The 57,671-nt window shown below is 38.2% G+C and carries 55 protein-coding genes, 1 riboswitch and 1 other annotated feature (1 of these 57 cut by a window edge); of the genes, 14 read left to right on the top strand and 41 right to left on the bottom strand.

The genetic code is table 11. From position 1 onward, the window contains the following. Positions 1-1,267, bottom strand: the 5' portion of a protein-coding gene (gene lysA, locus ACOMA7_RS03640) for a diaminopimelate decarboxylase (RefSeq protein ID WP_421392039.1). It extends 50 nt beyond the left edge of the window; the window shows 1,267 of its 1,317 coding nt (coding positions 1-1,267); its start codon is at positions 1,265-1,267; its stop codon lies off the left edge, out of view. Between the two features lie 145 nt (positions 1,268-1,412). After that, positions 1,413-1,597, bottom strand: a riboswitch (Lysine riboswitch). 178 nt (positions 1,598-1,775) lie between these two features. On the opposite strand from lysA, the gene ACOMA7_RS03635 reads away from it, so the two are divergent. Beyond that, a complete protein-coding gene (locus ACOMA7_RS03635) occupies positions 1,776-3,143 on the top strand; it encodes an aspartate kinase (protein WP_421392037.1) in 1,368 nt (455 codons plus the stop codon). Positions 3,144-3,147: 4 nt separating this feature from the next. Further along, positions 3,148-4,119 carry a diaminopimelate epimerase gene (dapF, locus tag ACOMA7_RS03630; protein WP_054608395.1) on the top strand — a complete coding sequence of 324 codons (972 nt, stop codon included), beginning with the start codon at positions 3,148-3,150 and terminating at the stop codon, positions 4,117-4,119. 347 nt (positions 4,120-4,466) lie between these two features. Here the strand turns inward: dapF and ACOMA7_RS03620 are convergent, their stop codons facing one another. After that, positions 4,467-5,063, bottom strand: coding sequence for a hypothetical protein (locus ACOMA7_RS03620; protein WP_054608396.1), 597 nt, complete (start codon positions 5,061-5,063; stop codon positions 4,467-4,469). Positions 5,064-5,164: 101 nt separating this feature from the next. Here ACOMA7_RS03620 and ACOMA7_RS03615 point away from each other — a divergent pair, with 101 nt between their 5' ends. Then, on the top strand, positions 5,165-6,571 hold the full coding sequence (locus tag ACOMA7_RS03615; RefSeq protein ID WP_421392032.1) for an MFS transporter: 1,407 nt from the start codon (positions 5,165-5,167) through the stop codon (positions 6,569-6,571). Positions 6,572-6,617: 46 nt separating this feature from the next. Here ACOMA7_RS03615 and ppcA read toward each other — a convergent pair whose 3' ends face one another. Then, positions 6,618-8,129 carry a phosphoenolpyruvate carboxylase gene (ppcA, locus tag ACOMA7_RS03610; protein WP_054605790.1) on the bottom strand — a complete coding sequence of 504 codons (1,512 nt, stop codon included), beginning with the start codon at positions 8,127-8,129 and terminating at the stop codon, positions 6,618-6,620. A 13-nt stretch (positions 8,130-8,142) separates the two neighbouring features. Continuing rightward, positions 8,143-9,318: an aminotransferase class I/II-fold pyridoxal phosphate-dependent enzyme gene (locus ACOMA7_RS03605; protein ID WP_421392029.1), complete on the bottom strand. Its 1,176-nt coding sequence runs from the start codon at positions 9,316-9,318 to the stop codon at positions 8,143-8,145. Positions 9,319-9,632: 314 nt separating this feature from the next. Between ACOMA7_RS03605 and ACOMA7_RS03600 the strand changes: the two genes are divergently transcribed. After that, the gene (locus ACOMA7_RS03600) at positions 9,633-10,316 is read left to right on the top strand and encodes a VIT1/CCC1 transporter family protein (protein WP_301945371.1); all 684 of its coding nucleotides are present in this window, start codon (positions 9,633-9,635) and stop codon (positions 10,314-10,316) included. Between the two features lie 12 nt (positions 10,317-10,328). Next, complete coding sequence (locus ACOMA7_RS03595; RefSeq protein ID WP_054605793.1) at positions 10,329-11,021, top strand: VIT1/CCC1 transporter family protein; 693 nt, start codon at positions 10,329-10,331, stop codon at positions 11,019-11,021. A 38-nt stretch (positions 11,022-11,059) separates the two neighbouring features. Here ACOMA7_RS03595 and ACOMA7_RS03590 read toward each other — a convergent pair whose 3' ends face one another. From ACOMA7_RS03590 to ACOMA7_RS03555, 8 genes are all read right to left on the bottom strand, one after another. After that, positions 11,060-12,223, bottom strand: coding sequence for an ArgE/DapE family deacylase (locus ACOMA7_RS03590; protein ID WP_421392026.1), 1,164 nt, complete (start codon positions 12,221-12,223; stop codon positions 11,060-11,062). A 14-nt stretch (positions 12,224-12,237) separates the two neighbouring features. Continuing rightward, on the bottom strand, positions 12,238-12,930 hold the full coding sequence (locus ACOMA7_RS03585) for a methionine ABC transporter permease (protein ID WP_034532587.1): 693 nt from the start codon (positions 12,928-12,930) through the stop codon (positions 12,238-12,240). Positions 12,931-12,933: 3 nt separating this feature from the next. Further along, positions 12,934-14,004 (bottom strand): methionine ABC transporter ATP-binding protein, encoded by a 1,071-nt coding sequence (locus ACOMA7_RS03580; protein WP_421392022.1) that lies wholly within the window; start codon positions 14,002-14,004, stop codon positions 12,934-12,936. Positions 14,005-14,038: 34 nt separating this feature from the next. Beyond that, complete coding sequence (locus ACOMA7_RS03575; protein WP_301945368.1) at positions 14,039-14,863, bottom strand: MetQ/NlpA family ABC transporter substrate-binding protein; 825 nt, start codon at positions 14,861-14,863, stop codon at positions 14,039-14,041. A gap of 81 nt (positions 14,864-14,944) precedes the next feature. Beyond that, positions 14,945-15,179, bottom strand: a binding site (T-box leader). 130 nt (positions 15,180-15,309) lie between these two features. Next, positions 15,310-15,801 (bottom strand): hypothetical protein, encoded by a 492-nt coding sequence (locus tag ACOMA7_RS03570; RefSeq protein WP_054608404.1) that lies wholly within the window; start codon positions 15,799-15,801, stop codon positions 15,310-15,312. Positions 15,802-15,894: 93 nt separating this feature from the next. After that, positions 15,895-17,823 carry a S9 family peptidase gene (locus ACOMA7_RS03565; RefSeq protein WP_421392019.1) on the bottom strand — a complete coding sequence of 643 codons (1,929 nt, stop codon included), beginning with the start codon at positions 17,821-17,823 and terminating at the stop codon, positions 15,895-15,897. A 76-nt stretch (positions 17,824-17,899) separates the two neighbouring features. Continuing rightward, positions 17,900-18,664 carry a YibE/F family protein gene (locus ACOMA7_RS03560; protein WP_054608406.1) on the bottom strand — a complete coding sequence of 255 codons (765 nt, stop codon included), beginning with the start codon at positions 18,662-18,664 and terminating at the stop codon, positions 17,900-17,902. Continuing rightward, entirely contained in the window at positions 18,664-19,692 is a 1,029-nt protein-coding gene (locus ACOMA7_RS03555) for a YibE/F family protein (RefSeq protein WP_237756987.1), read from the bottom strand. The genes ACOMA7_RS03560 and ACOMA7_RS03555 overlap by 1 nt, the downstream gene beginning before the upstream one ends. Positions 19,693-19,987: 295 nt before the next feature. On the opposite strand from ACOMA7_RS03555, the gene ACOMA7_RS03550 reads away from it, so the two are divergent. The 4 genes from ACOMA7_RS03550 to ACOMA7_RS03535 all read left to right on the top strand — a co-directional run bounded on the left by ACOMA7_RS03550 (position 19,988) and on the right by ACOMA7_RS03535 (position 24,976). Beyond that, positions 19,988-21,187, top strand: a complete 1,200-nt coding sequence (locus ACOMA7_RS03550; RefSeq protein ID WP_041153039.1) for a quaternary amine ABC transporter ATP-binding protein — start codon at positions 19,988-19,990, stop codon at positions 21,185-21,187. Next, entirely contained in the window at positions 21,180-22,040 is an 861-nt protein-coding gene (locus ACOMA7_RS03545) for an ABC transporter permease (protein ID WP_053792026.1), read from the top strand. Before ACOMA7_RS03550 ends, ACOMA7_RS03545 begins: the two co-directional genes overlap by 8 nt. A 14-nt stretch (positions 22,041-22,054) precedes the next feature. Continuing rightward, positions 22,055-22,963, top strand: a complete 909-nt coding sequence (locus ACOMA7_RS03540; protein ID WP_054608409.1) for a glycine betaine ABC transporter substrate-binding protein — start codon at positions 22,055-22,057, stop codon at positions 22,961-22,963. 90 nt (positions 22,964-23,053) lie between these two features. Beyond that, entirely contained in the window at positions 23,054-24,976 is a 1,923-nt protein-coding gene (locus tag ACOMA7_RS03535) for a M13 family metallopeptidase (protein WP_421392015.1), read from the top strand. Positions 24,977-25,018: 42 nt separating this feature from the next. Here ACOMA7_RS03535 and ACOMA7_RS03530 read toward each other — a convergent pair whose 3' ends face one another. Together ACOMA7_RS03530 and ACOMA7_RS03525 are read right to left on the bottom strand one after the other, a co-directional pair. Then, positions 25,019-26,428, bottom strand: a complete 1,410-nt coding sequence (locus ACOMA7_RS03530; protein ID WP_054608422.1) for an MFS transporter — start codon at positions 26,426-26,428, stop codon at positions 25,019-25,021. Positions 26,429-26,509: 81 nt separating this feature from the next. Continuing rightward, complete coding sequence (locus ACOMA7_RS03525; protein WP_301945364.1) at positions 26,510-27,385, bottom strand: alpha/beta hydrolase; 876 nt, start codon at positions 27,383-27,385, stop codon at positions 26,510-26,512. A 151-nt stretch (positions 27,386-27,536) separates the two neighbouring features. On the opposite strand from ACOMA7_RS03525, the gene map reads away from it, so the two are divergent. Beyond that, complete coding sequence (gene map, locus ACOMA7_RS03520; RefSeq protein ID WP_054608424.1) at positions 27,537-28,331, top strand: type I methionyl aminopeptidase; 795 nt, start codon at positions 27,537-27,539, stop codon at positions 28,329-28,331. A 54-nt stretch (positions 28,332-28,385) separates the two neighbouring features. On the opposite strand, the gene ACOMA7_RS03515 is transcribed toward map, so the two are convergent. From ACOMA7_RS03515 to ACOMA7_RS03495, 5 genes are all read right to left on the bottom strand, one after another. Beyond that, complete coding sequence (locus tag ACOMA7_RS03515; RefSeq protein WP_034532572.1) at positions 28,386-29,324, bottom strand: phosphoglycerate dehydrogenase; 939 nt, start codon at positions 29,322-29,324, stop codon at positions 28,386-28,388. Positions 29,325-29,421: 97 nt separating this feature from the next. Next, positions 29,422-31,011 carry a BCCT family transporter gene (locus ACOMA7_RS03510; RefSeq protein WP_054605804.1) on the bottom strand — a complete coding sequence of 530 codons (1,590 nt, stop codon included), beginning with the start codon at positions 31,009-31,011 and terminating at the stop codon, positions 29,422-29,424. A 233-nt stretch (positions 31,012-31,244) separates the two neighbouring features. After that, on the bottom strand, positions 31,245-31,796 hold the full coding sequence (locus ACOMA7_RS03505) for a sugar O-acetyltransferase (RefSeq protein ID WP_054608426.1): 552 nt from the start codon (positions 31,794-31,796) through the stop codon (positions 31,245-31,247). Positions 31,797-31,845: 49 nt separating this feature from the next. After that, positions 31,846-32,718 carry a ribonuclease H family protein gene (locus ACOMA7_RS03500; RefSeq protein WP_421392010.1) on the bottom strand — a complete coding sequence of 291 codons (873 nt, stop codon included), beginning with the start codon at positions 32,716-32,718 and terminating at the stop codon, positions 31,846-31,848. A 53-nt stretch (positions 32,719-32,771) separates the two neighbouring features. Continuing rightward, on the bottom strand, positions 32,772-32,894 hold the full coding sequence (locus tag ACOMA7_RS03495; protein WP_257719910.1) for a hypothetical protein: 123 nt from the start codon (positions 32,892-32,894) through the stop codon (positions 32,772-32,774). A 167-nt stretch (positions 32,895-33,061) separates the two neighbouring features. Here ACOMA7_RS03495 and thiD point away from each other — a divergent pair, with 167 nt between their 5' ends. Continuing rightward, the gene (thiD, locus tag ACOMA7_RS03490; protein ID WP_421392006.1) at positions 33,062-33,862 is read left to right on the top strand and encodes a bifunctional hydroxymethylpyrimidine kinase/phosphomethylpyrimidine kinase; all 801 of its coding nucleotides are present in this window, start codon (positions 33,062-33,064) and stop codon (positions 33,860-33,862) included. 29 nt (positions 33,863-33,891) lie between these two features. Here thiD and ACOMA7_RS03485 read toward each other — a convergent pair whose 3' ends face one another. Next, positions 33,892-34,071 (bottom strand): hypothetical protein, encoded by a 180-nt coding sequence (locus ACOMA7_RS03485; RefSeq protein ID WP_421392004.1) that lies wholly within the window; start codon positions 34,069-34,071, stop codon positions 33,892-33,894. Beyond that, positions 34,071-34,775 carry an NAD(P)H-dependent oxidoreductase gene (locus ACOMA7_RS03480; RefSeq protein ID WP_421392001.1) on the bottom strand — a complete coding sequence of 235 codons (705 nt, stop codon included), beginning with the start codon at positions 34,773-34,775 and terminating at the stop codon, positions 34,071-34,073. Before ACOMA7_RS03480 ends, ACOMA7_RS03485 begins: the two co-directional genes overlap by 1 nt. 411 nt (positions 34,776-35,186) lie before the next feature. Between ACOMA7_RS03480 and ACOMA7_RS03475 the strand changes: the two genes are divergently transcribed. After that, positions 35,187-35,384 (top strand): cold-shock protein, encoded by a 198-nt coding sequence (locus tag ACOMA7_RS03475; RefSeq protein WP_034530568.1) that lies wholly within the window; start codon positions 35,187-35,189, stop codon positions 35,382-35,384. A 115-nt stretch (positions 35,385-35,499) separates the two neighbouring features. On the opposite strand, the gene ACOMA7_RS03470 is transcribed toward ACOMA7_RS03475, so the two are convergent. Next, complete coding sequence (locus ACOMA7_RS03470; RefSeq protein WP_034530570.1) at positions 35,500-36,024, bottom strand: TetR/AcrR family transcriptional regulator; 525 nt, start codon at positions 36,022-36,024, stop codon at positions 35,500-35,502. A gap of 176 nt (positions 36,025-36,200) precedes the next feature. On the opposite strand from ACOMA7_RS03470, the gene ACOMA7_RS03465 reads away from it, so the two are divergent. Continuing rightward, the gene (locus ACOMA7_RS03465; protein ID WP_054608453.1) at positions 36,201-36,428 is read left to right on the top strand and encodes a P8 family protein; all 228 of its coding nucleotides are present in this window, start codon (positions 36,201-36,203) and stop codon (positions 36,426-36,428) included. Between the two features lie 92 nt (positions 36,429-36,520). Here ACOMA7_RS03465 and ACOMA7_RS03460 read toward each other — a convergent pair whose 3' ends face one another. Then, positions 36,521-36,832 carry a DUF7671 family protein gene (locus ACOMA7_RS03460; protein WP_053792037.1) on the bottom strand — a complete coding sequence of 104 codons (312 nt, stop codon included), beginning with the start codon at positions 36,830-36,832 and terminating at the stop codon, positions 36,521-36,523. A 79-nt stretch (positions 36,833-36,911) separates the two neighbouring features. On the opposite strand from ACOMA7_RS03460, the gene ACOMA7_RS03455 reads away from it, so the two are divergent. After that, positions 36,912-37,607: a DUF6198 family protein gene (locus ACOMA7_RS03455; protein ID WP_421391996.1), complete on the top strand. Its 696-nt coding sequence runs from the start codon at positions 36,912-36,914 to the stop codon at positions 37,605-37,607. A 14-nt stretch (positions 37,608-37,621) separates the two neighbouring features. Here ACOMA7_RS03455 and ACOMA7_RS03450 read toward each other — a convergent pair whose 3' ends face one another. The 18 genes from ACOMA7_RS03450 to ACOMA7_RS03365 all read right to left on the bottom strand — a co-directional run bounded on the left by ACOMA7_RS03450 (position 37,622) and on the right by ACOMA7_RS03365 (position 57,657). Continuing rightward, positions 37,622-39,361 (bottom strand): hypothetical protein, encoded by a 1,740-nt coding sequence (locus tag ACOMA7_RS03450; RefSeq protein ID WP_421391994.1) that lies wholly within the window; start codon positions 39,359-39,361, stop codon positions 37,622-37,624. 102 nt (positions 39,362-39,463) lie between these two features. After that, the gene (locus ACOMA7_RS03445; RefSeq protein WP_421391992.1) at positions 39,464-40,405 is read right to left on the bottom strand and encodes a DMT family transporter; all 942 of its coding nucleotides are present in this window, start codon (positions 40,403-40,405) and stop codon (positions 39,464-39,466) included. A gap of 163 nt (positions 40,406-40,568) precedes the next feature. Next, positions 40,569-41,507 carry a DMT family transporter gene (locus ACOMA7_RS03440; protein WP_421391989.1) on the bottom strand — a complete coding sequence of 313 codons (939 nt, stop codon included), beginning with the start codon at positions 41,505-41,507 and terminating at the stop codon, positions 40,569-40,571. A 41-nt stretch (positions 41,508-41,548) separates the two neighbouring features. After that, complete coding sequence (locus ACOMA7_RS03435) at positions 41,549-42,940, bottom strand: amino acid permease (protein WP_053792041.1); 1,392 nt, start codon at positions 42,938-42,940, stop codon at positions 41,549-41,551. A 304-nt stretch (positions 42,941-43,244) separates the two neighbouring features. Beyond that, positions 43,245-44,168, bottom strand: coding sequence for a YczE/YyaS/YitT family protein (locus tag ACOMA7_RS03430; protein WP_414827044.1), 924 nt, complete (start codon positions 44,166-44,168; stop codon positions 43,245-43,247). A gap of 140 nt (positions 44,169-44,308) precedes the next feature. Then, complete coding sequence (locus ACOMA7_RS03425; protein WP_421391985.1) at positions 44,309-46,999, bottom strand: MMPL family transporter; 2,691 nt, start codon at positions 46,997-46,999, stop codon at positions 44,309-44,311. Positions 47,000-47,013: 14 nt separating this feature from the next. After that, positions 47,014-47,625, bottom strand: coding sequence for a TetR/AcrR family transcriptional regulator (locus ACOMA7_RS03420; protein ID WP_034532431.1), 612 nt, complete (start codon positions 47,623-47,625; stop codon positions 47,014-47,016). Positions 47,626-47,727: 102 nt separating this feature from the next. Then, complete coding sequence (locus ACOMA7_RS03415) at positions 47,728-48,639, bottom strand: DMT family transporter (protein WP_421391982.1); 912 nt, start codon at positions 48,637-48,639, stop codon at positions 47,728-47,730. A gap of 100 nt (positions 48,640-48,739) precedes the next feature. Then, entirely contained in the window at positions 48,740-49,648 is a 909-nt protein-coding gene (locus ACOMA7_RS03410; RefSeq protein ID WP_054608432.1) for an aldo/keto reductase, read from the bottom strand. A gap of 102 nt (positions 49,649-49,750) precedes the next feature. Further along, on the bottom strand, positions 49,751-50,740 hold the full coding sequence (gene galE / locus ACOMA7_RS03405) for a UDP-glucose 4-epimerase GalE (protein ID WP_054608433.1): 990 nt from the start codon (positions 50,738-50,740) through the stop codon (positions 49,751-49,753). Positions 50,741-50,855: 115 nt separating this feature from the next. Beyond that, positions 50,856-52,094 (bottom strand): beta-ketoacyl-ACP synthase II, encoded by a 1,239-nt coding sequence (gene fabF, locus ACOMA7_RS03400; RefSeq protein WP_421391979.1) that lies wholly within the window; start codon positions 52,092-52,094, stop codon positions 50,856-50,858. Positions 52,095-52,107: 13 nt separating this feature from the next. Beyond that, entirely contained in the window at positions 52,108-52,551 is a 444-nt protein-coding gene (gene fabZ, locus ACOMA7_RS03395; RefSeq protein WP_034532426.1) for a 3-hydroxyacyl-ACP dehydratase FabZ, read from the bottom strand. A 368-nt stretch (positions 52,552-52,919) separates the two neighbouring features. Next, positions 52,920-53,510, bottom strand: a complete 591-nt coding sequence (locus ACOMA7_RS03390) for a 4'-phosphopantetheinyl transferase family protein (protein WP_301945353.1) — start codon at positions 53,508-53,510, stop codon at positions 52,920-52,922. Then, a complete protein-coding gene (fabI, locus tag ACOMA7_RS03385; protein ID WP_041153065.1) occupies positions 53,503-54,264 on the bottom strand; it encodes an enoyl-ACP reductase FabI in 762 nt (253 codons plus the stop codon). Before fabI ends, ACOMA7_RS03390 begins: the two co-directional genes overlap by 8 nt. A 42-nt stretch (positions 54,265-54,306) precedes the next feature. Beyond that, the gene (accA, locus tag ACOMA7_RS03380; RefSeq protein WP_054605815.1) at positions 54,307-55,074 is read right to left on the bottom strand and encodes a carboxyltransferase subunit alpha; all 768 of its coding nucleotides are present in this window, start codon (positions 55,072-55,074) and stop codon (positions 54,307-54,309) included. A gap of 15 nt (positions 55,075-55,089) precedes the next feature. After that, positions 55,090-55,908, bottom strand: a complete 819-nt coding sequence (locus ACOMA7_RS03375) for an acetyl-CoA carboxylase carboxyltransferase subunit beta (RefSeq protein WP_191978845.1) — start codon at positions 55,906-55,908, stop codon at positions 55,090-55,092. After that, positions 55,898-57,271 (bottom strand): acetyl-CoA carboxylase biotin carboxylase subunit, encoded by a 1,374-nt coding sequence (locus ACOMA7_RS03370; protein WP_054608434.1) that lies wholly within the window; start codon positions 57,269-57,271, stop codon positions 55,898-55,900. Before ACOMA7_RS03370 ends, ACOMA7_RS03375 begins: the two co-directional genes overlap by 11 nt. 20 nt (positions 57,272-57,291) lie before the next feature. Then, positions 57,292-57,657 (bottom strand): 3-hydroxyacyl-ACP dehydratase FabZ family protein, encoded by a 366-nt coding sequence (locus ACOMA7_RS03365; RefSeq protein WP_051592197.1) that lies wholly within the window; start codon positions 57,655-57,657, stop codon positions 57,292-57,294. Positions 57,658-57,671 lie beyond the last annotated feature (14 nt).

Below are 57,671 nucleotides of genomic sequence, written 5' to 3'. Positions count from 1 at the left end.
ATTGACGCTTTGTTACTAATTGAGCCTTGCCCTTTTCAACAAAGACAATTGCTGGCTTTAGGTTCAAGTTGTAGTTGGAAGCCATTGAGTATCCGTAAGCTCCGGTATCTAAGACAGCGACAATGTCACCGGCGTTTAGACTTGGCACGGATGCGTTCTTGATTAAGACGTCTCCTGATTCACAGTACTTACCAACTAAGCGAACCTCTTCAACTGGTTGTGCGCGTGGGTTGTTTGCTGAAACAACTTCGTATTCTGCATCGTATAACATTGGTCTGATGTTATCGCCCATTCCTCCGTCGACTGCGACGTATGGCTTGATGCCGTCGACTCTCTTTTGTGATCCAACGGTGTAAAGGGTTAGACCGGCCGAACCGACAATGCTTCGACCTGGTTCAATCCAGATAGCTGGAATTTGTAGGTTATATTGACTGGCTTGTTCCTTAATGGTGTTGATGATACTTTCAACAAACTTTTCAGGAGCTAGATATCCGTCGGTTGAAACATATTGAATTCCAAATCCGCCACCCAAGTCCAAGACTTCGGTAGTGAAGTCGTATTCTGTGTTGAACTTGTTAGCTAGTTGCATCATCTTAACAGCTAATGCGTTGAAACCATCTGGTGATGAAATTTGTGAACCGATGTGAGCGTGAAAACCTAATACGTGAACTCGTGGGTTCTTATGTAGTAGTTCAAACCCTTCTTCAACCTGGCCAGATGCAAGATCAAAACCAAACTTGCTATCGACCTGACCTGTTTGGATAAATTCATGAGTATGAGCTGTAATTCCTGGAGTAATTCTAATGATGACGTTGGTGGTTTCATCCAACTCTTCAACGACTTGGTTGATTAGTTCGATTTCATGGAAGTTATCAACCATGATGACACCGACGTGATTTTGAATTGCTAGTCTTAATTCTTCTAAAGACTTGTTGTTACCGTGGAAACTCATCTTTGCTGCTGGGAAACCGGCATGCAAAGCAACTGCGATTTCACCTCCGGAAACAACATCGATATGTCCGCCCTCTTGGTTCACCAATTGATACATCGCTGTATTGGCGAATGCCTTGCTGGCGTATGAAATTTCGTAATCAATATCGTTTTGTTCAAAAATCTTATTGAACTGATGGAATTGATCGCGAATAGCTGAAACGTTGTACACCATCAATGGAGTTCCAAATTGGTGAGCAAGTTCAACTGCATCGCAACCATCTATTTGCAAATGTCCATCTGCATTAATGTCATTATCTGTAATTTGATTTGTCATAATAAACAGCCTTTCTAATCGAATGATCTTTAGGTCGTTTTAAACTCGACAGATTGAAAACAAAAAAGGTTCTTTTGGATGAGTGGGCACACTATCCAAAAGAACCTTTAAAATTTTTATTAATCAATTTCTAATTTTAGGATTCAATTGTCGAAAGCGCTCCACAAGACATATTTTCTTGTGACAGTCCGTGCATTCTTCACACACGTCCCAGAAAATGATCTCTGCAAAAAATCATTAACTTCGGCAAGTTCACCTTTCAATAAAGCTCGTAGTCATTGCAGTGACTGACTTTATCTACTAATCTCGCTTGCGACCTCTTCGATTACTTTTAATAATATTCTAATAGTTGGATTACGTCAAGGAGTTTTTTAAATAAAATTTTTAAAGTTTTTTATTACCATATGAGCGACTTAAATTTCGTTAAAATTTCAAAAATGATAGCTTGTCTAATTATTTTTTAATGTTAAAATACAAATCAATAATTTAAGATTGCGAGTTGATTTACATGTCCAAGTTAGTAAAATTTGGTGGAAGTTCACTAGCCAATAGCGAACAATACGCCAAGGTTATAAACATCATTTCAGAAGATGAGCAACGTAAAGTCGTTGTCGTTTCCGCTCCCGGAAAACGTTTTGATGATGATGTCAAAATCACAGATTTATTAATTCAATACGCAACCCAAGTAATCAACAAGGAAGACTATCAAGCTACCCTAGATGAAATCATTAGCCGTTACGCTGAAATTGCGAACGCCTACGACGTTGATGAAGGTGAATTTGCCGGCATCAAGGACACATTCACCAACCTAGCAAAGAACGATTACAAAGACGACGAATACCTAATGGCCGCATTCAAGGCCAATGGTGAAAGAATGAACGCTAAGTTGATGGCAGCGGTATTAAACAGTCGTGGAATGAAGGCTCGTTTCGTCGATCCTAAGGAAGCTGGAATCGTTTTAGACGACATTAATCCAAACGCAGCTAACCTACTTGATGAGACCTATACCAATTTAGAAAACTTCGAATATTCTGACGATGAAAAATTAGTTTTCCCTGGTTTCTTTGGATACTCCAAGGAAGGAAATATCGCTACATTCGCTCGTGGTGGTTCAGACATCACTGGTTCAATTGTCGCTACTGGTTTACATATTGATGTATACGAAAACTTCACCGACGTTAGTTCCATCTATGCGATTAACCCCCACCTAGTGGATAACCCATACCCAATTACTAAGATGAGTTATCGTGAAATGCGTGAATTGGCCTACGCAGGTTTTTCAGTCTTTAATGACGAAGCAATCATTCCCGCCATCAAGGGTCACGTGACCATCAACGTTAAAAATACTAACCGTCCAAACGACAAAGGAACATTGATTGTCCCTGAAGATGAAGTAAAGCATTCACACGTCATCACCGGGATTTCAGCCGATGATCGTTTCTCAGCTTTATACCTTCACTCATACCTATTGAACAAGCAAATTGGTGCTACCTTAACCATCCTTTCCATTTTCAAGAAGTACGGGATTTCATATGAACACATGCCATCAGGGATCGATGACTTGACTATCATCTTCGATAGAAACCAAGCTTCCGATGACACTATTCATGCCTTATGTAAGGAAATTTCAGAAGCCATCCATCCTGACAAACTAGAATGGATTCACAACTACGCACTAATCATGGTAGTTGGTGAAAACATGGCCGTATCAGTTGGTTCAATCAGCCAAATCATCAAGCCATTAGCCGAAAAGAAGATTCCAATTAACATGATTAACCAAGGTGCTTCCAAGATTGCGATTATGATTGGAATCGACCAAGAATACACAGATGAGGCTGTTGTAAGCATCTACAACCAATTCTTCAAGGAGGATTAATATTATGACAAAGTTACATTATGTACACGGTTCAGAGAACCATTTCTTCTTATTGGATGTCGATGAACTAAAAGATTCACTAGATGACACTCAATTAAGTCACCTAGCCCAAAAGCTAGCACAAAGCGACGTTTTACCATACTCAGATGGTTTGTTAGTCGTTGATCACTCAGACCATGCTGAATGCATCGGTCAAATGAAGGTCTTTAACTCTGACGGAAGCGTTGCTTCAATGTGTGGTAACGGTCTTCGTTGTGTTGGCCGTTACTTAGCCGAAAAATTCAACCAAACTGACTTTAAGGTCCAAACCATGCAAGCGGATTTAAACGTTCACGTCTTTGACGACATCGCAAAGGGTGTTTCATGGGTCGGCGTTCAAATCGCTCCAGTTAAATTTGCACCCGCAGATTTACCCTATACCAATTTAGATTTTGACCAAATTATTAACGAAGAAATTCCAGTATTTAGTGACCATCTAAAGTTCACTTCAATGGCTGTTCCTAATCCACACCTAATTAGTTTTGTCGAAGATGATAACGATTTAGAAGAACCCCTATTCAATCTAGGAACTTATCTAAACCAACCAAACGACTACTATCCAGACGGCGTCAACGTTAACTTCGCCAAGATTTTAGGTAAGAACAAAATATTCGTTAGAACTTTCGAACGTGGTGTTGGTTTCACCAACGCCTGTGGAACCGGAATGTCCGCCACTTCAATGGCTTTTGCGATGAACTACCCCGAATTAGTCGACGTTAACGAACCAATCGACGTCTTCAATCCCGGTGGTAAGGTCCAAACTAGAGTCCACACCGAACCCGACAACCGTTGGATTCAACTAATGGGAAACGCGACATTCGTTGGTTACATTGAAGCAGACGAAGTCGACTTATTATCTCAACCAATCCAAAACAACTTAAAAGAATCCGGTGAAGAAGCTGATTACCTCGCTTTCATCGATACCATTAAGCAATAAAAAAAGACTAGCTGATGCTAGTCTTTTTTAGTCTTTAAAGTATAAATGTTCATGCAGTTCACACTTCGGATTAAACTGTGCGAAACAATGTGGGCATACCTTATCTTGGTATTGTTGAAAGGTTAGTTTGTGTTTACAACGGCCGCACATGACCGGCTTAGTATCCTTGGTACTAATTGGCACAAAGTCGTGATCAACCACTAAATTATGGCATTGATAACACGCAAAGTATTGGTGACACTGACCACATTCCATGGCCGCAATGTCGTGAGGCTGATGGTAGTGAATGCAGCGACTATCACTATCTAATTGAATTCCGTAAATCATTGAATCATCTCGATTTCTGTTTATTTATTATTTGATTCTGGTTTTTTTAACAAATACTGCTCGTATAAATGATTGTTCTTACTCAAGAAGTTAATCTCGGTGGTCTTATTAATTCTAATTGTCGTATTACAGTTCTCGTGCTCGTTTAAATCAGCGAGGTACTCGGATTCATTGAGCGTCATGACGTTGTCGGTTAATAGGACAATCTTGCCATGCTCGACGTATTCGCCCTCTAATACGCAAACGCTTATCACCTTTTCGGCCTCAAAGCAGTTCAATAAGACCTGTTGGATTGTGTTGGCGTTAAATGTATCCCACTGGTTCATTAAATGATAAGGATCGTATAAATCACTTTCCATATTCTGTTCAATATAGGAATTCAGCATGTCGGTATAAGCCGTTTCATACCTTATTTCTAAAATGTCACTTTTTAAAAATGCTGTCACTGTGTCTAACGCACCATTCAAATCGATGGTCTTCACAACAACAAAATCACCTAAGTCTTTTAAAAAATAACCTAATGAAAAGCTGTCTAATTCATATCCATCCCTGGATTTGAAGTACCATTCAGCTAATCGGCTATCTCCGATATATTCATCGTTTGTGACTATGTCCATGGCGACACCTTCTTTTTATCATTTACGATACTATACTCCATAATTTTTCTTTTGTCGCTCATCTGATACAATTAATATTATCAATTAAAGGAAGTGTACATATGAATCGCAAACAGTTTTTCATCATCTTGTCAGTGGCATTAGTTTCATTTCTAGGAACCGTTGACATGAGTATCGTAAATACCGCTTTACCGCAGATATCTAAAGACCTACATATTCCAATGAACCAAGCAGAATGGATATCTTCAGCCTACTTAATTCTTATCTGTATGTCGCTTATTTTATTCGGTAAACTAGGGGATCAAATCAGCAAGGCGAAAATATTTCAACTTGGAACTTTAATCTTTACCATCAGTTCACTAATCTGTGGACTTTCCGAAAACTTAATCGTCTTATTGATTGCCCGCTGTCTACAAGGGCTAGGTGCTTCCATGACCATGGCCACTAATTTGGGAATTATCACAGAATCGGTACCGTTTAACCTTCGTGGTCGTGCATTAGGAATCAACACCACCATCGGCCAACTCGGTTACATCGCCGGGCCTGCCGTTGCCGGAATTATTCTTTCCATCGCTAATTGGAACTGGATTTTCCTATTCAACGTGCCAATCGGCATCTTTGCCTACGTCTTTGGTGAATTCGTCTATCAAAAGAAATCAACCAAAGATCGCCAAGCAATTCATATCGATTGGCCAGGTTTCATTATTTTGGCCGTCTTAATCGGTTTATTCTTTATTGGTATATTTATTGGTCAACAAATTGGCTTCGCTAATACCAGCGTTATTTTGGCATTTATCGCTAGCCTAGTTCTACTAATCGCATTTATCGTAGTAGAACGTCGTGTTGACGATCCAATTCTAGCATTGAGCCTATTTAAGAACCCCGGTTTTTCAATCAGTATCATCGCTTTGATGTTCATGTACATCATCATCTACTTCAATAACGTCTTGCTTCCTTTCTACATTCAAGACACCTTAAAGTTCTCACCATCACACACCGGACTACTAATGAGTGTCCTACCGGTGGTAAACGTCTTTACCGCCTACTTAGGTGGTGTGCTATGTGATAAGTATGGTGCTGTCATTATGTCACTTCGTGCTTCACTTGTTTTTGTGGCTGCCGAAGTCATTTTTGCCATCATGCAACCTAACTGGACATTAATGGTCATGCTATTAGGATTCGTGGTCTTCTCCACTGCCAACGGTTTATTCCAAAACAACCCAATGGTAATGGAAAACGCAACCAAGGATCAACAAGGCATTGCCGGTTCAATCTTAGCGTTAAGTCGAAACATTGGTTTCACCCTGGGATTATCAATCTCGACATCAATCCTATACGGTGCAATGAGCTTTAAGAACGGTAAAAAGATTACCACCTACCCATTTGGTAATGATTCCCTATTCGTTTATGGAATGCACTTCACCTACTGGGTTGCAGCAGTAATCATGTTAATTGTTACTGTCATGTTAATCTGGCTATTAAAACACAATCAAAAGAAATACGCATAATAAAAAAGCTAGTGAGTAAATTCTCACTAGCTTTTTTTGTTTGGAATTAACCTAAGAAATGTCTTAGACGTCCCATCTTTTCAATTAAGATTTCACGAACTTCTTGGTCATCAATACGAACTAAATCGTTTGCTAACTTAGCGTGTTCTTTTTCTTCTTCGTTAGTAGGGCCAGCCTTGATATCGAATGCATCTTCGATGGCTTGGATATCTTCTTTAACACCCTTCCATGCAGCATTCTTTTCGATTAATGACTCTAGAGCATCAGCACTGTAGTACTTCAAGACATGAGCAAAGTCATGCTTCATGTTTGGATAGTATTGCTTCAATGCTCTGATTTCATCATCAGTTAATTGGCTTAACACACGACCAGTACCTAATACTTCAGGTGGAACCCCAACTGAGTATAGTGAACCAGTAAATGTGATGGCTCTTGGCATCTTGTATCCATCAACATCTCTAGAGTATCCGATGATACCAACGTGTTGGTGTCTATCACGACGCTTAGGGAATGAATCAAAGACTGATTGTAAGTCGTTGATTAGTGGATCTAGAGTTTCATGGTATTGTTTTGCCGCCTTATCAGCAACTGATAACAATGTCTTTTGGTCATCGTCGTTGATGATTCTAAAGGCATTGTGTTGTAGACCATCACGTAACTTAGCTACGGCTGGTTTTACAACAGTTTCTAAGTCAAAGTCATATCTGAATGCTGATTGGATGGTAGCAGTCTTTAGACCTGGGAATTCTTCTAGGTATCTGTCGACCATTAGTGGAGATAGTCCCCCTCTAAAGATGGCACTACCAGTACCTGCGATTGGGTATACATCGATCCCTGTTTCGTTTTCGAATTCACCTAATTTAGTTAGTGCTAACTTGTTACCAATGATACTGTTTAAGAAACCATTTGATAAAGCTGAATCTGATCCGGCTAAGAACACACGTAGGTATGTTAAGTCTTCGCCAAATTCGTCTTTGTAAATTTCAACGTACTTCTTCAAAATGTCTGGAGCGTTAAATTGAGCTTCAAAACTTTCGAATAATGGAATCATTCTTAAGCGGTCGTTGTTTTCGTGACCATTTTCAAATTCCTTTGATTTGAAGTGAGCTAAGCTTGAGAATTTTTCTTCCATGTTAACCAATTGTTCAGCTGTTCTAGCCATTGGTAAGATTGCTTCGAACAATGGACGGTCTTTGAAACCTAAGTCTTGAGCAAAATCTTCAGCTAATAAGATAGTAGTCATAGCTTGCATTAAGCTGTAACCAGTTTCTTCCCAGATGTTTGGTAAACGGAAAGTTAAGAACTTGTCGTTACCAAGTGGATGTTTACTGAAGTAATCGTAATGTTCAGAATACAAGCGATCAATTACGGAAGAGTCAGCATGTTTTCCTTCCCAATCCCACATATATTCATCTGCATCTAATGTGGAATAGTTTTGATACGCTTCGTTAATTTCATTGAATGCGGACACGAACTTGTCGTTATCGTTCTTAAAAAATGGAACGTTAGCGTTGTCCGGGTGTTGAGTCCCCATGATGTTTGGAATTCTTCTGTCCATGTTAATTACCCCTTTATTTCATAAAAATTTGTAATCGTTTTAGCGCTTCTAAAATAACTTCTTTAGATGAAGCATATGACAATCTGATGTAACCTTCTCCACCAGGTCCAAATGCACTACCTGGAATAACACCAATCTTAGCTTTCTTAGCTAATTCTAGTGCAAAGTTTTCATCGTCTTTACCGTATTGTGCTGGAATCTTGGCGAACATGTAGAATGCTCCCTTTGGTTCTGGCATTGAGAAACCTAATTCAGTTAAACCTTTGTATAAGATATCTCGTCTTTCTTGGTAAATCTTAGCCATTTCAACTGGATCATTTTCACCGTTGATCAATGCTTCAGCCGCCGCAACTTGGGCAGAATTTGTAACTGATGTAACTACGAACGCGTGAACCATTCCAACCTTCTTAATGAATTCTGCTGGTCCACAAATGTATCCAACTCGGTAACCTGTCATCGCATGTGATTTTGATAAACCACTTAGATAAATTGTTTGTTCAGGTAACATGTTGGCAATTGAGTAGTGCTCTACTCCATATGTTAAGTCGCTATAGATTTCATCTGATAAAACATACATCGGATGTTGTTTAATTACTTCTGCAAGTCCGGCTAAGTCTTCTTTAGAATATTCAACTCCGGTCGGATTACTTGGATAGTTCAATAGTAAGGCCTTCACTGAGTCACCATGTTCATCTAGGATGGCCTTTAGTTTTTCTGGTTTTAAGATGAATTCGTCTTCAGATACATCGACCTTAATGACTTCTCCACCTAGGATTTCAATAATTGGGAAGTATAAAGCAAAAGTAGGTGTTGGAACGATTACCTTATCTCCCTTATTAATAATTGTTTGAAATGTTGAGTATAAGGCTTCTGTGGCACCAACTGTCACAATCACTTCACTATCAGCATCATATTTTAAATCGTACTTATTTGATAAATGATTGGAGATTGCATCTCGCAATTCTTTTTTACCAGTTTGATCAGCATAATGGGAATCGTTATTCTTAATGCTATCGATTCCTGCTTGTTTAACGTGTTCTGGAGTATCCAAGTCTGGTTCTCCAATTGTCAATTTAATTAAACCATCAATGGAAGAAATCTTTTTATCAAAGCTTCTAATTCCTGATGGAGCTAATGCATTCAATCGTTGGTTATGTCTACCAACAAGTGATGATGATAAGTTGGGCATTACAATTCCTCCTAAATATGCAAAAAAGGACCAATTGATTGTTTCTAATCAATTAGTCCAATTTTCAATGAGCATCATATTGTTAAATACTATAATATAACTTCATTAAAATTACAATATAATTTTTAATCATTTTCTAATTTTATCAATCATATAAGATATTGATATATCAATATCTCAGATAAATATTTTGTTAGTTATTGAAAAAATAATTGTTCGGTAGTACCTTAAAAATGAAGGGTTTACTTTATGAAAAAAGTGAATTATAATTATTATTAATTAATAACCATTCTAAACTAGAAAGGGCCTTCAATATGAAAAAACAAACTTTAGCACAACGTATTAATATCATTCGTGCCGGTGTGATGGGTTCTAACGACGGAATCCTATCGGTTGCCGGTATTGTTATCGGTGTTGCCGGTGCCACTAGCAACACCTTCTCAATTTTTATTTCAGGAATTGCCGGCATGATTGCCGGAACCGTTTCAATGGCCATGGGAGAATATGTCTCAGTTAATTCTGAAAGTGATTCTCAAAAGAACGCCGTTGAAAGACAAAAGGTTGCCTTAAGAGACAACTATGACTCAGAATTCAAGATCGTCAAGGAAAAATACATGAATAGTGGTATCTCAGACGAACTGGCTACTAAAGCCACTACCGAAATGATGAACAAAGACGCTTTGGTGACAACCGTTCGTGAAAAATACGGTTTCAACGTCAACCAATTCACCAGTCCATACGCGGCTGCCATCGCGTCAATGATTTCATTTCCAACCGGATCAATCCTACCGCTAGTCGCTATCTCCCTTTTCCCTGCTAACATCAAGGTTGTAGCAACATTTATCGCGGTTCTAATCGCCCTATCGCTGACCGGGTACACCGCCGCAATGTTGAGTAACGCCAACCGTTTGAAATCAACATTAAGAAACGTCGCATCTGGAATGTTAACCATGCTAGTAACCTATCTAATCGGTTTGCTAGTCGGAAGTCTAGCCTAGGGAGGAATAACAATGGAAAAGAAAAAACAAACCGCCACAATGGACGAAAAGCTAAACACCCTTAGAGCTGGGGTATTGGGTTCTAACGATGGAATTCTTACCGTCGTTGGTGTCTTGTTCTCAGTTGCCGTGGCCACACCAAACATCTTCACAATTTTTATCGCCGGGCTATCCGACCTATTAGCCTGCGCCTTCTCAATGGCATCCGGTGAATACGCATCCGTTAGTTCACAACGTGACGCCGAAAGCTCATCGGTAGAAAAGGAACGTTACCTATTAAAGAACGATTTAGCAGGTGAAAAGAAGATTGTTCAAGAATTCTACATGAGTCGTGGAATTACCGAGGAAACCGCCAAAGAAATCGCCGATGAATTGATTGCTAAAAAGCCATTGGAAACAATGGTTAGCATCAAGTACAACATCGAATTAAACCACTACATGAATCCGTGGTCAGCCGCCTTCTCATCCCTATTCTCAGCCGCACTAGGTGGATTGTTCCCACTTCTTGCAATGAGTCTAACTAGTGGAATTTACCGCTGGCCAGCAACGATTTTAGCTGTTATTGTCTCAGTTGGTCTAACTGGTTTTATGAGTGCCAAACTGGGTGACGGTAAGGTCAAAGTCGCAGTAATCAGAAACATCATCATCGGAATTCTAACCATGATCATTCACTATGCCATGGGGAAATTAATGAACGAATTCTAAAACAAAAAAGCCTAAGCATTGCGCTTAGGCTTTTTTATTTACTTTAAATAGTTAATTGCAATTTGTTTATATAGACGTATGAATGAATAGAATGATTCTAAATCAACGTATTCATCCGTTTGATGCGCAGTGTCATTTCCGGGGCCTAGGATGATAACATCCAGGTCTTGATTACGTTCCTTAAATTGAGAAGCATCGGTTCCCATTGATAAGGTCTTCAAGTCGAGTTTGTTGCCCAGGATTTCTTCACTGGCAGCTTGAGCAGCGTTGACAATTGATGAATCGGCATCGTTTTTGACTGGATAACCGCTGAAGTTTACCTCTAATTCTAAGTTATAGCCATCCTTTTGATTAAATGAATCAACCAATTCTTGCAAGTCAGCAATGATTTGATCGTTATTTAATTGTGGAATGGTTCTAACCATGACCTTTTGATAGGCGAAATCAGGAATTGAGTTAACCTGTTTACCACCTTCAAAGATATCAGGTGTGTAGATGGTTTTACCCAAAATATCATCCTCGCCGGTTTGTTTAGCAAAGTATTGCTTTTCTGCCTGGCGATAGTTGATAAGGTTATCAATCGCATCGATTCCTAATTCTGGAGTAGAACTGTGCGCTGCCTTTCCGACACTCTTAACGGTGTAAATAAGTGCTCCCTTGTGAGCATAGACAATGTAATGGTGGTTTTGATTGCCTTGTCTTTGACCGGTTGGTTCACCAATCACGATGGCATCGACGTCGTCAACATCCCCTCTTTTTGAAAGGAAGTTGGCACCACCCTGGGTTAATTCCTCAGAGATGGTTGCTAGAAATCTTAGCTGACCGGATAAGTCAGCATGTTCTTCTTTTAGTTCGATTAAAGCAATAACTTGGGCTGCTAGACCTGACTTCATGTCAGTCACACCACGGCCATAAATTTTGCCGTCTTCGACGTATGGGATAAATGGATCGTGGGTCCAATCAGCCAAGTTATTTTCATGAACGGTATCCTCATGACCAGCAAAGGCCAAAACCTTTTTCGAAGAACTACCAATGTGAGCAACTAGATTACTTCTATTATCGAATTGGTCCACAATTTCACTTGCAATCCCGTGCTTTTTAAATAGTTGGCTTAAATAATCTGCGATGTCTCTTTCGTTGGCATCTACCGTATTAAAGGCGACTAGGTCCTTTAATACCTGTAATTGTTCTTCTTTTTCCATTAGTATCTACCTTCTTATTTTGCGTTTTCGTGATCAGTTAATCTGGCTAAGATATCACCGATAATTTGAATGACGAATACCAAAATCAAAATTAAGATTAATGATACAAAGGTAACGTCATTTTCATATCTTTGGTAACCAACCATGACGGCTAGGTTACCAAGTCCACCACCGGCAACGGTACCAGCCATTGCAGTTAAACTGATTAGACTAATTAATGTTACCACGGATGAACGAATAATTTTAGGTAATCCTTCCTTTAGATATACTCTAAAAACAATTCCCCATGTTGATGAACCCATGGCTTGGGCTGATTCAACGATTCCACTATCCACGTCTAGTAGTGCGTTTTGCACTTGTCGAGCGTAGAAAGGAATGACGGCGATTACCAATGGAACGATACAAGCGGTGGTACCGATTGCAGTTCCAACGATAATTCTGGTGAATGGAGCAATCACAGCTAATAGAATAATGAAGGGAATGGCACGGAAGAAGTTCACAATCTTATCTAGAACAGTGTAGAAGGGAATATTTTCACTGATTCCTTCTGGTCCAGTTAAGACTAGTAAAACACCGATAAACAAACCGATTATTCCACCAATTAGTGCTGTTACGAATGTCATGTACAATGTTTCGATTGTGGCTTGTTCAAAGTCTGGAATCATTGTCATCACGTTTGGTAAGTAATGTGTTAAAAATGAACTCATCTGCTATCCCTCCTTACTATTTCTGATTTTTTCTTGATCCAAATTGATGTTAGTTAAATGAACATCCTTTGAAGCAAGGTATTCTTTGATTTCTTTGATTGTTGATTCTTCAGCATCGATTGCGATAATCAAGTTACCTAATGGCACGTTTGAAATAAATTCAATGTTTCCATATACGATGTTAGCGACGGCACCAAACTTTTGGTACAAATCAACGATGATTGGTGTTTCAGTAGAAGCACCGATGTAATGCAATCTGAATAGTTGTTGGTTACGTGATAATTCAACGAAACGTTCTTGGGCGCTTAGTGTATCCACTGCTTCCTTAACGTTGTTGGTGGTGTCGATAAAGTCTTTGGTTAGTTGTGTCTTAGGGTTACTGAAAACTTCTAAGATACTTCCCTTTTCGACGACCTTACCAGTATCCATGACAGCTACTTTATTACATAGTGACTTAACTACGTCCATTTCATGGGTAATTAAGACGATGGTAACGCCTAGTTCCTTGTTAATCTTCTTTAGTAATTGCAAGATTGCTTGCGTGGTCTTTGGGTCCAACGCACTGGTTGCTTCATCACTAATTAGGATTTGTGGATTATTTGCCAAAGCTCTGGCAATGGCCACTCTTTGTTTTTGTCCACCAGATAGTTGGGCTGGGTAGAACTTTTCCTTCCCATTTAGACCAACTAGATTGATCAAACGTTGAACACGTTTTCTTCTTTCTTCATTTGAAGTCTTAGTTCCAACCATTGGGTATAGAATGTTATCTTCAATTGTTCTTGCGTTCATTAAGTTAAAGTGTTGGAAAATAAATCCAATGTTCTTTCTTAATTGACGAATTTGCGCATGGCTAAATTTATCAATATCTTTGTTATCGATAATCACTTTTCCGGCACTTGGTTTTTGCAGGTGGTTAATTACTCGTACTAGAGTACTTTTACCAGCCCCTGAATAACCAACGATACCGTATGCGTCACCCTTTTCAATTTGTAGCGATACGTCTTGTACCGCCTTTGAAACTTTGTGTTTTTGCTTAAAGGTGACATCGATGTGCTCTAGACTAATTTGTGCCATAGTTTCACCTCTACCTCTATTTTGTTTCTAAACCTTACTTGTTGAAGTTGATGTCCCATGCAGGAATGTCTTCACCCTTGTAAAGTTTCTTTAAAAGATCCTTAGTAGCTTGAGTTTGGTAAGCTTTTACAACCTTCTTGTAGTACTTGTTGTTAGCTTCACTCTTGTTAGCTGAGATGATGTTGATGTATGGGATTGAATCCTTGTTAGTTGGTTCCTTAAATAGAACATCCTTTGAACTTAGGTTTGAATCTAATGCAAAGTTACCGTTAACAACAGCAGCATCTTCGTCAGATAGAGCTCTTGGAGTTTGGGCAGCATCTAGAGGAACAATCTTTAGGTGCTTCTTGTTTTCAGTAATGTCACTTGGAGTTGGTAGTGAAGTGTTCTTTAGCTTGATTAGACCGGCACTAGCAAGTAGCTTTAATCCACGAGCTTCGTTAGTAACGTCGTTTGCAACAGCAATTGATGCGCCATCTTTAAGATCCTTTAGGCTTGAAACCTTCTTGGAGTATAGAGTTAATGGAGTAAAGATAGTCTTACCAATAGCAACAATCTTAGTGTGGTGAGCAGTGTTCCAGTTGTCTTGGAATGCGTAGTTTTGGAATGCGTTAATGTCTACTTCTTTGTTAGTTAAAGCATTGTTTGGTTGTGAGTAATCAGTAAATTGAACTAATTGTAAATCAACGCCTTCTTTTTTAACACGTTGTTGAACAGCTTTCCAAACACGTGTGTCTCCACCCATGATACCAATCTTAACTGTGTGTCCTGAATCCTTACCACAACTTGCTAAAAGGGTTAGTGGTAATACCAATAAAAATGTAAAAGCCAATAATAATTTCTTGTAATTCTTCTTCATAAGAATAACCTCCTAAAAATATAAATGTATGTAACGGAATTTTTAACTTAGCCAACAAAAAAACTCCGCTCCTAGATTAAATCTAGAAACGGAGTTCCGTGGTACCATTCTAATTCAGTGGAAGCTTGCACTCCCACCCTCAATAACGTCTATATAAACGCGTGCAATTAATAATGGTTGCCACCCCATCATCGCTTAATTATCAGCGATACCAAATTACAGGCCATATTCATTATCTTCTGATTCATTCACTTTCAGCAAACGTGAACTCTCTGCGCAATCATTGGATAACTACTCTCCTGATCATCTTGTTTTATTCGTATCGGTTAAGTTGTTTTATATACTACACCCATTTTCTAATATTGCAACATATTTTTATCATTATTTTCTAATTTAATATTTTCTTAATAAATAAAAAGGAGCCTAATTAAGGCTCCTTTAGTGTTTTATAGCAATCTTACATTCTGAGAAAATAGTAATTCAATGATTAAAATTAACACATCTACGGCTACGAAGAAACCGATGAATGCGAAAAATGTTAGACGAATTGCTTGTAGACGTTTCTTTAAAACATCCCCGGTAAATTCACCATGTTTCTTTTCTAGGCTAGGTAGTTTTAACCCTAGGAAGATGTAAATTGCTTCTAGTACAAATAACACGATGATCAAGTAGTTGTTGGCCATTTCTGGGAAGATGATGCTTAACACAAACGCTGTAGCGACGATTGCTAAGATTACGTATTGACCAGTAATGACGTTAAGCTTCTTTTCACCAGACTTAAATGCTTCGATTTGTTTCTTATCTCCGCCAAATGAATCAAGTGTCTTTTGGTTGATGGTTTTATTCAACTTGTGAATCTTTGGTAGTGTTTCGTAGGCACCGAATAGTAATAGTGCGATTACAACAAAAAATAAAATTAAATAAATAACAGTATCCATTATCAGTCCTGCTTTCTTTATGTAATGACTTTATTATGTCATTTTTTATTTAATAAAAAAAGCTGAATGTTTCCATAACAGCTTTTTTTAATACTATCTTAAATATTTATCAAACCATTCATAGATGTCTGATAGACGTTTGATTCGAAGGTTTGGTAATCCATTTCTTGAGAATCCGTGGAATGATTGTGGATAACGAATGTAGTCCACAGGTGTTCCGGTTTGCTTAATCGCTGTGAATAGCGCTTCACTTTGGTTAACCGGACAACGCATGTCAAATTCACCATGTTGAATTCTAGTGGGTGTCTTGACGTTGTGGGCGTACTTCAATGGTGAGCAATCCCAGTAGTATTCCAATCCGCCCTCATCGTATAGATCCTTGCCAAGTTCTTTTCTAATGAAACGAACTCCGATGTCGGATGTTCCATATAATGAGTGCCAATCAGATACAGGTCGTTGCACAATCGCAGCGTTGAAACGGTCGGTGTGACCAATTGCCCAACTAGACATGAATCCACCGTATGATCCACCGGCAATGAAGGTGTTTTGTTCATCTAGGTCGGCGAACTGACTCAAGGCAGCGTCTAGACCAGATTGAACATCGGCAAAGTCTTCCTTACCGTATCTACCGATGACGCCGGTTTCGAATTCTTGACCGTAACTGGTAGAACCACGAGGGTTGACGTAGACGATGGCATAACCACGACTAGCTAGGACTTGGAATTCATGGAAGAAACTTTCACCGTAGTTAGCTTGTGGACCACCGTGGACATATAGAATTACTGGAAGATGGTTAGAACTACCGGTGTACTTCAATACCCATCCCTCAACAGTAGTCTTACCGTCTTTGGATGGTGTTTCAAAAGGTGTCAGGTCAGCGTAATCATGTTGGGCTGAGAAGTTGGCGTTAGGGTCAAACTTCACGTCTAGTTGTTGGTCAACTAGTTGGACTAATTGACTTGGTGTATTTGGTGTTGAAAGGCTGAAGTAGATCTCACCATCGATGGCGGTTAGGTCAACGACATGACAGTGGCCTTCAAATAACTTGGTGATATCGTGACCGTTGTATTCAAAGACAACGCTGTGGCCGTGAGTCACGCCACTAAAGACAAAGTTGGTGTCTGACATCCAAACTAAATGACTACCCTCATTTTGAATAAAGTCGGCGGTAATTGAACCGAATACTTCACCCTCGAAGTCCTCGGTAGCATCGGTTAACTTATCGCTTACTTCATCGTAGATGTATAACTCATTGACGGTTGCGTTTGGATACTTGGCATCATTTCCGACAACGGCGATTTTTTTACCGTCTGGTGAATAACTAGTGTAGCTAAATTCACCCTTGGCGATACTTGCTGTAACTTGTTTTTCCGTATCCTTGGTCAAGTCAACATCGTAGACCGCCCTAGTTTCATCTGATTCGGTTTCTAAGGTTGGATTAGTTGGTTTGATTACCAACAAGCGATTTTGTTTGGCATTGGCATCTTGCAAACTCAAGTCGTACTTGGAGCTGTAGACAGCGTTTCTTTGGTTCATCTTAATGTTGTAACGGTAGATGGTATCAGTAGCTTGATCATCGACCCACCCAATGCCGTCATGACGGTTATCAAAACGGTGGACCCTTCTAGTTTCTGGGAACTTGGCAGTTTCAAACTTAGCGGGCACCTTACTATCTGATGATTGATAGAAAACGGTTTGGCCATCTTTTCCACTAACCAGTTTGGATATCTTAGCATCCTTGGTAAGTTGTTCGGCACTACCACCGGATAGTGGCATTCTCATTAAATCACCATTATGTAGATAGACTAGGTAATCGCCCACTTGCACGGGGCTGACGTTCTTGCCACCATCGGTCCATTTCTTTACTTCATTCTTGTTGTTAATGCTGATAATATCAGCAAAATAGGTATTTTCTTGCTTGTCGACACGGTTTAAAACAGCGAAAATATTTCCATTAATAGCAGTAACTTGGGTAATGGATTTCAATTCAAATAAGTCATTTGATTCTATTTTTTTATTCATTAACAACGCCTCTTTTCAATTTAAGTCTAGTATTAATTTTTATCGGCATAAATGCAATAAAAAAGCCCTAACAATGTTAGGACTTTGTTTGTTTTTGATTTTTAAATTGCTCGGTAATGACAAACGATGTAATTGGAATCGTGATGATAACACCGATTAGCGAGAATAAGATGATGATGAACTCGGCATCAAAGACCTTGTCGTTTAAGATGTCACCCAGTGAGTAGGATAATCCGTGGAACCAGACAAATAATGATAATGATCCACCGAATAGTCCAAAGAATAAGGTATTCAATGTCGTTCCAATAATTTGTTTTCCGACATAGACCCCATCGAAGAACAAACGGTTAGGTTTGATTTCCGGATGTTGTTCCTTAATTTCATCCAAACCAGACGCAATCGCCATGGTTGCTTCGGCAATCGCACCCAGTGTACTTAGGATGGCTGTGGAAATCGCAATATCGATAAAGCTAATTCCGATTGGTAGAGATAGTCCTTCTAAGTCATCACTATCTTCTAGACCGAATCCTTGCACCTGTGCCCAGTGTTCGACTGGCACAATCAATAAGACAAGCGCTAGTAGCACCAATACGGAAGCGATAAAGGCTAGACGACTGGTTTCATCATTGGTCCCACTCAAGAAGATGGTCAAGGCCAATAGAATCACTCCGGCAATCAAAGTGACGACGATTGGTGGGAAGTGAAATGCCATCAAGACAATCGCGAAGAATAAGAATCCAAAGTTAAGCACCAAACTTAGAAATGATTGAAAACCCTGTTTACCCCCTACCAATACCATTAGCACTAATAGGACAAGGCCTAACGCGATAATTGCACTCATTATTTACGCCTCTTTTCTGCAAAAAAACTGGTTAATCCACTGGCAACCGGAACTGCTAGGACAATTCCAATCCCACTGATTAGACTTTGCACCATCCCCAACGACATGTTCATTGAAAATGAGTATCCCCAACTATTGCCATTCTTTAAGAATAGAAGAGTCATCGACAAAGTTTCACCCATAAAGATGAAGAATAAGACGTTAATTAGTGGTCCCATGATGGACTTACCGATGTTCCGGCCTGACAAGAATAGTTGCTTTCTTGAGACGTCAGGACGTTCCATTTTCAACGCAAATAATGAAGAAATGATATCGGTTGATTCATCCATCACCGCTCCTAATGAACCAATAATGGTTTCAGCTAGGAACAATGGACGTGGTGGCTGAGTGACATATTGCATCGATTCGTAGAAAATCCCCTTTTCATGCGTAAAATGAAAGACAATTAAACTGATTAGAATCGACAAAAAGGTACATGCGACCGTTGAGCCGAGTGTCACAAACATTTGACGGTTCCACCCAATTACTAGCCAAAGAGTTATGGCAGAAAATAGCACCGCTAATATGGAGAAAATCCATAGGACGTTGGATCCGTTGTTAAAACCATCAAAGTATAGTGCCACCATGAACAAGATGGTGTTAATGATGATACTTCCGATGGCCGTAATTCCCGCCATTTTAAGGAAGATAAACATCAGAGCGATTGCTAGATAAATTAAAAAGACGACCGGTGTGTCTCGTTTGGCATCTCTAATTGTGCTTTCACCCTGTCCGTGTAAGACCACAAAGGCTTTTTGGCCGACTTTGTATTTCTTATCCATCGCCTTAGAGTCTGTATATGTATTGTTTAACGTGATGTGTTCACCCTTGTGTTTACCGTTGGTGATTACCCCGCTTAGTTTTTGTACATAGCTGTGATCAACATTTTGAAAAGTATCGACCTCCTTAGTCTTGCTAAGTTCTTCGACTTTTTGAATCTGCATAATTGGTTGAGTATATAAAAAGTCATCGTGACTGACAAAAAACATTAAAATTACCCCAATTAATGCAAAAATCCCCACCATTTTGATGGGGAATTTTTTCAATAAATTACCCAAAATAATTCCTTCTTAATTATCAAATTTTGAACCTAAAAATTCCAGTTTAGGTCATTTTAACACACTTTAATTAAATAAATCTTAAATGGCTCCATCATGCAAGCTTATGCCGTTTAAAGCCGGCAAATCGGCATTTTGCGAATGTAACTTATTTGACACATAACATTTTTCTTTGTAATAATAGTACCTATGCTTTAAACAAACTACAATTTCAAGGAGGAAGATCATGACCAAAAAAGTTGAAGTTAAACATCTAACCAAGATTTTCGGTCGTCATGTTGGTCGTGCCAAAGAAATGATCAACGAAGGAAAATCCAAAGATGAAATTTTAGCTAAAACTAACAGCGTGGTTGGTGTTCACGATGCCAACTTCGATGTTAACGAAAATGAAATCTTTGTTATCATGGGACTTTCCGGTAGTGGTAAGTCCACTTTAATTAGAATGTTGAACCGTTTATACGAACCAACTGATGGTGAAATTCTATTAGACGGGGAAAGCATTACTAAATTCGATAAGAAAGAATTACGTGAATTTAGACGTAAGAAGATGAGTATGGTATTCCAAAACTTTGCTCTATTCCCTAACAGAACCATTATCGAAAACACCGCTTACGGTTTAGAAATCCAAGGAGTCGATAAAGAAACTAGACATCAAAAAGCACATGAATGCTTAGAACTAGTTGGATTACACGGATATGATGATAGATACCCTAATGAATTATCTGGTGGACAACAACAACGTGTCGGATTAGCTCGTGGTTTAGCTAATGACCCAGAAATTCTATTGATGGATGAAGCATTCTCAGCATTGGATCCACTTAACAGAAAAGAAATGCAAGACGAATTGCTAGATTTACAATCACACCTAAAGAAGACTATCATCTTCATCTCACATGACTTAAACGAATCACTACGTATTGGTGACCGTATTATGATCATGCGTGATGGTGAAATTGTTCAAATCGGTTCACCAGAAGACATCTTACAACACCCTAAGAATGATTATGTTGAAAAATTCATCGAAGGTGTGGACAGAACTAAGATTCTTACTGCTAGCCGCGTTATGATTAGACCAGATGTTATCAACATCGAAAAAGACGGTCCAAGAACCGCTCTAAGATTAATGAAGGACAACCACAACTCAAGTGTTTACGTTGTTGATTCAGAACACCACTTCAAGGGATTAATTGATGCTAAGGATGTTATCAAACAAATCGAAGATGACAAGCGTGACTTAGAATCAATCCTTAGAACCGACGTTCCAACAACTACACCTGATACACCTATCAAGTCACTATTAAACGACATTTCCAAGACTTCAGTACCATTCGCGGTATTGGACGACAATGATCGACTACTAGGAATTATCATTAGAAGTTCCGTATTAGGCGCAATTTCTGGAAACGAGGTGCAAAATAATGGCTAATTTATTTTCTTTAACTATGCAACCAATTCCATTTGCAGATTGGATTAACAGTTTTGTTAACTGGTTAACTCAATTCGTTGGTTTCTTCAACGGTATCACTGATTTCATCGGTGCAATCGTTAACTCATTCCAATGGGTATTTGATTTACTACCCGTTTGGTTATTCATCGTCTTAGTTCTAGGTATTACTTACTGGGCATTACATGACAGCAAGCACTGGGGACTAATGATCTTTGAACTTATCGGTCTTGTATTAATTTACAACCAAGGTTACTGGAGAGATATGACTCAAACATTAACACTAGTTCTTACTTCTAGTTTAATCATCGTTGTTATCGGTATTCCTTTGGGAATCTGGATGGCAAAGAGCCATACTGTTAAGGTAATCGTTAAACCAATCCTAGACTTTATGCAAACAATGCCTGCATTCGTTTACCTAATTCCTGCCGTTGCTTTATTCGGTATCGGAATGGTACCCGGGGTTATTGCTTCTGTTATCTTCTCACTACCTCCAGTAGTTAGAATGACTAACCTAGGAATTGAACAAGTTCCTACTGATTTAATTGAAGCTGCCGATTCATTCGGTTCAACTGGTTGGCAAAAGCTAATCAAGGTTGAATTACCAATTGCTAAGAACACATTAATGTCTGGTGTTAACCAAGGTATGATGCTTGCTCTATCAATGGTAGTTATCGCTTCAATGATTGGTGCCGTTGGTCTTGGTTCAGAAGTTTACTTCGCCGTAGGTAGAAACAACGCTGGTTCTGGTTTCACTGCTGGTTTTGCAATCGTAATCCTAGCAATCATCCTAGACCGTGTTACTCAAGCCTTTAACAAGAACAAAAAACACTAATTAGGAGGATTTAAATGAGAAAGAAAACTAGATATGTTTTAGCAACATTAACCATGTTTCTTATGGCAACAGTTCTAACTGCTTGTAGTAGTTTAACTTCTCCATACAATCCTCATAAGAAGTTAGGTCCTCAAATCAACTACACCATCACTGGTATTGATGCTGGGGCCGGTATTATGGCTTCTACACAAAATGCGTTAAAGGAATATCCTTTAGCACAAAACAAGTGGCAACTACAAACTAGTTCAACTGCTGCAATGACTTCTACATTAGCTAAAGCAATTAAGTACAAACAACCAATCGTAGTTACTGGATGGCAACCACACTGGATGTTCAAGAAGTTCCCTCTTAAGTTCCTAAAGGATCCTAAGAATGTTTACGGTTCTTCAGAACAAATCCACACAATTGCTAGAAAGGGTCTAGCCAAGGATAATCCTGGTGCTTACAAGATTCTAAAGCAATTCCACTGGACTCCATCTCAAATGTCAGACGTGATGCTACAAACTAATGCTGGTGTTGATCCTAAGGTAGCTGCTGATAACTTCATCAAGAAGAACCCTAAGTTATACCAAGAATGGACTAAAGGTGCTCCAAGAGGTAATGGTAAAGCAGTTAAGTTAACTTATGTTGCTTGGGATTCAGAAATCGCATCAACTAATGTGATGGCTGAAGTTCTAAACAAGATGGGTTACAAGGCAACTATCCAAGCCCTAGAAATGCAACCAATGTGGGCATCAATCGCAACTAACGCTGCCGATGCCTCACTATCAGCTTGGTTACCTAACACTGCCGGTTTATACATGAAACAATACAAGGATAAAATCGACGATGTTGGTCCAAACTTGAATGGTGCTAAGGTTGGATTGGCTGTTCCTAAGTACATGAAGAACATCAACTCAATCGAAGATTTAATCAACAAATAATAATAAAGAAAAGCTATTCTATTAACTTTAGAATAGCTTTTTTATATACTAGGGATATAGCAAAAAAATAAACGTAAATGAGGTGTCAAAATGAGTAATGACAAGATTAACGAATCACTAATCAAAGACGACTTCTATCAAGCCGTTAACGGTGAATGGGTTAAGAATGCAACCATTCCATCAGACCACTCTTCAACCGGTGGTTTCATGGACCTAGTCGATAACATCGACAAAACTTTAATGAATGACTTTGACGCCCTACTTGATGGATCAATGCAACCATCAAATGACGATATGCAAGAATTCAAGAAGTTATACGATTTAGCAATGGACTTTGATAAGCGTGAACAAGATGGTGCTAAACCACTAAAAGCCACCCTTCAAAGAATCGAAGACGTTAAATCATTCGACGATTTAAATCAGCAACTATCTGATTGGACTCTATCTGGTTTGCCCCTACCATTTGGTTTCGGCATTGAAGCAGACATGAAGAACGCCAAGTACAACGCATTGTACGCAAGCGGTGCTTCAACCTTCCTACCAGATAAGACCTACTATGATAAACAAAACCCGGCTGGTGCCAAACTAATGCCAGTGTTCCGTGACATGATGCAAAAGCTATTAACTATGGTTGGCTACGACGAACAACAAGCTAAAAACATCGTCGATGCCGCTGAAGACTTCGATAGAACCATCGCACCACACATCAAGTCAGCCGAAGAAAATGCCGACTTCACTAAGATGTACAACCCAATGAGCTACAGTGATCTAGCTAGTCAAATTGACAAGTTTGATATGGATGACTACGTTACTGGTCTAATTGGCCAAGTGCCTGATCAAGTCATCGTGACTGAACCAGACTACTTCAAGGCATTCAATGAAATCGTCAACGACGATACATTCTCCAAGATGAAGAACTGGATGATTGTGAAGGTCGTTAAGGGGTCTGCTGGTCTACTATCAGAAGAATTCCGTCAAATCGGTGGAACTTTCTCACGTACCCTTTCAGGTAAGAAGGAAGCTACTAAACCTAAGAAGGCCGCATACTACCTAGCATCCGGATTATTCGACCAAGTCGTTGGTGACTACTACGGTCGAAAGTACTTCGGTGAAAAGGCCAAACAAGATGTCCACGACATGGTCGTTAAGATGATTAACGTTTACGAAAAGCGTCTATCACAAAACGACTGGTTGAGTGAAGACACTAAGAAGATGGCTATCACAAAGTTAAACGCTCTAGCTATTCACGTTGGTTACCCTGATGAAATCAACCCACTTTACCACCAATTCAAGGTAGTTGGTAAGGAAGATGGCGGTGATTTATACACCAACGTTGAAAACATCGACAAGATTATCACTAAGGATAAGTTCAGCAAGTGGAACCAACCAGTAGATAAGAGCATCTGGGACATGAGCGCTAACACGGTTAACGCTTACTACTCACCTCTGGAAAACGTGATTGTCTTCCCTGCTGCTATTTTACAAGCACCTTTCTATAGCCTAGAACAATCATCAAGTCAAAACTTTGGTGGTATCGGTGCCGTTATCGCCCATGAGATTTCTCACGCGTTTGATAACAACGGTTGTCAATTCGACCAATACGGTAACCTAAACAACTGGTGGACCGAAGATGATCATAAGCACTTCGATGCCCTAGCCGAAAACATGGTTAAGGAATTCGATGGTTTAGACTTCGCCGGACAAAAGGTTAACGGTAAGTTGACCGTTTCAGAAAATATCGCCGATGCTGGTGGTCTAAGCTGTGCCCTAGAAGCTGCCAAGGGAGAAGCAGACGTAAACCTACGTGACTTCTTCATCAACTGGGCAACCATCTGGCGTACCAAATCAACTGAACAATACAAACAATTACTACTATCAATCGATGTGCACGCTCCAACCGAACTAAGAGCACAAGTTCAAGTGAAGAACCTAGAAGACTTCTACAAGACCTTCGACGTTCAACCCGGGGACGGAATGTACTTACCTGAAGATAAGCGAGTAAATATTTGGTAATAAAAAAAGACCTGACAAAAGTCAGGCCTTTTTATTTAGCTTTTATTTTTTAGTGTTCTTAAGCATTAATGCCATTGCTAGACCGAATAGTTCAATCACAAAGAATGTAATGAAGACGACATGGAAACCACCCATTTGGGCAATTGCATGGCTCATTCCCTTAGCAATGTTGTTGTTCATAACGTTAGATAAAATCAAGGTAGCAACCAAGACACCAGTTGATCCAAGAATTTGTCTAAATGTTGAAATAACTGCTGTACCATCTGAGATTAAATCCTTTGGTAATGAGTTAGCACCCATTGTAACGGCCGGCATCATGACAAAGGCGTTTCCACCTTCGATGATTGCAGCAATTACCATCATTGGTACAAGACCCAATGTAGCGCCGGTGATGCTCAATACTAACCATCCGGCTAGAATCATAAACATCCCTGTTAGCATGGTTGATTTGAAACCAATCTTATCTGCTAACTTACCAGTTAATGGGTTTAACAAACTCAATACGATGGCACCAGGAGCTAGTGCTAAACCAGAAACAGTCTTGCTTACTCCCAATACGTCTTGGTAGTAAAGTGGGAAAATGATTGTCACAACAATTAAAGCGATGTATGAAGCACCTGTTAAACCAACTGATAGGTCATAGTTAAAGTCCTTTAACACTCTCAATTGTAGTAGTGGTTGATCCATCTTGAATTGACGAATTGCAAACATCGCAACCATTAAGATACTTACAACCAAGATGATAATGGCTTCAGTCAAATCAATGTTGGTCTTACCAATCATGTTAACCACGTATAGGATACCAATCAAACCAACTGATAGGATGACTGATGGGAAGTCTAGGTGACTTTCCTTTTGTGGCATGACATTCTTAATTGCAAATAGTGAAATTACAAATAGAACTGAAATGATAACGGCAAAGACGATGAATAATCCACGCCATGCTGAGAAGTGTAGAACGATTGCTGAAAGAATTGGACCACAAGCAAGTGCTGAACCCATGATTAGGCCAGCAAATCCCATGGTAGTCCCCCTTTTTTCTTCAGGTGTAATGTATAACAACACTGATTGGTATGATGGGAATAAAATACCAACAGCAATTGCTTCCATTGCACGACCTAACATCATCACTGGGAAGTTAGGTGCAACTACCACAATCAAAGTTCCGATATCAAAAATTGCTAAAATCAATAAGAATAATTGCTTAAACTTAACATTGTTAAGTAACCATGGACTAACCGGCATCATGACACACATGATTAGCATAAATCCGGTAGTTAACCATTGAACAGTCGAAGCATCAATTCCAAATGAGCTCATTAAGGTAGGATAAGCGGTTGAAATTGATGATTGGCTCATTGACATTGTAAAGCTACCCAAAAGTAATACAATGACGAACAAAAAACGATTGTATGGCTTACCATTTAAATCGTAATTCTTCAAAACCTTCATCTCCTAATTTAGAATCATTATAATTTAATACTTTTTCTATTTTATCGATTTAGGTTTAATAAGTAAACTATTTTGCTTTGCTTAATTTTCGTCGAACAAGAACCTTGCGATGATGTGATCAACGAAGATGTTGTGGTGCAAACGACTGTGTTGACCATTGACCCCATTAACTGGGATTTCTTGGTAGTTCTTAGCACGTTTACCAATCAAGTACTTCAATGATCGAGCTGAGGCAACTGAAACGACACCGTCTGATTCTTGTTTGGTATTATCGTTACCATATATATTCAAAACAGAAACATCTTTAGGGAATGTCTTACAATCATTTAAAAGTAATTGATATGATGGGAACCACTTGTTAGCTTGTGAGTAAATCATGGGTTTACCTTGTGCATCAACGTAATTATCATTACCCGTACTGCCTAACTTGATGATACCGTCGTATGGTCCGGCGATTGAAACAAATTTTTGTAATTTTGGCATGTCTTCATCGCTGTTATACCTTGCAGCTGTATCTAAGATAGTAACGGCTCCGGTAGAATGACCGACAGCATTGTAGTAATTAAATCCATAATGGTCTTTTAGTTTTAATAGAATTGCATGTAACCAACTTACTTGTTGATCAACCGGTGTAAACTTTTTCTTGAAAATAACTTGAATAATTGGTTTTCTGGTATTTAGTTCAAGATTACCCTTATATTTTATTTTACCTCGTTTATTAACTAGTATAATTAGAGAACGGTTACCTCCATCACGTGATGCAATTGTTGCCAAGTGATTAGTGGATTTACTAGATCCTCCCAGACCATGAACATACAATGTTGGTGTGTTTTGACCACCTCTAGATGATCGAGACATTAATAGGTTGTCACTTCTAATCGCAAAGAAAACTGCGAAAAACGCAACAATTAATGTCACAATAATCAAAATAATATTGGTCTTAGCTGTTTTACTCAAGATGATTCCCCTCTCTTTTCTTCTACTCTCTATCATACTAGAAAATCACAAAATTTACATCCATAATTATGTGCATTAATTAGCCAAATCTAGTAATTTGTAGTAGATTATAGGTATAGACTAAATATGAACGAATAAAGGAGAATTTATTTTGATTACACTTAAATCACCACGCGAAATCGAAATGATGGCCAAATCCGGTGAAGTCTTAGCTGGCGTTCACCTTGGCTTACGTGACATGATCAAACCAGGTCTAGATACTTGGGAAATCGAAGAATTTGCTGACAAATACATCACCGAACATGGTGCAAAGGCATCAGAAAAAGGTTTTGAAGGCTACAAGTTTGCTACTTGTGTTTCAGTTAACGACGAAGTAGCTCACGGAATTCCACGTAAGGGCCTAAAGCTTAAAGATGGTGACATTGTTAAGGTTGATATGACCGTTAACAAGGATGGCTTTGAAAGTGACTCTTGCTGGACTTATGCAGTTGGAAACATCTCAGAAGAAGACCAAAAGCTAATGGACGTATGTAAGGAAGCTCTATACCGCGGTATCGACCAAGCCGTTGTTGGTAACCGTTTAGGTGATATTGGTTTTGCTTGCCAAGACTTCATTGAAAACCAAAACCACATGGGTGACGTTCGTGAACTAATCGGTCACGGAATTCAACCTACTATGCACGAACAACCAAACGTTCCTGCATACGGTGAACCTGGTAAGGGTCTACGTCTAAAAGAAGGTATGACCATTACCATCGAACCAATGGTTAACCTAGGAACTTGGGAAATCACTGATAGATACGATGCTAAGGACGACTGGACTTACTACGTATCATCAGATGGTACTAACTCAGCTCAATACGAACACACCATTGCTATCACTAAAGATGGTCCAAAGATTCTAACCTCTCAAGGCGACGACATCGACGAAAAGTACAAACTATAATAAACAAAAAAGCCTCGTAAGATAATTCTTACGGGGCTTTTTATTTTGGTTGAATTAGTCCAAACCGTTAACACAGTGTTCAGGCTTTTCACCCTTTAGCACGTGGTTTACTTCACTACTTGCCATGTTAGAAATCTTAGTAAATGATTCTACTGAGAATCCTGAATTATGTGGAGTCATGAAGACGTTTGGTAGTTTTCTTAGTTCACTATCCATTGGAAGTGGTTCTTTTTCGAACACGTCTAGACCTGCTCCGGCGATTTCACCAGACTTCAAGGCTTCAATCATGTCTTGTTCGTTAATCACTGCACCTCTAGCAAAGTTAACGATAAATGCTGAATTCTTCATCATCTTGAATGTGTCTTTATTAACAGAACCGATAGTTCCCTTCACTGCTGGTAGATGTAGTGAAACGAAATCAGAACGTTTAAATAGTTCATCCCATTCAACGAATTCACCGTATTCTGAAGTCTTAGGGCTTCTGTTCCAGATCAATGTCTTAACACCGAAACCTGAAAGCATCTTGGCAGCTTGTTGACCAATGTTTCCATAACCAACAATCCCAATTGTCTTACCCTTAATATCGTGTGATGGGTGATGGAATGCGTATGAGTCATCACCTTCATGCATTTTTTGAGAAACTGTGTATAGGTTCTTAGATAAAATTAAAATATCGGTAACGGCACATTCAGCAACCGCCACTTCGTTTCCACCAGGTGTATTGGTAACGTAAATTCCACGTTCCTTACAGTGGTTTAAATCGACATTATCGTATCCCACACCAAAACGTGCGATAACCTTTAGGTTAGGCATTTGGTCGATAGTGTCATTGCTTAATGGAGTCGCATTAATTACCATTCCATCAGCATCTTTGTGTTGAAGTAGAGAGTCTGCGTATTGATCTTCTAATTCCACTACTTCAAAGCCATAATCCCTAAGTGGTTCGCCTAAATAATGAGCAAATTCTTTAGGAATAATTACTTTTTTAGCCATTTTCTCTTCAACTCCTCATTTTTTATAACATATAAATATTATCACAAAAAAAGCCACTACATGGATTTTTTATATCCATTAGTGGCTTTTAGCGACTTTAATGTCTATTAATTGTGTTTTTTGGCCATAGGATTAATTTACCCTTAATGGCACTCTTTCGTTCAACAGTAACTGGTTTCTTCCCACGACGTGGCGTCCATCTTGGATTTCTAATTACGGTAGGATCATTTTTAATCATCTTAAAGACTGACATAATGATCAAGATGCAGACGAACATCAATGGGAACCCGGCTAAGGTACAGAAAGTTTGAACTGTCTCAAATCCCCCAACGACAACTAAACTGAATGAGAATAGGATAAATACAACTACCCAGGTCATTCTGTTAACACGACTAGGTTCTTTACCAGGACCAAGTGGCAAACTGGTAAATGAAGAAAGCACGAATGCTGATGATGAAATCGTGGTTGCCAAGAAGATGAAACAGGAAATAAAGTAAAATGCAAACATGACATACTTCATAGGTAAGGTTCCAAGAACGGCTGAAATAACAGCGGCTTGGCCTTGCGTATTTAAGATATGTGTTAAATTCAATGTTCCGGTCTTTTGTAGCCATAGTGAGTAACCACCAAAGACGGCATAAAAACTCATGCATCCCAAAGCACCATAGGTAAGCATCCCCATGACGATTTGTCTGATTGTGCGTCCCTTGGAAATCTTAGCAATGAATAGTCCCATGAATGGCATGTATGATAACCACCAACCCCAATAGAAAATGGTTTCTTGTTGGGCAATTCCGGGACGACCGTTTGGCACGGTATTCATACTCATTGGAATGAATTTTTGAATCAATAATCCGACACTGTTTGTTTCTGAATTTAGAATGTATACGGTTGGACCAACTAGCAAGACGATTGCTAGGAAAATAATAGCGGTCCAGATGTGGGCATTACTTAACTTATCAATTCCACCGTTTAGTCCCTTAAAGACGGTTAGTGCAAAGATAATGAATAATACCAAGAATAATCCTAGTTTCATATTTAGATTATCAGGAATTCCGGTTAAAGAACTTAAGACTTTGGAAATGATTGGAATTTCCAAACCTACGGAGGCTCCTACCCCTCCCATGATTCCAAATACTACTAGTAGGTTGACGATTTTTCTGGCAATGTTTTGCCAAAGTTTTTCACCATCTAAGATGGTAATCGCATCACTTAGAGATTGTATTTTGCGTTTCTTGTTATACATCATATAACCAATAGCAATCGTGGGTGCCGCGAACATCAACCAAGCCATTGGACCCCAATCGTATTGACCATACATGTGAGCTAAGTTGTAAGCAGTCACTGAGTATGGTTTAACAGATCCTTCTGGATGTTGAACGTATCTCAATGGGTCCACCATGCTAAGCATTAGAATACTTGCATCGATGGCGGTCGCAAAGACCATTGAACCCCATTGGAAGTTCTTGTACACCGGCTTATCCGTAGGTTCCCCTAAACGAATATTGCCATACTTTGATAACATCAAATATACAAAAAACAAGAAATTGATGATGTAAATCCACATGTAACCCCAACCCATATTGCTGGTTACCCAGTTCAATACGTTGTTTAGAAGTCCTTGTAGTGAAGAACCACCAATTATCAAAAATACTGAAACCCCTAAAAATAATACGACAGTAGGAATAAAGACGAGCTTGTCGATATTTTTACTTTTAAAAATAATAATCCTCCTCTGAGATTAAACACAAAAAGCTGCACAAATAAGTGATTCGTATATAACGAATGACCATCTGCACAGCTTTTCTAAGGTTATACAAATTAAATTCGAATTATTTTTGCATTTCAATTATATTATACACAAATAACAATTTATGTAAAATGTGGCCGCACGGGCGTTTGAAAAGCATATTTTAATTCCTATTTGACAGTTTTAATAACACGAGCTGGATTACCTACAATGACCACATTGTCGCCAAATGATTTGGTAACAACTGATCCAGCACCAACGACAACATTTTCACCCAATGTAACACCGGGCAATACAGTCACATGTCCTCCTAGCCAGCAATTATCACCGATGGTAATTGGTTTTCCCATTTCGACATCGGCCTTTCTTTGGTCTGGGTCCAATGGATGTACCGGTGTGTACAATCCAACGTCTGGACCAAAGTAACAATGATCTCCAATTGTGATTGGGCATGTGTCCAACAATGTTAAGTGGTAGTTGGCATAAAAGTCGTCTCCAACATGGATGTTGTATCCATAGTCGAATTCAACGCCGGTTTCAATCCATAGATTATTACCACTATCGCCAAGCAATTTGGCTAGTCGTTGGTTTTGTTCTTTATTATCTGATAGTGAATTAATGGCGCTTAACTCTTTTCTAACAACACTACGTCTTTGTTGTAACTCTTCGTCATATTGTTGATAAGGTTCTCCTGCCGTCATTTTTTCACGTTCTGTTTTCATATTTTGCCAGCTTTCATAACTTATTCAATTATTATTGTATCATATGAAATTATTTATCAAAAAAACCTAAATCACGAAGGCTCTTCTCAATGTCAGATACTGACTTATCTCTATCGATGTATTCCTTAACCGTTTTTGATTCAGCTGGTTTAACTGTCATATCGGGATTTTTCCCCTTTTTCTCAACGATTTTAGGCTCTTCGGTACGCTTCTTAATTGTTGAATGAACACTTGTCTTGTTTGGTTGATTTAATTTCATATCATCCATTTTTTCATTCAAAAGTTTATCAACAAAATTGTTTCCAGAGTTATCAGCATGACCCTTAGTCCATTTGAAGTTTAGGTGCTTAAATTGGCCTAGTAGTGCTGATAGTTGCATGAATTCATTTTTGTTTTTGATGACTGTTCCATCGCTTTTCTTCCAACCACGACGACGCCAAGAGTTTAGCCATCCCTTAGTGACTGAATCTAAGACGTACTTAGAGTCCAATATAGCGTCAATAGACTCGTTTTGCCATCCCTGGTCTATGATGTACTGCAAGGCGTTAACTAGCCCTAAGACTTCCATTTTATTGTTTGTAGCACCGAATTCACCATCAGAGGCATAATGCTTCTTACCGTCTTTTATAATTAAATATGCCCAGGCAGCCTTGTCGTCATCCTTAACGTGTTGGCCGAGCTTATTTCCATGGTTTCTAGAACCACCGTCACTATATAGTGTGATTGATCCACTCTTGGTCATCTTAGGCACAGCCTTCTTAGCTGGTTTTGCTAATCCCATGTAGGCTTTGGCTTCTGATTGGGTCTTAAAACTTTTATATTCGGCGCCAGGAAAACCGTTAACTTGGTTCTTACATTCGTCCCAAGTGCTATATATACCAGGCTTTTTTCCTTTTCTTACTGCATAAAATTTACTAGCCATCTTTTTCTCCTTTTATGTACAAAAAAAGACCCAGAAAATCTGAGTCCAAAAGATTATTTAGCAGGCTTTGACTTCAAGAATTTTTGTAAGTCAGCAACTTCTTTTTGTTTCTTGTTACGCTTGTTGTTGTTGATTGGACGACGTCCTTGAACACCATTTGGATGACAAATTCTCACTAGAGACACCCCTTCCTGTTAACCATAAATTAATTAGTACCATTATAATATAAAGACGGTACCTAACGCAAATTAGAATTATTCACTCATTATTATATCGATATTGTTTACAATTTACAAGTTTGTGTTAAAATAACTTCAATTTAATAATAAGAGGTGGCAATTTTATGACAAATGATTTTCCCCAAGTTTTAACCATTGCAGGTTCAGACAGTGATGGAAGTGCAGGAATGCAAGCCGATTTACATACTTTCTTTATGCATCATACTTACGGTGCTTCCGTAATTACAGCGTGTGTTGCAGGTAACTCATTTGGTATTCATGACAGTGTCTCTATGCCAGTTTCATTCATCAACCAAGAATTCAAAGACTTAGCTGATGACTTTAAGATTTTAGCATCAAAAACAGGAATGTTAGCTGATGCTGAACTTATTCGTACCGTAGTTGAAAACTACAAGAAATACGATTTTGGTCCATTAGTTGTAGATCCTGTTATCATGACTAAACATGGCGCTATGTTACTTGAACAAGCCGCTTACGACACTTTGAAGGAAGAATTAATTCCTTTAGCCACAGTCTTGACCCCTAATTTCTACGAAGCACAAAAGTTAGCTGATATGGAAATTAACTCAGACGAAGACACCAAGTTTGCCGCCAAAAAGCTTCGCGAATTAGGCGCTAAAAACGTTATTATTAAAGGTAAACACGTCGCTGGTGAAACAGACGTCGTTAAAGATTACGTCCTATTAGAATCTGGAGAAGACTTCTGGATTGAAGGACCTTACTACCATACAGAACATAAGAATGGTACTGGTGATTCTCTATCAGCAGCCATCACATCTGAAATTGCTAAAGGCACTTCCATCGCCGATGCTATCAGAATTGCTGACGACTATGTCGACAAGGCAATCAAGAACGAAATTTCAGTCGCTCACAAATTCGGTCCAATTAACCACTGGGCTCAATAAAAAAGACTCGCATAAGCGAGTCTTTTTTATTACCATTTATCGGGACTCCACATTCTACCGTCCAATTCATCTTGGGATTGTTGGAGTCTTTTTTGTTGTTCTTTATTAATGTCTTTAATCCCATCTAAAAAGGATAATAATTTAAAACTAGTTTCATTTTTTTTTAGTTCTTCGATTTGTTGGTCCAACCATTCGTTTTGACTAGCCATTATTCATCATCCTCCTTCTTGATTAGATCAATTTCCCATTTTAATTCGTCCAATTGGTCGTAGTTGGATTGAAGATAATCGATTAAGATATCCATTCTATTTTGTTTGTCATCATCTAAGGATGCCTTTAAAACGGTTAATTGGTTGATGTACCATTTTTGCAAACTGGCAAAGCTATCAAAGTTATCATTGGTCAAATAACTGCGGTAATCAATTAATAGCTTTTGCTTTTGCGCATCAGTCATGTAGGCAAATTGTGAAATTACAAATGGTTTCAAGAATTTCATTTGGCCACGTTGGGCGATTGCTTGGTATGGTTTCAACAATTCAGAGATACTAAAACTTTCCCTGCCACCAACTTGGTATTCCTTGATTGGGTCACCCAATGTGGTAATGATTCCCATTTCTTTACCCTTCAAAACGCCCTCTTGTTCAAAAGCGATGAAGTTCTTGGTAAAGACATCGTCTTCATACTTCTTCATCAAGGCTGGTGCACTGTACCAATACATTGGAAATTGAAATAAAATGCGATCGTATTGTGCTAATCTTTGTTGTTCTTGTTCTTTATCAAAAGTAAAGTCTGTTTGGATATTATCTAAAACGACCCAATCCACATTTTCAATATCAGACTGACATTGTTTTAAGAATGCTTCGGTCATTGAATTATCATATTCAGGATGTGATACTAACACCAAAGTTTTCATATTCGTTCCCTCGTTTCTTTAATAACACTATTTTAAATGATTTAGCGCAAAATTTACACTATAACGAATTTACGTATATTTCAGATTAAAAGATTGTAATCGTTCGTATATTTTAAAATTATTTTTTAAAATTTTTTTCGTTATTTTTTAAGAATTAAGGGTATGATAATGCTTAAAAACGCCTTTATATCAATAGTTTATACACGATGTATATTATTAAAAATAAATAAAATTATTATTCTGATATTAGTTGACATCACCCCCTATTTCGGGTATATTATTACCAATGTGTTACATAGTTTCGATTGTTAAGGTTACTTGTTTTATAGTTTTATGAAATGACCCCTTGATTCAGGCTTTTGATACATTAAGATTTTATAACGCACGATATGTGCAAGGAGGTTTCATATTATGAAACAAGGTACTGTTAAATGGTTCAACGCTGATAAAGGTTACGGTTTTATCACTACTGAAGACGGTGACGTATTCGTTCACTTCTCAGCTATCAACAAAGAAGGTTTCAAGACTCTAGAAGAAGGCGAAAAGGTTACATTGGACGTTGAAGACGGCGACCGTGGACCACAAGCTGCTAACGTTACTCCTGCATAAGGATAACCTCTTATTTAACTTTTAGTTTAAAAAGAGATCAAAAACACCCGAGATTTTCTCGGGTGTTTTTTTATTGTCTCGAAATAAAAAACTCCCTATCAATTACGATAGGAAGTTAGTTAATCTTGAAATGCATGTACTTAGAAACGAAGATTACCAATGATTGAATTGGTTCCTTCATTCCGTCCTCAGTCCAAGTAATAATGATTTCTGTTAATCCACCGGCAATCAATGAAACTAACATCTTGGAAGATTCTTCTCTGGTTTCCAAAACGTTTTCATCAATTAAGTCGGAAATGTAGTATTTTAGTCGTTCTAATAAGATCATGGATAAATCATTTTTCATAATCATTTCCATCATGTCTTGATCCTCTTTGACAAGTTCGAAGAAGATGGTCGCGATATCGGTTAGATTGTGTGACTGACTTGATGCTAAACGTTGGATGAACGTGGTAAATGAGCTATCAAATCTGTAAATAATGATATCTTTTTTATTATGAAAATTTCGATAATACGTCATTCGTGAAACATCAGCTTGTGCACAGATATCTTTCACATTAATTTCATCAAATGGCGTGGTCTTAAGTAGTTCGAACATTCCATTAACAATTTTATTCTTTGTTGCAAATTTATCTCTCATAAACTTTTGCCTCACTTCAGTATATTTATGAATATATACGAAATCGGGTTTAAATGCAAGTTAAGTCGCCCTTCTTTACTTTTGATAAATTATCAAAGCATAATTTTTAACAAATAGAAACATTAGAATTATAATGTAATTGAGCTTTAAAAATAAGGAGGAAATTTATTATGGCAATGACTGCTGAACAAAAAGTAAACGATAGAGAAAGAGTATTGGACACACCAATGAACAAGGAATTCGATTGGTCAGATGATACTACACCTGTTCGTGATGCTTTATGGAATCACTACATGGAAGAAGATGGCAAGGACACCATGGCTACTGAAGCTAAGATGCACCCTTACCTAGACATGTCTAATGATGAAGTAGCAGCAAACGCTGAAAAGATTCTAAAGAAGTAAGCATTTGCTATTAATTTCGACGCTTAACAAAGCTCAACTTACTTATTAATAAGCTCAACTGGTTATAACAACGCCACAAAAAAGACTTGATATTAATCAAGTCTTTTTTTAGCTTCATTTAATTGTTCATCGCTTAGGACTTCACTGGTAAATCTTTGCAATGGTGTAAATTCATGACGATCCTTGAACTTCACAGGTTCGTAGTCGACAACTGCCACTAGCATGTTGTTTTCAGTTAGAAACAACTGACCGACGCCTTTGAATTTACCCTTGGTATGCTTCCCGGTTCGCCAATCGTGAAGTTTGAATTCACCCTTGTCGTCCTTCTTAATTACATATTGGCCTGATTGATCTTCATCAACCACGACACCAATATATCGATTTACTTCATATTTACCCTTCATATCAATCACCTTTCTTATACTTTACCATAATTACACTGCTATATGTGATATCATTGAATTACTTAATTCACTTTAGGAGATGATCGTTATTCGATCTGTTAATACATTAAAAACAAGAATTATAGCACTAATCTTTGGGCTATTATTAAACGCCTTCGGAAATGCCCTTACAATTGTATCCGGCTGTGGTTCCGGTATCTGGACCGCCGCATGTGTAAACATCCATCAATTGTTTGGCGTCGACGTTGGAATTATGATTTTTACATTTGGAATCATCAATGCTTTGACCAATCAAATCTTGATTAAACACATTGATGTCTTACGTTTTGTTGAAGAAGTCATCTTTATCATCTTCTTCAGTTCATTCATTCAAATCTTTACCAACTACTTTGAATCACTAGGTTGGAATCACCTATCACTATTCATTAGGGTGCCAATGGCATTGATTGGGGTTTGCTGCTTCTGTACAGCCATCTCACTATACCAACGCGCAAACATCTTCATGCATCCAAACGATGATACCACCAACATTCTTCGTTTCGATTACTTAAACGGTAGTGCCATCAAGTCACAACTATTGGACTTCGCACCACCTATCACAATCATTTTAATCTGTGCGATTTTCTTACATCGTATTTACTCTGTAAGCATCGGTACTTTATTCTCAATCGCATTTAACGGGATTTTGATTCAAAACGCTGACAAGTATGTTTTCCCATCTCTAAAGCATAATGAAAACATTAATACCCAACTTCAAAAACATTTTGAAAAATAAAAAGAAGCGTTTCATTACGAAGCGCTTCTTTTTATATGCTTTTTCCATCTTAGAATTAGATAAATCATAATTCCCGCAATCAATCCCATCCAGCTAAATACAGTAACCCATAGTAAAGCTAATAAGATTGGTGTTGCATGATAGTAAATTTCAAGTTTATTATGACCAGGCTTTGAGTTAACGATTACACTACCGATTTGAGTTTGTTTAACATTGCTAATGTGCTTACCGTTTAAAATCAGCTTGGTATCGTCATACTTAAAGATTGGTAATTGCATTGTCTTGTTGTCGTCTGAGTCATTATCCCAAGTTAACAATAAGTGACCATTACGTTTGATTGTCTTTGTAACCTCACCTTTATAGTTGATGATTTGATCACCGTAGTTACCATATGGATGATAATCAAAGTAGTTATAAGCAGTCATCTTGTATTGAACCGGTAAGTAGTCCGGAGTGGCCTTCGTTAACATCTTAAGAACGGCACCAGTATCATGAGATGACAAACTATCTCTGATGGAGTTGGTATCCGTTGTTTGATAATGAAGGTTGTAGTCGTTTTGAACCACCTTAGGTGAGAAGAAGTGATGCACTCCCTTTCTCACTGGTCCACCCGCATTGTAGATAATGAAGAAGGTTAAAATCAACAATGCGTAGTTCTTAAATGAATTGATCCATTGCTTTTTAGAAGCGTCGTTAATCATGATTCCGGCACAGATTAATAACAAGATGAATGGAATCACGACAAAACGACGTGGCATTTGAATTAGGTATGAAATGCTTGGAAACTTCTTGTCTAGTGGCCCCCATGGGAATAACACAGAGGAAATCCACATGAAGAATAGCCCGGTAATAAAGATAATTTTTCTAGATGAGCTAATCTTTTTGAAGTTAATCGCGAAGTAAATCGCCACGATGATAAAACCAATCGAATAAATTGGTGGTAATACGAATACGTTCTTACCAAACAAGGCAACGGAGTCTTCATACATATCAAGTTGTGGTGCCACTCCTAACGCATGGTTAGTGAATGATATTTGCATCATTCCGTACCAAACGTTGGCTGTCAAACACAATGTCAGTAAAACTGACAAGATGGCGTTACGCCACATTTTTAACTTTTCATCACTATGAATCACACCATAGATAAACATTGGAACTAGTGCTAACGCACCAGTCAAACTGCTTAGCATATGAGTCTGCAACAGAATCGACATTGGAATCGCCAGTTTTAATATGTTGATTGATTTATAATCAACCATGTCGAAACCGGCCGTTAGTAGCCAAGGTAATAAGGCAGCTCCCCATCCGGTGAATTGCATCCCTACAACCCATCCCATAATCAAATAAGATGACATGTAAGCAATTCCGACAAAGACAGCATATATTTTCTTAATATGAGTTCTGATTGCTAGGTTATACATTGTCATTCCGCTGACGCATAACGTTAGCAATGAGGCGACAATCTGGTATCTTACCCAATTGCCGGCAACCAAGAGAATTAAACCATTAAAATAAGCCGCTAATGGCCCATATAAAGCGTTAATAATTCGTCCTGACTGTTGGTATCCATAAATGGATATAAAGTAACTTAAATGGCCAGTTTTTAGTTGCATCGCCGCATCGTAGAATCGATTCATATGAAAAATGGAGTCGACCCCCAAAATATATGATCCGGTCACGATTTGTGGCAACATTATTAACACGGCGACCAAGAAGATTGTCATGTATGGCCAAAACTTAATCGCTTTTTTCATCGATATTCTTCCTTAAACTATATTTTACAAGTTCAATATTAACACATAAAAAAGAAGCGAACCTTAAAATTAGGCCGCTTCTTAGTGTAATATCAATATTTTTTAAGCTTCGCTATGTTTATCAATCGTTAATTTACGATGTGACTTTTGTAAAATGAAGATTGCTAAAATAACTAGAACCGCACCGACGATTTCAATAAAGCTAATTGAAATTTGGAAGAAGATAATACTTAAAATAAAAGTAACCACAGGTTGTGTTGCGTCGACTAGACTAACAACTTCTGATGGTGCGAAATTCAAAGCATGTAGCAATAGCATGAATGGAAGAATTGTTCCGAATAGAATAATTCCACCAACTCCGAATACGATACCAGTAGTTAGATGTGGCATGTGCACCCAGATTGGTTGTTTTAAGTTGAAGATAATTCCGGCAATTAGAGTACCCCAACCTAGAATTACAATTGGTGAACTTTGTCCAACAATCGGACGTGGTAGCACAACGTATAGCGCTGCGGTTACACCAGATAAAATTCCCCAGATTAATGATGCAGGAGTAATTGAAAGTGATGAAAAATCACCCTTAGTTAGAGATAAGACAACCCCTGCCAAAGCAATTACGAAAACCATGATATCAATTGGTAATGGTTTTCTGTGTTGGAAGATGATTGATCCCAATAGAATAAATAATGGTGCTAAGTATTGCAAAATAGTTGATGCATTGGCGTTACCAGTTTGTACACTCATGTAAAAAGTGTATAGGTTGGCACCTAGACCAAATACCCCGTAAGCCACGATACAAATGAATGATTTCCATGACTTAAAGACATTGAAAATGTGTCCTTTATAAATAATTGCAGAAATAATCAATAACACAATTCCAGAGATCATGGTTCTAGTTGATAAGAACCAGTTAGCTTCCAAACGTTCTGTTTGAGATACGAATTGTAAAATTGTACCTGATACACCCCAAAGTGCTGAAGCTAAGAAAGCCCAGAAGATACCTTTCATGACATTAGTCTCTAAAAGGCCTGTTTCGTTTTCCATATTTTCACCCCATATAAAGCTATAATTCCAGTAGATGTAAAGTTTTCTTACTTGAAACCTATATTAAAAAGATATCACAAGTAAGAAAGCTTGAAAATAGAAAAAGACCATTTCCACGAAATAATACGTAAAAACGGTCTTTTTGATAAGTTTTTTATACAAACTATCTAATATCTGGGTCGTCCTTATCTCTCTTTTGGTGAGATCTTTGTAGGAAGTAGATAGATACGATAATGATGATTGCACCAAGTGCTTCGATTGGTGTTGGAATCAAGTGGAATACAATCATACTTAAGATGATAGTAACCACTGGTTCTACGGCATCAACGATACTTGAAACTTCTGATGGAGCAAACTTCAAACTGTATAGAACAGCTGAGAATGCGAAGATAGTACCAACTAAGATAACTCCACCGATACCTAATACGATACCTGGTGTGATCTTAGGAGCATCAGTCCAGAATGGGTGGTATGCGTTAAAACCGATACCAGCAATCAAAGTACCCCAACCTAGAACAACGAATGGTGAGTTTTCCTTTGATAGTGGCTTTGGAACTGAGTAGTATACGGCAGCTGAAACAGCTGATAGTAAACCAAAGATAACGGCAGTAAATGGAACTGATAGTTCACCAATGTGACCGTTAGTGATGATCAAGAACACCCCTACTAAAGCTAGTAAGAATGAAATAACATCAGCCTTTAGAGGCTTCTTCTTCATGAAAATTAAACCGTATAGAACAATAAAGATTGGTGCTAAGTATTGTAGGATTGTGGCAGTAGCAGCGTTACCTTCTTGAATACTTACGTAGAAAGTTGACATGTTAACTGCTAAACCAAAAATTGCATAGATGAATAATCTAATGATTGATTCTTTTGACTTCCAAACATCAAAAACATGTTTACCAACGTGAATTGAACCAATAGCTAACAATAAAATACCTGCAAATAATGTACGAACTGAAATGAACCATTGAGTAGGAACTGCTTCGTTTTGAGCAACGAATTGCATGATAACTCCTGAGAAACCCCATAGGGTTGAAGCCATCGCAGACCAGAAAATACCTTTCATGACGTTTTCAGTCGTTGTATGTTGTTTTTCCATTTTTTAAAACTCCCCGTTTGTTCATAATAGCAAAATTGTTATTATGATTTGTTTGATCGGCTATGTTTAATTCCATAACCGAAGTAAATACATAATCCTCCAGCAAACCAAATGATTGCTAAAATCCATGTATCAAGTGGTAGTTGTGTTAATAGGTATACACAAGCTATCGCAGATACAATTGGTAAGACTGGATATAATGGAACTTTGAATCCATCATTTTTAATGTCTTTACGTCTTCTTAGGAATAAAATCCCAATTGACATGAATGTAAAGGCGATTAATGTCCCAATATTAACTAAGCTTGCTAGCTTATCTAGTGAGAAGATACCACCCATTAGGGCGATCACAATTGTTACGAAGATAACACTGTGAATTGGAACGTTCTTCTTAGTGTCTATTTTACTCAAGTTTTTAGGTAAAAGTCCATCACGACCGATGGAATAAATTAGACGTGAACTACTAAATACCATGTTTACCATCATTGTAAACATACCTGCTAGCGCACCCAATGAAATTAAAATTCCAAGTTTGTCCAAGTGAATCATTTGTAGTGCAAATGTTACTGGATCTGAAACGTTTAATTTTGTATAAGGTACAATTCCTGTAAGAACAATTGAAACTAATATGTACAAGATTGTACAAATGATTAATGTCCCAATAATTCCGATTGGCATCGTTTTTTTAGGGTTCTTTACTTCACCTGCAGAGGCAGCAATAACATCAAAACCTAGGTAAGCAAAGAATACTAATGAAGCCCCTGTGAAGACCCCACTAACACCGAATGGCATAAATGGGTTCCAGTTGGTAGGCTTAACAAAGAATGCCCCGGCAACTACAAAGACAATAATGATCGCAATTTTTACTAAAACCATTATGTCGTTTAAACGTGTGGATGATTTAACACCCCTAGTTAAAATCCATGAAATCAATAACACTACTAGAATCGCAATCAGATTAACGTATGTGCCGTGATTCGGATCATAGTTAGCTGATAAGGCCTTTGGCATGTGGATTCCGAAATTAGCCAGTAATGATTGCAAGTAAGCTGACCAACTTGATGCAACAGTTGCTACTGAAAGCATGTATTCAAGAATTAATCCCCATCCAATAATCCATCCAGTAATTTCTCCGAAGATAACGTTACCGAATGTATATGCACTCCCTGCAACTGGTAATGCTGATGAAAATTCAGCATAACACATTGCACAAAGTGAACATACAACTGTTGCAATTACGAATGAGAGGATGATTCCTGGTCCAGCAGTGGTAGCTGCAACCGTTCCTGGTATTACGAAAATTCCTGCACCAATAACCGCACCGATTCCCATCATGATTAAATCTTTAGTGCCGATAGTTCTTTGTAAATTTTGATCCCTATCGATGAACTTAGCCAATGATGTCTTACGATTCACCTTAGACAGAATATTCATAAAAATCCCCCTTTTTTACATGAATAAATAAAAACCGCACTAGTTTTCCTAACTAGTGCGGTAAAAAAAGCACTAGAAAGAATAACTGCTTACCAGTCATTTTTCTAGTGCTTCCGAAGTTTTCATAGCGAAATAATCTCTTCTACGTACTATACTAAACGACTAGTTCAGATTAAAGAAGAAATTATTATTATCTTGTTTTATTGTCAGAATATAACAAGTAGCCATGATTGAACCTCCAATTTTTATTCGTTCATTTATTTGTAATAATCTTACCGAAAATATATGGATAATGCAAGTTTTTTTATTTAGCTTTATCTTTTCTTTCCTTTAATTCAGCGTTTAATGATTCCAAACGCTTATTAAGAATTAATTGGACTTGTTGATTTTTTCTCATATTATCGTTAGTTTTCTTAATTAGTTCTTCAATCTCGGTATTAGTGTAACCAGACATTTGTTTTTGCATAATGTAAGTATCTTTATAGGCACTGCTTACGATATCGTAACCACGTTTACCTAAGCTAACTAGTCCACCAGCGGCATCATGTAGGCTTGGTCTTTGACTGAAGTGATCGATATGAGTCATTAGTTCACGACTAACGGTGTTGTTCCAGAAACTAATCAATGAACCAGCAAAGAATGCAGTAAAGATGGTCATGATTCCGAATGGTCCAGATACAACAATAGCCACAATCATGAAGATAATATCTTGAGCACTTCTAACCTTTCTGTATTCGATGTGAGTCTTTTCTGAAATAATTGGTGCTAATGCATCATAAGGTGATACCCCTAATTTGGTAGCCATGTAGATAGAAGTACCTAATGTAAACACTAAAATACCGACAATCGCATCGAAAACCATCATTGGAATACTAATCTTACCGGGGAAAATCATTGAGTAAAAAGTACTGAAGTATTCAATTTCATATCCCACTAGGACCATGTTAAAGATGGTCCCTAGTCCAATTTGTTTACGATCGAAAATTAAAACGATAATGAATAATACTAAGTTAGCGAATAGTTGAAATGAACCCAATGAAGTTCCTAACTTTGTAGCCATCCCTGCATTCATTGCGGTGAATGGGTCAATACCGACATGTCCTGAGCGCATAAAGGCGGCACCTAAAGCAATTAAGGTAACCCCTATTAATGACATAATCGCACGTAAAAAGAAGTCTAGCGGCTTATTAATCACGTTTTTTGAGTTATCGTATGAAATGTTTTCCATAATTTTATACCTTCTTAATGTTTATTATTTCAATTATGATTGCGCTTTCATTATAACTCTTTTATAGTTCCAAATGAAATGATTTATACCAAAAAAGAGACGATGGAAAATCCATCGTCTCTCATTCGTATTATTTTCATCTATTCTTTATCTTCAGATTGACCATAAGTCAATTTGATCAATGCTGAGATTAGCATTGGGATGATAAATACTAGGATGATTAATCCAACAATTACCCCAATAGCAACTTGAATTAGAGTTAATACTCCTGATGGCATTAGAGCCGCAAAAGTACCACCTAAAATGATAGCTGCTGAGATAACTACCGTACCGATAACGGCACAGGCATGTTGAATTTGTTTTTCAGCTGTAGCGTCAACGCTACCGAATTCACGGTATTTCATCATCAAGAAGATACTGTAATCAACACCCAATGCGATTAGCATTACGAATGTGAAGAATGGTGTGTTCCAAGTTAGGAACTTTTCACCTAATACAGCAGAGCTAATTAGCTTAGTGATGCTTAGTGATGAAATGTAAGCAATGATTAGAGTACCTAAGATGTAGAATGGTTGAAGAATTGATCTGGTAATAACCATTAATGCAATCATAATTCCGATTACCATGATAACCGCAGTTCTCAAGAAGTCAGAACTTGCGATGTGGTGAGTATCAGAAGTAGTTGCGGTTTGACCACCAATTGCAACCACACTGTGATCTAATGAGGTACCTGAGATATTGTTGTATACCTTGGTTTGTAGGTTATCAACTTGGTTCATTGCACTTTCAGAGTTAGGGTCTTTATCTAAAACGACAGTGATCTTAGCGGTTTTCTTATCTTCTGATAGATAAGTGTTAACTGAACGCTTGAATGTGTCACTCTTTAGGACGCTTTCTGGAATGTTGAATGAATCAGAAGCTTGTGAGTTTGATAGAGAACTTAGGTAAGAATTAGCACTACCCATTCCCTTTTCGATTTTATCTAGACCAACGCCAGCCTTCTTTAGCTTAGCTTGGGTTTCTTTCAATTGAGCGGCTAATGCCTTGGCATTGTCACCAATACCTTGGGTATTTGAAGCAATGCCTTGTAGTTGTGATTGTAAACCACTCATTAGTGTTTGTTGCTTAGTTGCGCTTTGTTGTAACAATGCACCTACAATTTGTAGTTGTGCTTGGCTTAGTGGTTGACCCACCGAGGCCATCTTTTGTTGTAGTTGAGTCAATACAGCTTGACCATTGGTATTACCAGTTTGACTACTCATTGCTTGAATATTCTTTAGGTATTGACCAATTGTCATTGCTGAAGAACCAATGTCTTCCAATGGAGTAGCGTTGAATGATGAGTTCTTAGTACCTTGTTTGATGGTGCTAATACCCTTCTTAGCTGTCTTCATCTTGGAATTTAGTGTTTCTAGTTGGTCGTTTACGTAAAGTTGGTTAATTGGCATCCCACTTGGTTGAGTGACTGATGCCACAGTCTTTACGCCTGATTGTTTACCCAATTGTTGGGTTAGTCGATCAATTTCATTCAAGTCTTTTTCGTTATTTAGCTTGTGGTCGGACTTAATGTAGATAGTTGAAGGTTCAGCAGTGCCCTTTGAAAAGTGCTTTTGAACAGTCAATAGTCCTTGTTTAGCAGGAACGTTATTTTGTAATTCCACACTGTTGTCGTAGTTTAGGTTGTTCTTGTAAGTAGCCATGAATGGAACAGTTACAACAAGTACCAAGACGATAGCAGGAATTGCCCACTTGGTTGACTTGTTTGATAAGAAGCTCCATAGCTTGTTTTCACCTTCACCATCGAAGTTCTTTGATGGCCAGAAGATGTTCTTACCTAGAACTGACATGAAGAATGGGTTCAATGTTACCAATACAAGTAGTAATACGGCAACACCGACAGCCACACCAACGGCTGATTGGTAAATTGAGAACTTAGCTAGTGCTAATGTTGCAAAACCAATCAATACTGATGTTCCTGAGTATAGGATGGTCTTTCCGGCAACTTTTCTTGCGTCGATAGTTGCTTGAATTTGATCCTTACCCCGACTCAATTCTTCCTTAAATTGGTTGTATAACAAGATGTTGTAATCAGTACCAATACCGAATAGTACAACCACCATGAATACACGAGTGAAGTTTGAAAGTGGGAAACCGAAGTATTGAACAAGGTTCATCACAATGCTCAATGATACGATGAATGAGACACCCACAGTCAATAGTGATACCAATGGCACAATTGGTGATCTAAATACAATAATCAATACGATTAGGATAAAGACAGCGGCGATAACTTCAGTCTTTTGAATTCCTTCTTGTGTAGAAACTCTAAAGTCATCGTTTAGGATATCCCCACCTGTAACGTAAGTTTTAACTCCTGAGGTCTTAACAGCATCTTTAAGTTGGTTGTTAACACTTTGGATTGAACGCTTCTTGGTTACGTTTAATTGCACAATTTCAGTGGTCTTATCCTTTGAAATTAATTGCTTCTTAGTTGCGTCGTTATCAAATGGCGCTGTTACACCCTTGATACCGTATTCGGACTTGTTATCCTTTAATTTTTGAATTGTAGCATCGATTTTCTTTTGGTCACTTGAAGTGATCTTACTATTACCATTATTGAAAACAACAACTGTATCCATGGTATTGCTAATACCATGACCCCAATGCTTTTGAATGGTTTCAGCGACTTGACTTTGTGAAGTAGCCGGAATCTTAGTTTGGCCCTTTTGTGCTACTAAGTTAGACATGTTTGGTAAGAAGACTACACTTAGGATTACTACAACCAGCCATGCAATCAAGCTACCAGTATACTTCTTAATAAACTTTGGCATTTGAATTCTCCTCCTTATTTTTTGATGTTAATTAAATCTTGAGGCGCTGTTCTTTGCGTCGTTTTAATGATTTCAGCGATTTCACTAGGAGACTCTGGATGTTCTTTGCTCATCCAATAAACAACAATACTCATCAACCTATCTAAAATGATTTCCATCACATAATCTTTGGGAATTCCTGGGTGGAATTCGATTTCAGAAGGTGCGGCATGAAATGATTCAACAATCACTTCTTTAAACATCTTCTTAATCTTACCGATTAAATATGGATCACCGTCTGGGCATAACAATGCAGACAATAATTTGGAATTTTGGTAAAAGTAATCAAGTGTCTTAATTACTAATTCAGATGGAGTATTTTCACTATTTTCAGAAAACGCCTTTAATTCTTCTGGAACAATAGCATTTAAAATATCCTGAATTTCACCTAATAAACGTGTTTCTGTCTTTGACAATAAATCAAACTTATCTAAATAATGAATGTAAAACGTACCACGACCAATTCCGGCTGTTCTGGTTAAGTCAGTAACATTTAAATTATTGAAACCCTTAGTATGAATCAATTCAATTAAGGCTTCAGTAATTTGGGACTTGGTTTGGATCGTTCTACGATCTTGTTTAACCATACCTACGTCTCCCCTCAAAAATCACTTTATCTAATAATTCAATTACATTATAAAAACAACGTGCTGAGAAAGTCAACACGTTGTTCATTATCTTTTTTATTTTTATTCGTTTTTATTTCCTAAAGCCAGGATAAACACAGTACTTAGCACCAAAATTCCCCCAATGACTTCTGCACCATTAAATGATGTATTAAGGAAAATGACGGCACCAATGGTTGCTGATAGCGGTTCAAACGTATCTAGCATCCCTGCAACTGTAGGTGAAATGAATTTCAAACTATTGATGAAACAAATAAATGACATCATCGTTCCAAAGAAGACGATAAATCCGACCCCTAATACAGTTCCTAAGGTTAGTTTAGGCACATCCACCCAGAAAGGATGAACGATGGTAAAGATGACTCCACCGACTAGCATTGCCCATCCGACAACGACTAGTGTTGAAAAACGTTTCAATAGGTTTACCGGTAGCATCGTTTGAATGGCTCCCGCTAACGCTAACAATAGTCCGGCAATTAATGCTGGCGTGGAGATTGCTAACTGGGTTAGATGTCCCTTAGTTACCAATAACCATGTTCCGATTAGTGCAACCAACACGGCGGTTGCTTCGTACTTATTAGGCAACTGATGATAAAAGATGGCGGTAAAGATAACAATCAGTACCGTTCCCAAACTTTGTAGCACTGTTGCAGTTCCGGCATTACTTAGGTTAACTGTCACTAGGTATAAGTATTGCACAGCAGCTAGACCAAATACGGCATAGGCGGCAAACACACCCAGATTCTTTGGTTTCTTCCAAAGATCCATTACTGGTTCTTTTTTTACAAAGTTAGTGAATAGTAAAATCACAATTCCTGAAATTCCCATCTTAATTCCCATTAACCATTCAGGTGATAGATGATTATCTTGGAATAAAAATTGTGATACTGGACCTTGAATCCCCCAAAGAATCGCCCCGGTCACGGCAAGAATTCCACCGATTAATCTCTTTTGCGCTTGTGTCTTATTTTCCAATCCAATTCTCCATTTCTCTAGTTGTTTAATACCATTATAGGACAAAAGAAAAAGCGTTGTCATTAAAGACAACGCTTTTTTCTGAATAGTTAGTGTATAACTAGTCTTTGTAGTTAGCAGGAGAATCGTCCCACTTATCAACAGTATCTGTCATTTGTCCGGTAGTGTGCCATTCAAAGTCTGGGTACCATAAACTACGCTTTTGCTTGTCGATACCTTCAATGGTCTTCATGTCATCTTCTGATAACTTGAAGTCAAAGATATCTGAGTTTTGAATAATTCTTTCTTCATGTGATGACTTAGGAATAGTTACTACACCTTTTTGCCAGTCCCAACGAAGAATTACTTGAGCAACTGACTTGTTGTACTTGTCAGCAATCTTCTTGATTTCTTCGTTAGATAATGCTTCCCCACCACCAAGTGGTGACCATGCTTCTAGTTGAATACCGGCATGATTATTGAATTCTAGGATATCCTTTTCTTGGTTAACTGGATTGAATTCCATTTGGTTAACGGCAGGAACGATATCACTGTGGTCTAGTAGATTTTGCAATCTTTCGTTATCGAAGTTTGAAATACCGATAGCTCTAATCTTACCTTGACGGTAAAGTTCTTCCATTGCCTTCCAAGTATCAATGTACTTGCCATCAACTGGCCAGTGCATTAAGTATAGGTCAATGTAAGTTAAGTCTAGACGTTTTAGTGTACCATTTAAGGCATTGATTGTACTTTCATAACCTTGATCACCGTTGAATAACTTAGTTGTGATAAATAAGTCTTTACGGTTTTGTCCGGTTGCAGCTAAACCTTCTTTAATTCCTTCACCAACACCAGTTTCGTTACCATATTGCTTTGCAGTATCAATTAAATGGTAACCCTTGATGATTGATTCTTTAACTGATTCTTTAGCACTTGTATTATCTGTCTTCCAAACACCTAATCCAAGACGTGGCATTTCAACGCCATTGTTTAGAGTGGTTGTTTCTTCAAGTCCTTCTAATCTGTTCATAGAAAATTCAGCCTCCTATTTCTTAAGTTCAACTTCATGGTAAAGCCCATAGATTTGATTTTCAAGAAAAAAGAAATGATTATAATCAAATATAATTAAATATTAATCTTCATAACCGTGTGGGTGTTTTTGAGTCCACGTCCATGCACTAGCGATGATGTCTTCAACGTTGTCATGTTGAGGTTTCCAGCCTAGTACTTCACGAGCCTTAGTTGAGTCAGCAACTAGTGTACTTGGGTCACCCGCTCTTCTTGGTGCGTCTTCGGCAGGAATTTCCTTGCCAGTCACCTTACGAGCGGTTTCTAGCATTTCTCTGTTTGAGAAACCAGTTGATGAACCTAGGTTAAATGCTTCTGAGTCTCCGCCCTTCATCAATCTGTCTAGGGCTAGGATATGAGCATCAGCTAAATCGACAACGTGAACGTAGTCACGGACGTTAGTACCATCTTTGGTTGGATAGTCAGTACCAAAGATTTGTAGCTTATCACGAGTGCCTTGAGCAACTTGTAGAATAATTGGGATTAAGTGCGTTTCTGGACCATGGTCTTCACCAATTGATCCATCCATCTTGGCACCACCAACGTTGAAGTAACGTAGTGCAGTGTACTTGATGCCATAGGCAACGTCAGCCCACTTCATCATCTTTTCCATCATTAGCTTACTTTCACCATAAGGATTGGTAGGTACTTGAGAATCAGTTTCCTTAACTGGAATGCTTTCAGGTTCTCCGTAAGTAGCAGCAGTAGAAGAGAAGATAATGTTGTTAACGTTGTGTCTTTGCATTGCTTCTAGTAGAGTAATCATTCCACCAGTGTTGTTATCGAAATACTTCAATGGTTTTTCCATTGATTCTGGAACGATAGAATTAGCGGCAAAATGGATAATCCCATCAATCTTTTCGTTGTTAAAGATTTTGTCTAGGAAGTCAGCATCTCTGATGTCTCCTTCGTAGAACTTTGCGTTTTTGTTGACACTAGCTAAGTGTCCAGTTGCTAGGTTATCTGCAACGACAACATCGTAGCCTTTTTCAATTAAACGATCTACGGTGTGAGAACCGATGTAGCCGGCTCCACCTGGTACTAAAATTGCCATATAAGAATGCTCCTTTTAAATTACTTATATTATCATTATCAAACAGGAACCTTAAAAATTCAATAAATTCCAGAAAAAAAGACGCGGTATTATACCGCGTCTTTTAATTGTTTTATTAGTCGTTTTCGTACTTCTTGAATACAAGAACTGCGTTGTGACCACCAAAACCAAATGAGTTTGAAATTTCGTAGTTAACTGGTGACTTCTTGTTGTCTTCGTTTACTAGGTTTACTTCAACTTCTGGATCGATGTTCTTAACACCGTAGTTAACTGGCATTTGTTGACGTTGTAATGCACCAACCATGATAACAGCTTCTAGTGAACCGGCAGCACCTAGAGCATGACCAGTCATACCCTTTGTACTACTTACCTTGATGTGATCGTTGTCAGCAAATACTTTCTTGATAGCTTGTGATTCAGCTGAATCATTAGCATGAGTACTTGTTCCGTGAGCGTTAACGTAGTCAACGTCCTTAGGATCAACGTTAGCATCCTTAAGAGCTAACTTCATAGCATCAACAGCACCTGAACCGTCAGGTCTTGGAGCAGTTAAGTGGTAAGCATCTGAGTTAGTACCGTAACCAACAACTTCGGCTAAGATGTTTGCACCACGAGCCTTGGCATGTTCTAGTTCTTCAAGAACTAAAGTACCGGCACCTTCACCCATAACGAATCCATTTCTATCCTTATCGAATGGAATTGAACCACCTTCAACAGTTTCTGAAGTTGAAAGTGCTGATAGAGCAGCGAAACCTGCAATACCTAATTCGTTAACTGAGGCTTCTGAACCACCAGTAATCATCATCTTGGCTTTACCAAAACGAATGTAGTCAAATGCATCACCAATAGCGTTAGTACCTGATGAACAAGCAGTAACGATAGCTTGAGAAGTGTTTCTAGCATTTAAGTTAATTGAAATGTTACCAGCAGCCATGTTAATGATTGAGTTAGGAACGAAGAATGGAGATACACGACCTGGACCCTTCTTTGACATCTTAATAGCTTGTTCTTGGATAGTTGTTAAACCACCAATACCTGAACCATAGATAACACCTAATTCATCTGGATCAAATTCGCCTTCTTTTAGGCCAGCTTGTTCCATAGCTTCGTAAGCTGAGTATAAAGCGTAACGTGAGAAGTCATCCATACGTTTTGAAATCTTCTTGTCGATACGTTTTAGTGGATCAAAATCTTTAACTTCGGCAGCTAGAGTAACACCAGTTTCTGAAGCATCAAACTTTGAAATTGGAGCAATACCTGTCTTTGAAGCAAAAATATTGTCTAAGAATGTGTTAGCGTCGTTACCCAAAGGACTAACGGCACCAATACCTGTAATTACAACACGCTTTTCCATAGAGTTATCCTCCTTATTTACGTTTTACGTCTGGAACGATAAATGTTAGTTGAGCTGAACAAGCCTTCTTGTCGCCAACGTAAGCAGTACAGTCAACTTGTCCCATGTTTTTCTTTTGTTTACCCATAGTAACTTCGAAACGTACAACGTCACCAGGTTTAACCATCTTTCTGAACTTAGCACCCTTAATTTCACCAAGGTAAGCAGTCTTATCCTTGTATTGTTCACTCTTCAAAATAAGGATTGAAGCAGTTTGAGCCATAGTTTCAATGATTAAAACACCAGGCATAACTGGGTTTCCAGGGAAGTGACCTTGGAAATAGTTTTCGTTGATAGTAACGTTCTTGGTAGCAACTACCTTTTCACCAGGGATTAATTCATCAACCTTATCGATGTATAGAATTGGGTATCTGTTTGGAATTAAATCCATAATTTCTGTTGTATTTAAAACACTCACAATAAGCACTCCTCATATATAATTCAAAATTTTAACAATTAAACGTCTTTTATTAATCTAATTTATGCTCCTAATCCAATAGGACTATTGATTACCTCTTCATCTAGTTTTGACATCTAGATGAACTAATCAACATAAATAAGTTTAACAATTACCATACTAAGTTACAACGTACAAGACTCTTTTTATTACTTAAAATAAATAAAACGTTGTTATAGCGGTGTTTTACGTATATTTCCTTATGTGACACATGGTTGAATGTATATCTATTTTGCCGTTTTTTCATTAGAGATTATCTAATTTTCATGATTTGATTCGTTTAATGTTTGAACATCCCATTACCCCGGAAAATCATTTAACAGCAGATATTAATCGTCATATGTAGCAAGGGTTCCAACGTAACCATCAGCTACCTCAATATCGGTTAATTTAATTTTACGATCTAATCGTTTAGCAGATTTCTTGGTATCAACATCAATGTCGACACTCTTAACCTTACCGGATAAACCAGTACCGACTAATTTTAATGCTGCTTCCTTGATTGTCCATAATTTAAGGGTTTCATCCCCTTCTACTGATTCGTCTAGATTACTTAGGTAATTTAGTTCGTTATCAGTGAACGCACGAGTAATTCGTTTGTAAGTAAATGGACGCAACTTCTCAATGTCTATTCCAACCTCTTCATCAGAAACCGCAAGGATTACTAAATCGTAAGAATTTGAAATATTGTATTGAAATTGTTTTGACTTTAGAAATGGTTTGCCGTGATCACCGTAGTAGAAAAGGTCACCATGCAATAATTCATCAATACTAATTCCCATGTAATCTGCCAGCATCAAGTTACCGACAATCGCTTGACGTTTATTATACTTAGTAAAATCAACATCAGCCTTCTTGAAGATTTCTTGGTACTTTGGATTTTGAATAGAATCGATAAAAATTTCTGTATTATTAAGCAAGTAAATGAACACCCTTATCAGCGTAAATCAAGTCACCAGTAACACCTGATGATAGGTTACTCATTAGGAAAGTAGCAACGTCACCAACTTGGTGGATGTCAACAGCTTCACCGTCAACAGTTCTTGCTTCTGATTCCTTCAATAGGTCACCGTGGTTCTTGATACCAGTAACAGCTAGAGTCTTGATGGCACCAGCTGAGATAGCGTTAACACGGATCTTCTTAGGACCTAAGTCTGAAGCTAGATATCTAACGTTAGCTTCTAGAGCAGCCTTAGCAACACCCATCATGTTGTATGAAGGGATAGCACGAGTTGAACCCATGTAAGTTAGAGTAGCAATACTACCTTGTGGGTTCATAACACGACTTGCGTAGCGTGATACTGAGATTAGTGAGTAAGCTGAAACGTCTTGAGCTAAGTTGTAACCATCTTTCTTAACATCAATAACGCCACCTTCAAGAGTTTCCTTGTCAGCGTAAGCAATGGCATGAATAACACCATCGATGTTACCAAATTTAGCTTGAATGTCTTGGAAAGTCTTTTCAACGTTTGCATCTTCAGCAACGTCACATTCAATCATTTCAGTTCCTTCTGGAACAAGCTTGTCTAATTGACGCTTTAATCTTTCGTTTTGGTAAGTAATGATAACTTTAGCACCGTTATCCATTAGTGACTTAGCACAACCCCAGGCAATACTACGCTTGTTAGCAACACCCATAACAACAATTGTTTTTCCATCTAATAAGTTTGACATTATGATTTGGCCTCCTAAAATATACAAATCAATTAAATTACATTAGTTGAATTTACGGTAACGTTCGTGACGTTGGGCCAATAATTCTTCTTTAGGTAATTTGTTAAGTTCATTAATTTTTTCAATTAAAGCTTCTTTGAAGTTTTGCATTGATTTTGCATCTTTGACTTCGGGAATAATCTTATCAATGATTTCATTGTCTAATAGTTCCTTTGGTGTAAGTTGCATTTGTTCAGCAGCTTCGGCTGCCTTACTTGAATCTTTCCACAAGATTGTGGCGTAGCCTTCAGGTGATAGTACTGAGTAGATACTATCTTCTAAGGCCCAAACGGTGTCACCAACAGCTAGAGCTAAGGCTCCACCGCTTCCCCCTTCACCAATGATGACACTGATATATGGCACTTTTAACTTAAGTCCTTGCATGATTGATTGAGCAATCATGTAACCTTGACCCTTGTATTCAGCGTCCATACCAGGATATGCACCAGGTGTATTAATCAAGTTAATGATTGGACGGTTAAACTTTTCCGCTTGTTTCATCAAACGTAAAGCTTTTCTATATCCAGAAGGTTCTGCTGAACCGAAATGTCTTTCGATATTTTCGTCAGTGTCGTTACCCTTTTGGATACTTGTAATGGTAACTGGTTGACCAGCAATAGTTCCGATACCAGCATATACTGCAGGATCATCGCTGTAAGCACGGTCACCGTGTAGTTCCATAAAGTCGTCAGTAATTCCAGCAACTAGGTCTTGGATACTAATCTTATCAGCACTTCTAGCCGCTAAAACACGATCATATGCTTTTCCCATAATACTAATATCCTCCTAATTCCAAGCCAATAACTTGGCTAATACTGATTTCATTTCATCTCTTTTAACAATGGCATCTAAGAAACCATTCTTAAGTAGAGTTTCTGCACGTTGGAAATCCTTTGGTGGACGTTGTTGAATTGTCTTTTCAATAACTCGACGACCAGCAAAACCAATTAATGTGTGTGGTTCAGAGATGTTGATATCTCCTTCCATGGCATAACTAGCAGTAACACCACCGGTAGTAGGATCAGTTAATACAGAAATGTATAGTAATCCTTTTTCGGCATGATCAGATACCGCTTGTGATACCTTGGCCATTTGCATTAATGAGTGGATTCCTTCTTGCATTCTGGCACCACCAGAACATGAGAAGACAACTACTGGTAAGTTCTTTTCGGTTGCTTGTTCGAATAATCTAGCAAGCTTTTCACCTGTGGCAGTACCTAAACTACCCATGATGAAACGAGAATCCATTACACCTAGGGCAAATTCAGTATCACCAATCTTGGCGAAACCGGTTTGAACACTTTCGTTTAGGTCAGTGGCCTTCTTTGACTTTTCAAGCTTTCCAGCGTACTTTTCGTCGCTTAAGAAACGCTTTGGTGCACTAATTTCAGAATCGATTGGTGTGAATTCGTCCACAGTCATGTTGATTCTTTCTTGTGCGCCAAGTCTAAAACCATAACCACAGTTAGGACATAGCTTGTATTCCCCTAACTTCTTGTTGTAAAAGCTTTCTTCACAAACTGGACATTTGATAAACAAATGATCTGGAACTTTGTCCATTAGAGTTTGTAAATCTTTGGTTTCTTCTGATTTATTATTCTTCAACGTTTTTCAACCACTCTTTCAAGAATGATTTTTCAATGTATAGATTATTGAAATCTGAATCATTGAAATGTTTGTCTTGTAACAAATCATTTAGGAATTGACGGTTAGTCTTTACTCCATCAACCTTAAATTCATTAATTACTCTTCTCATTTTTACGACAGCCTGAGGCTTGTCAGGCATATGTACAATGATTTTAGCAATCATTGAATCATAGAAAGGAGAAATGGTGTCACCTTGTTCAACACCTGAGTCAATACGAACACCCTTAGTTCCGAATGGGAAGTTAACCTTACGAAGAGTACCTGGTGCTGGTAAGAAACCATGTGCAGGGTCTTCGGCGTTAATACGGCATTCGATTGCGTAACTATCTACCTTAATGTCATCTTGTGTGAATGGTAAAGCTTCACCAGCGGCAACTTGGATTTGAGCCTTGATTAATTGAACTCCAGCAACTTCTTCAGAAACTGTATGTTCAACTTGTAATCTAGTGTTCATTTCCATGAAGTAGAAATTGTTGGTCTTTTCATCCAATAGGAATTCGAAAGTACCAGTGTTTTCGTAACCAATTTCCTTGGTTGCTTTAGCAACAAGCTTACCTAGATAATCACGTTGAGATTGAGAAACTTCCATACATGGAGTTTCTTCAATAATCTTTTGATGACCTCTTTGTAGAGAACAGTCACGTTCAGGGAAGTAAACAACATTTCCCTTTTGATCTGCGATAACTTGCATTTCAATATGCTTAGCATCACTTAAATCTTTTTCCATGTACAATGAATCGTCATTGTATGAAATTCTTGCTTCACGCTTGGTAGTGTTAAAGATTTCCTTTAATGCTTCTTCATCGTCACATTCACGAATACCTTTACCACCACCACCGGCAGCAGCTTTAAGCATAACTGGATAACCAATTTCATCCGCTAGTTTTAAAGCATCTTCTAGACTATCAATGGAGCCGTCTGAACCAGGAATGGTTGGTACTCCACTGTTCTTCATCGCTGCCTTGGCATGAGATTTATTTCCCATTAAATCAATTACTTTTGAACTTGGTCCAATGAACTTAATTGAACATTTTTCGCAAAGTTCAGCAAATTCAGCGTTTTCAGATAAAAATCCGTAACCGGGGTGAATAGCTTCTGATCCAGTTAAAATTGCAGCGTCAATCACTGCAGCCATGTTCAAGTATGATTCGTTTGGTTGTGGACCACCAATACATACTGATTCGTCGGCTAATTTAACGAACATGCTATCCTTGTCGGCAGTTGAATAAACGGCAACAGCTTTAATGTCCATCTCATGAAGTGCTCTTATGATTTGCACCGCGATTTCACCACGGTTAGCAATTAATACCTTTTTAAACATTTCACTCATCCTTTATGAACTTATTCAATTGCAAAGATTAAAGTACCTTCACAAATAACTTCGCCATCTCTAGTAACTGTTCCATGACCTTCACCAATGTTTCTCTTTAGCTTTGTCATTTCAACAGCTAGTTCCAACTTGTCGCCTGGTCTAAAGCTGTCTTTGTAAGTAGCTTCCTTGATACCACCAAAGAAAACATTATGTCCTTTGTATTCAGGCATTGATAGTAATGCACAAACTCCAGTTTGAGCTAGCATTTCCATCGCGATTGGTCTTGGCATTCCAAATTCAAGATGTTGTTTTGAGAAGAACCATTCGTTAACAGTTAAAAGCTTTTCAGCCTTTGCACCTTCACCAGGTCTTACTTCAATAATCTTGTCTAACATTTGGAATGGGAATC

It is taken from the genome of Apilactobacillus intestinapis (genome assembly GCF_049166695.1).
GTDB lineage: Bacteria > Bacillota > Bacilli > Lactobacillales > Lactobacillaceae > Apilactobacillus > Apilactobacillus kunkeei_C.
Note: the sequence above shows the minus strand (reverse complement) of the source record. Positions and strands in the feature narration are given on the sequence as shown.

Excerpts from the sequence above, each read along its gene's own strand:
- ACOMA7_RS03635 (WP_421392037.1), top strand. The coding sequence starts at position 1,776 with ATGTCCAAGTTAGTAAAATTTGGTGGAAGTTCACTAGCCAATAGCGAA.
- dapF (WP_054608395.1), top strand. The coding sequence starts at position 3,148 with ATGACAAAGTTACATTATGTACACGGTTCAGAGAACCATTTCTTCTTA.
- ACOMA7_RS03620 (WP_054608396.1), bottom strand. The coding sequence starts at position 5,063 with ATGGACATAGTCACAAACGATGAATATATCGGAGATAGCCGATTAGCT.
- ACOMA7_RS03615 (WP_421392032.1), top strand. The coding sequence starts at position 5,165 with ATGAATCGCAAACAGTTTTTCATCATCTTGTCAGTGGCATTAGTTTCA.
- ppcA (WP_054605790.1), bottom strand. The coding sequence starts at position 8,129 with ATGGACAGAAGAATTCCAAACATCATGGGGACTCAACACCCGGACAAC.
- ACOMA7_RS03605 (WP_421392029.1), bottom strand. The coding sequence starts at position 9,318 with ATGCCCAACTTATCATCATCACTTGTTGGTAGACATAACCAACGATTG.
- ACOMA7_RS03600 (WP_301945371.1), top strand. The coding sequence starts at position 9,633 with ATGAAAAAACAAACTTTAGCACAACGTATTAATATCATTCGTGCCGGT.
- ACOMA7_RS03595 (WP_054605793.1), top strand. The coding sequence starts at position 10,329 with ATGGAAAAGAAAAAACAAACCGCCACAATGGACGAAAAGCTAAACACC.
- ACOMA7_RS03590 (WP_421392026.1), bottom strand. The coding sequence starts at position 12,223 with ATGGAAAAAGAAGAACAATTACAGGTATTAAAGGACCTAGTCGCCTTT.
- ACOMA7_RS03585 (WP_034532587.1), bottom strand. The coding sequence starts at position 12,930 with ATGAGTTCATTTTTAACACATTACTTACCAAACGTGATGACAATGATT.
- ACOMA7_RS03580 (WP_421392022.1), bottom strand. The coding sequence starts at position 14,004 with ATGGCACAAATTAGTCTAGAGCACATCGATGTCACCTTTAAGCAAAAA.
- ACOMA7_RS03575 (WP_301945368.1), bottom strand. The coding sequence starts at position 14,863 with ATGAAGAAGAATTACAAGAAATTATTATTGGCTTTTACATTTTTATTG.
- ACOMA7_RS03570 (WP_054608404.1), bottom strand. The coding sequence starts at position 15,801 with ATGGATACTGTTATTTATTTAATTTTATTTTTTGTTGTAATCGCACTA.
- ACOMA7_RS03565 (WP_421392019.1), bottom strand. The coding sequence starts at position 17,823 with ATGAATAAAAAAATAGAATCAAATGACTTATTTGAATTGAAATCCATT.
- ACOMA7_RS03560 (WP_054608406.1), bottom strand. The coding sequence starts at position 18,664 with ATGAGTGCAATTATCGCGTTAGGCCTTGTCCTATTAGTGCTAATGGTA.
- ACOMA7_RS03555 (WP_237756987.1), bottom strand. The coding sequence starts at position 19,692 with ATGTTTTTTGTCAGTCACGATGACTTTTTATATACTCAACCAATTATG.
- ACOMA7_RS03550 (WP_041153039.1), top strand. The coding sequence starts at position 19,988 with ATGACCAAAAAAGTTGAAGTTAAACATCTAACCAAGATTTTCGGTCGT.
- ACOMA7_RS03545 (WP_053792026.1), top strand. The coding sequence starts at position 21,180 with ATGGCTAATTTATTTTCTTTAACTATGCAACCAATTCCATTTGCAGAT.
- ACOMA7_RS03540 (WP_054608409.1), top strand. The coding sequence starts at position 22,055 with ATGAGAAAGAAAACTAGATATGTTTTAGCAACATTAACCATGTTTCTT.
- ACOMA7_RS03535 (WP_421392015.1), top strand. The coding sequence starts at position 23,054 with ATGAGTAATGACAAGATTAACGAATCACTAATCAAAGACGACTTCTAT.
- ACOMA7_RS03530 (WP_054608422.1), bottom strand. The coding sequence starts at position 26,428 with ATGAAGGTTTTGAAGAATTACGATTTAAATGGTAAGCCATACAATCGT.
- ACOMA7_RS03515 (WP_034532572.1), bottom strand. The coding sequence starts at position 29,324 with ATGGCTAAAAAAGTAATTATTCCTAAAGAATTTGCTCATTATTTAGGC.
- ACOMA7_RS03505 (WP_054608426.1), bottom strand. The coding sequence starts at position 31,796 with ATGAAAACAGAACGTGAAAAAATGACGGCAGGAGAACCTTATCAACAA.
- ACOMA7_RS03500 (WP_421392010.1), bottom strand. The coding sequence starts at position 32,718 with ATGGCTAGTAAATTTTATGCAGTAAGAAAAGGAAAAAAGCCTGGTATA.
- thiD (WP_421392006.1), top strand. The coding sequence starts at position 33,062 with ATGACAAATGATTTTCCCCAAGTTTTAACCATTGCAGGTTCAGACAGT.
- ACOMA7_RS03485 (WP_421392004.1), bottom strand. The coding sequence starts at position 34,071 with ATGGCTAGTCAAAACGAATGGTTGGACCAACAAATCGAAGAACTAAAA.
- ACOMA7_RS03480 (WP_421392001.1), bottom strand. The coding sequence starts at position 34,775 with ATGAAAACTTTGGTGTTAGTATCACATCCTGAATATGATAATTCAATG.
- ACOMA7_RS03475 (WP_034530568.1), top strand. The coding sequence starts at position 35,187 with ATGAAACAAGGTACTGTTAAATGGTTCAACGCTGATAAAGGTTACGGT.
- ACOMA7_RS03470 (WP_034530570.1), bottom strand. The coding sequence starts at position 36,024 with ATGAGAGATAAATTTGCAACAAAGAATAAAATTGTTAATGGAATGTTC.
- ACOMA7_RS03465 (WP_054608453.1), top strand. The coding sequence starts at position 36,201 with ATGACTGCTGAACAAAAAGTAAACGATAGAGAAAGAGTATTGGACACA.
- ACOMA7_RS03460 (WP_053792037.1), bottom strand. The coding sequence starts at position 36,832 with ATGAAGGGTAAATATGAAGTAAATCGATATATTGGTGTCGTGGTTGAT.
- ACOMA7_RS03455 (WP_421391996.1), top strand. The coding sequence starts at position 36,912 with ATGATCGTTATTCGATCTGTTAATACATTAAAAACAAGAATTATAGCA.
- ACOMA7_RS03450 (WP_421391994.1), bottom strand. The coding sequence starts at position 39,361 with ATGAAAAAAGCGATTAAGTTTTGGCCATACATGACAATCTTCTTGGTC.
- ACOMA7_RS03445 (WP_421391992.1), bottom strand. The coding sequence starts at position 40,405 with ATGGAAAACGAAACAGGCCTTTTAGAGACTAATGTCATGAAAGGTATC.
- ACOMA7_RS03440 (WP_421391989.1), bottom strand. The coding sequence starts at position 41,507 with ATGGAAAAACAACATACAACGACTGAAAACGTCATGAAAGGTATTTTC.
- ACOMA7_RS03435 (WP_053792041.1), bottom strand. The coding sequence starts at position 42,940 with ATGAATATTCTGTCTAAGGTGAATCGTAAGACATCATTGGCTAAGTTC.
- ACOMA7_RS03430 (WP_414827044.1), bottom strand. The coding sequence starts at position 44,168 with ATGGAAAACATTTCATACGATAACTCAAAAAACGTGATTAATAAGCCG.
- ACOMA7_RS03425 (WP_421391985.1), bottom strand. The coding sequence starts at position 46,999 with ATGCCAAAGTTTATTAAGAAGTATACTGGTAGCTTGATTGCATGGCTG.
- ACOMA7_RS03420 (WP_034532431.1), bottom strand. The coding sequence starts at position 47,625 with ATGGTTAAACAAGATCGTAGAACGATCCAAACCAAGTCCCAAATTACT.
- ACOMA7_RS03410 (WP_054608432.1), bottom strand. The coding sequence starts at position 49,648 with ATGAACAGATTAGAAGGACTTGAAGAAACAACCACTCTAAACAATGGC.
- galE (WP_054608433.1), bottom strand. The coding sequence starts at position 50,740 with ATGGCAATTTTAGTACCAGGTGGAGCCGGCTACATCGGTTCTCACACC.
- fabF (WP_421391979.1), bottom strand. The coding sequence starts at position 52,094 with ATGGAAAAGCGTGTTGTAATTACAGGTATTGGTGCCGTTAGTCCTTTG.
- fabI (WP_041153065.1), bottom strand. The coding sequence starts at position 54,264 with ATGTCAAACTTATTAGATGGAAAAACAATTGTTGTTATGGGTGTTGCT.
- accA (WP_054605815.1), bottom strand. The coding sequence starts at position 55,074 with ATGGGAAAAGCATATGATCGTGTTTTAGCGGCTAGAAGTGCTGATAAG.
- ACOMA7_RS03370 (WP_054608434.1), bottom strand. The coding sequence starts at position 57,271 with ATGTTTAAAAAGGTATTAATTGCTAACCGTGGTGAAATCGCGGTGCAA.
- ACOMA7_RS03365 (WP_051592197.1), bottom strand. The coding sequence starts at position 57,657 with ATGTTAGACAAGATTATTGAAGTAAGACCTGGTGAAGGTGCAAAGGCT.